The 57,671-nt window shown below is 66.7% G+C and carries 52 protein-coding genes (1 of these 52 running past the window's edge); 32 read left to right on the top strand and 20 right to left on the bottom strand.

Annotated features, from left to right (window positions below):
* On the top strand, window positions 1–705 hold the 3' end of the coding sequence (locus tag HAV22_RS11370) for a GGDEF/EAL domain-containing response regulator (RefSeq protein WP_166859194.1). Its footprint begins 1,947 nt before the window's first position; 705 of the gene's 2,652 nt are visible here — the last part of the coding sequence; the start codon falls outside the window, past its left edge; its stop codon occupies window positions 703–705.
* Here HAV22_RS11370 and HAV22_RS11365 read toward each other — a convergent pair.
* A complete protein-coding gene (locus tag HAV22_RS11365; RefSeq protein ID WP_208296152.1) occupies window positions 690–1,982 on the bottom strand; it encodes an NCS2 family permease in 1,293 nt (430 codons plus the stop codon). The two genes, HAV22_RS11370 and HAV22_RS11365, sit on opposite strands and share 16 nt — an antisense overlap.
* A 204-nt stretch (window positions 1,983–2,186) precedes the next feature.
* On the opposite strand from HAV22_RS11365, the gene uxaC reads away from it, so the two are divergent.
* The 9 genes from uxaC (at window position 2,187) to HAV22_RS11320 (ending at window position 14,968) form a co-directional block, all read left to right on the top strand.
* Window positions 2,187–3,581 (top strand): glucuronate isomerase, encoded by a 1,395-nt coding sequence (gene uxaC, locus HAV22_RS11360; protein ID WP_166859192.1) that lies wholly within the window; start codon window positions 2,187–2,189, stop codon window positions 3,579–3,581.
* A 10-nt stretch (window positions 3,582–3,591) separates the two neighbouring features.
* Window positions 3,592–5,190 carry a UxaA family hydrolase gene (locus HAV22_RS11355; protein ID WP_166859191.1) on the top strand — a complete coding sequence of 533 codons (1,599 nt, stop codon included), beginning with the start codon at window positions 3,592–3,594 and terminating at the stop codon, window positions 5,188–5,190.
* 8 nt (window positions 5,191–5,198) lie between these two features.
* Complete coding sequence (locus tag HAV22_RS11350) at window positions 5,199–6,638, top strand: tagaturonate reductase (RefSeq protein ID WP_166859190.1); 1,440 nt, start codon at window positions 5,199–5,201, stop codon at window positions 6,636–6,638.
* Between the two features lie 87 nt (window positions 6,639–6,725).
* Window positions 6,726–8,021, top strand: a complete 1,296-nt coding sequence (locus HAV22_RS11345; protein WP_166859189.1) for an MFS transporter — start codon at window positions 6,726–6,728, stop codon at window positions 8,019–8,021.
* Window positions 8,022–8,070: 49 nt separating this feature from the next.
* Window positions 8,071–9,009 carry a 2-dehydro-3-deoxygluconokinase gene (gene kdgK, locus HAV22_RS11340; protein WP_166859188.1) on the top strand — a complete coding sequence of 313 codons (939 nt, stop codon included), beginning with the start codon at window positions 8,071–8,073 and terminating at the stop codon, window positions 9,007–9,009.
* 19 nt (window positions 9,010–9,028) lie between these two features.
* Window positions 9,029–9,754, top strand: coding sequence for a GntR family transcriptional regulator (locus tag HAV22_RS11335; protein WP_229421188.1), 726 nt, complete (start codon window positions 9,029–9,031; stop codon window positions 9,752–9,754).
* An 85-nt stretch (window positions 9,755–9,839) separates the two neighbouring features.
* Entirely contained in the window at window positions 9,840–11,066 is a 1,227-nt protein-coding gene (locus HAV22_RS11330; RefSeq protein ID WP_166859187.1) for a hypothetical protein, read from the top strand.
* A gap of 409 nt (window positions 11,067–11,475) precedes the next feature.
* Window positions 11,476–12,714, top strand: coding sequence for a glycosyltransferase (locus tag HAV22_RS11325; protein WP_166859186.1), 1,239 nt, complete (start codon window positions 11,476–11,478; stop codon window positions 12,712–12,714).
* A 133-nt stretch (window positions 12,715–12,847) separates the two neighbouring features.
* Window positions 12,848–14,968, top strand: coding sequence for an alpha-L-rhamnosidase-related protein (locus tag HAV22_RS11320; protein ID WP_166859185.1), 2,121 nt, complete (start codon window positions 12,848–12,850; stop codon window positions 14,966–14,968).
* Here HAV22_RS11320 and glf read toward each other — a convergent pair whose 3' ends face one another.
* The 3 genes from glf to HAV22_RS11305 all read right to left on the bottom strand — a co-directional run bounded on the left by glf (window position 14,969) and on the right by HAV22_RS11305 (window position 18,232).
* Entirely contained in the window at window positions 14,969–16,123 is a 1,155-nt protein-coding gene (gene glf / locus HAV22_RS11315; protein WP_166859184.1) for a UDP-galactopyranose mutase, read from the bottom strand.
* A 491-nt stretch (window positions 16,124–16,614) separates the two neighbouring features.
* On the bottom strand, window positions 16,615–16,938 hold the full coding sequence (locus HAV22_RS11310; RefSeq protein WP_166859183.1) for a KGG domain-containing protein: 324 nt from the start codon (window positions 16,936–16,938) through the stop codon (window positions 16,615–16,617).
* Between the two features lie 172 nt (window positions 16,939–17,110).
* Complete coding sequence (locus HAV22_RS11305; RefSeq protein ID WP_208296151.1) at window positions 17,111–18,232, bottom strand: mechanosensitive ion channel family protein; 1,122 nt, start codon at window positions 18,230–18,232, stop codon at window positions 17,111–17,113.
* 130 nt (window positions 18,233–18,362) lie between these two features.
* Here HAV22_RS11305 and HAV22_RS11300 point away from each other — a divergent pair, with 130 nt between their 5' ends.
* Window positions 18,363–22,055 (top strand): response regulator, encoded by a 3,693-nt coding sequence (locus HAV22_RS11300; protein WP_208296150.1) that lies wholly within the window; start codon window positions 18,363–18,365, stop codon window positions 22,053–22,055.
* Entirely contained in the window at window positions 22,052–22,489 is a 438-nt protein-coding gene (locus HAV22_RS11295; protein ID WP_166859180.1) for an NUDIX hydrolase, read from the top strand. Before HAV22_RS11300 ends, HAV22_RS11295 begins: the two co-directional genes overlap by 4 nt.
* Here the strand turns inward: HAV22_RS11295 and HAV22_RS11290 are convergent.
* Window positions 22,469–24,832 (bottom strand): PAS domain-containing hybrid sensor histidine kinase/response regulator, encoded by a 2,364-nt coding sequence (locus HAV22_RS11290; protein WP_166859179.1) that lies wholly within the window; start codon window positions 24,830–24,832, stop codon window positions 22,469–22,471. The genes HAV22_RS11295 and HAV22_RS11290 overlap by 21 nt on opposite strands.
* Before the next feature lie 244 nt (window positions 24,833–25,076).
* Here HAV22_RS11290 and HAV22_RS11285 point away from each other — a divergent pair, with 244 nt between their 5' ends.
* A complete protein-coding gene (locus HAV22_RS11285) occupies window positions 25,077–25,910 on the top strand; it encodes a phytanoyl-CoA dioxygenase family protein (RefSeq protein WP_166859178.1) in 834 nt (277 codons plus the stop codon).
* On the opposite strand, the gene HAV22_RS11280 is transcribed toward HAV22_RS11285, so the two are convergent.
* The 4 genes from HAV22_RS11280 to HAV22_RS11265 all read right to left on the bottom strand — a co-directional run bounded on the left by HAV22_RS11280 (window position 25,907) and on the right by HAV22_RS11265 (window position 27,135).
* Window positions 25,907–26,131, bottom strand: coding sequence for a hypothetical protein (locus tag HAV22_RS11280; protein WP_166859177.1), 225 nt, complete (start codon window positions 26,129–26,131; stop codon window positions 25,907–25,909). The two genes, HAV22_RS11285 and HAV22_RS11280, sit on opposite strands and share 4 nt — an antisense overlap.
* A gap of 62 nt (window positions 26,132–26,193) precedes the next feature.
* Window positions 26,194–26,475 (bottom strand): DUF5985 family protein, encoded by a 282-nt coding sequence (locus HAV22_RS11275; RefSeq protein WP_166859176.1) that lies wholly within the window; start codon window positions 26,473–26,475, stop codon window positions 26,194–26,196.
* A gap of 10 nt (window positions 26,476–26,485) precedes the next feature.
* Window positions 26,486–26,743 carry a DUF5985 family protein gene (locus HAV22_RS11270; protein WP_166859175.1) on the bottom strand — a complete coding sequence of 86 codons (258 nt, stop codon included), beginning with the start codon at window positions 26,741–26,743 and terminating at the stop codon, window positions 26,486–26,488.
* A complete protein-coding gene (locus HAV22_RS11265) occupies window positions 26,743–27,135 on the bottom strand; it encodes a hypothetical protein (RefSeq protein WP_166859174.1) in 393 nt (130 codons plus the stop codon). The genes HAV22_RS11270 and HAV22_RS11265 overlap by 1 nt, the downstream gene beginning before the upstream one ends.
* A gap of 177 nt (window positions 27,136–27,312) precedes the next feature.
* Between HAV22_RS11265 and HAV22_RS11260 the strand changes: the two genes are divergently transcribed.
* The 3 genes from HAV22_RS11260 (at window position 27,313) to HAV22_RS11250 (ending at window position 30,920) form a co-directional block, all read left to right on the top strand.
* On the top strand, window positions 27,313–28,179 hold the full coding sequence (locus HAV22_RS11260; RefSeq protein WP_166859173.1) for a DNA/RNA non-specific endonuclease: 867 nt from the start codon (window positions 27,313–27,315) through the stop codon (window positions 28,177–28,179).
* Window positions 28,180–28,189: 10 nt separating this feature from the next.
* Window positions 28,190–28,447: a hypothetical protein gene (locus HAV22_RS11255; protein ID WP_166859172.1), complete on the top strand. Its 258-nt coding sequence runs from the start codon at window positions 28,190–28,192 to the stop codon at window positions 28,445–28,447.
* A 187-nt stretch (window positions 28,448–28,634) separates the two neighbouring features.
* Window positions 28,635–30,920: a general stress protein gene (locus HAV22_RS11250; protein ID WP_166859171.1), complete on the top strand. Its 2,286-nt coding sequence runs from the start codon at window positions 28,635–28,637 to the stop codon at window positions 30,918–30,920.
* 6 nt (window positions 30,921–30,926) lie between these two features.
* On the opposite strand, the gene HAV22_RS11245 is transcribed toward HAV22_RS11250, so the two are convergent.
* Together HAV22_RS11245 and HAV22_RS11240 are read right to left on the bottom strand one after the other, a co-directional pair.
* Window positions 30,927–31,913: a sensor domain-containing diguanylate cyclase gene (locus HAV22_RS11245; protein ID WP_166859170.1), complete on the bottom strand. Its 987-nt coding sequence runs from the start codon at window positions 31,911–31,913 to the stop codon at window positions 30,927–30,929.
* Between the two features lie 106 nt (window positions 31,914–32,019).
* Entirely contained in the window at window positions 32,020–32,505 is a 486-nt protein-coding gene (locus HAV22_RS11240) for a hypothetical protein (RefSeq protein ID WP_166859169.1), read from the bottom strand.
* A 204-nt stretch (window positions 32,506–32,709) separates the two neighbouring features.
* Between HAV22_RS11240 and queE the strand changes: the two genes are divergently transcribed.
* The 8 genes from queE (at window position 32,710) to nadC (ending at window position 40,159) form a co-directional block, all read left to right on the top strand.
* The gene (gene queE / locus HAV22_RS11235; RefSeq protein ID WP_166859168.1) at window positions 32,710–33,345 is read left to right on the top strand and encodes a 7-carboxy-7-deazaguanine synthase; all 636 of its coding nucleotides are present in this window, start codon (window positions 32,710–32,712) and stop codon (window positions 33,343–33,345) included.
* A gap of 6 nt (window positions 33,346–33,351) precedes the next feature.
* Window positions 33,352–33,798 (top strand): 6-carboxytetrahydropterin synthase QueD, encoded by a 447-nt coding sequence (gene queD, locus HAV22_RS11230; protein WP_166859167.1) that lies wholly within the window; start codon window positions 33,352–33,354, stop codon window positions 33,796–33,798.
* Complete coding sequence (gene tadA, locus HAV22_RS11225; protein ID WP_166859166.1) at window positions 33,791–34,282, top strand: tRNA adenosine(34) deaminase TadA; 492 nt, start codon at window positions 33,791–33,793, stop codon at window positions 34,280–34,282. The genes queD and tadA overlap by 8 nt, the downstream gene beginning before the upstream one ends.
* A 166-nt stretch (window positions 34,283–34,448) precedes the next feature.
* Window positions 34,449–35,384 (top strand): alpha/beta fold hydrolase, encoded by a 936-nt coding sequence (locus HAV22_RS11220; protein WP_166859165.1) that lies wholly within the window; start codon window positions 34,449–34,451, stop codon window positions 35,382–35,384.
* Window positions 35,381–36,298 (top strand): muramoyltetrapeptide carboxypeptidase, encoded by a 918-nt coding sequence (gene ldcA, locus HAV22_RS11215; protein WP_166859164.1) that lies wholly within the window; start codon window positions 35,381–35,383, stop codon window positions 36,296–36,298. The genes HAV22_RS11220 and ldcA overlap by 4 nt, the downstream gene beginning before the upstream one ends.
* Before the next feature lie 63 nt (window positions 36,299–36,361).
* Window positions 36,362–37,963 (top strand): ABC-F family ATPase, encoded by a 1,602-nt coding sequence (locus tag HAV22_RS11210; RefSeq protein ID WP_166859163.1) that lies wholly within the window; start codon window positions 36,362–36,364, stop codon window positions 37,961–37,963.
* Window positions 37,964–38,144: 181 nt separating this feature from the next.
* Window positions 38,145–39,287, top strand: coding sequence for a quinolinate synthase NadA (gene nadA / locus HAV22_RS11205; protein WP_166859162.1), 1,143 nt, complete (start codon window positions 38,145–38,147; stop codon window positions 39,285–39,287).
* Entirely contained in the window at window positions 39,284–40,159 is an 876-nt protein-coding gene (nadC, locus tag HAV22_RS11200) for a carboxylating nicotinate-nucleotide diphosphorylase (protein ID WP_166859161.1), read from the top strand. Before nadA ends, nadC begins: the two co-directional genes overlap by 4 nt.
* A gap of 94 nt (window positions 40,160–40,253) precedes the next feature.
* Here nadC and HAV22_RS11195 read toward each other — a convergent pair whose 3' ends face one another.
* From HAV22_RS11195 to HAV22_RS11170, 6 genes are all read right to left on the bottom strand, one after another.
* Window positions 40,254–41,318, bottom strand: coding sequence for an alpha/beta fold hydrolase (locus HAV22_RS11195; protein WP_371869609.1), 1,065 nt, complete (start codon window positions 41,316–41,318; stop codon window positions 40,254–40,256).
* Entirely contained in the window at window positions 41,315–42,217 is a 903-nt protein-coding gene (locus HAV22_RS11190; protein ID WP_371869608.1) for an NAD-dependent protein deacetylase, read from the bottom strand. The genes HAV22_RS11195 and HAV22_RS11190 overlap by 4 nt, the downstream gene beginning before the upstream one ends.
* Window positions 42,218–42,301: 84 nt before the next feature.
* Window positions 42,302–43,210: a DMT family transporter gene (locus tag HAV22_RS11185; protein WP_166859159.1), complete on the bottom strand. Its 909-nt coding sequence runs from the start codon at window positions 43,208–43,210 to the stop codon at window positions 42,302–42,304.
* A gap of 55 nt (window positions 43,211–43,265) precedes the next feature.
* Complete coding sequence (gene nadB / locus HAV22_RS11180) at window positions 43,266–44,939, bottom strand: L-aspartate oxidase (RefSeq protein ID WP_267874761.1); 1,674 nt, start codon at window positions 44,937–44,939, stop codon at window positions 43,266–43,268.
* A 33-nt stretch (window positions 44,940–44,972) separates the two neighbouring features.
* Window positions 44,973–46,184: a glycosyltransferase family 4 protein gene (locus HAV22_RS11175; RefSeq protein WP_166859157.1), complete on the bottom strand. Its 1,212-nt coding sequence runs from the start codon at window positions 46,182–46,184 to the stop codon at window positions 44,973–44,975.
* A complete protein-coding gene (locus HAV22_RS11170; RefSeq protein ID WP_166859156.1) occupies window positions 46,184–47,386 on the bottom strand; it encodes a glycosyltransferase in 1,203 nt (400 codons plus the stop codon). Before HAV22_RS11170 ends, HAV22_RS11175 begins: the two co-directional genes overlap by 1 nt.
* Before the next feature lie 342 nt (window positions 47,387–47,728).
* Between HAV22_RS11170 and HAV22_RS11165 the strand changes: the two genes are divergently transcribed.
* Together HAV22_RS11165 and pnuC are read left to right on the top strand one after the other, a co-directional pair.
* Window positions 47,729–48,226, top strand: a complete 498-nt coding sequence (locus HAV22_RS11165; protein WP_166859155.1) for a pyridoxamine 5'-phosphate oxidase family protein — start codon at window positions 47,729–47,731, stop codon at window positions 48,224–48,226.
* Window positions 48,227–48,334: 108 nt separating this feature from the next.
* Window positions 48,335–48,946 (top strand): nicotinamide riboside transporter PnuC, encoded by a 612-nt coding sequence (gene pnuC, locus HAV22_RS11160; protein WP_166859154.1) that lies wholly within the window; start codon window positions 48,335–48,337, stop codon window positions 48,944–48,946.
* A gap of 45 nt (window positions 48,947–48,991) precedes the next feature.
* Here pnuC and HAV22_RS11155 read toward each other — a convergent pair whose 3' ends face one another.
* Together HAV22_RS11155 and HAV22_RS11150 are read right to left on the bottom strand one after the other, a co-directional pair.
* A complete protein-coding gene (locus HAV22_RS11155; protein ID WP_166859153.1) occupies window positions 48,992–49,363 on the bottom strand; it encodes a hypothetical protein in 372 nt (123 codons plus the stop codon).
* Between the two features lie 101 nt (window positions 49,364–49,464).
* Window positions 49,465–49,743, bottom strand: coding sequence for a hypothetical protein (locus tag HAV22_RS11150; RefSeq protein WP_166859152.1), 279 nt, complete (start codon window positions 49,741–49,743; stop codon window positions 49,465–49,467).
* Window positions 49,744–49,875: 132 nt separating this feature from the next.
* Here HAV22_RS11150 and HAV22_RS11145 point away from each other — a divergent pair, with 132 nt between their 5' ends.
* Window positions 49,876–51,039 carry a tyrosine-type recombinase/integrase gene (locus HAV22_RS11145; protein WP_166859151.1) on the top strand — a complete coding sequence of 388 codons (1,164 nt, stop codon included), beginning with the start codon at window positions 49,876–49,878 and terminating at the stop codon, window positions 51,037–51,039.
* Between the two features lie 151 nt (window positions 51,040–51,190).
* Window positions 51,191–51,490, top strand: coding sequence for a carboxypeptidase-like regulatory domain-containing protein (locus HAV22_RS11140; RefSeq protein WP_166859150.1), 300 nt, complete (start codon window positions 51,191–51,193; stop codon window positions 51,488–51,490).
* Between the two features lie 46 nt (window positions 51,491–51,536).
* On the opposite strand, the gene HAV22_RS11135 is transcribed toward HAV22_RS11140, so the two are convergent.
* Window positions 51,537–53,048, bottom strand: coding sequence for a hypothetical protein (locus HAV22_RS11135; protein ID WP_166859149.1), 1,512 nt, complete (start codon window positions 53,046–53,048; stop codon window positions 51,537–51,539).
* Window positions 53,049–53,701: 653 nt separating this feature from the next.
* On the opposite strand from HAV22_RS11135, the gene HAV22_RS11130 reads away from it, so the two are divergent.
* The 4 genes from HAV22_RS11130 to HAV22_RS11115 form a co-directional block, all read left to right on the top strand.
* A complete protein-coding gene (locus HAV22_RS11130) occupies window positions 53,702–54,745 on the top strand; it encodes an ABC transporter substrate-binding protein (RefSeq protein ID WP_166859148.1) in 1,044 nt (347 codons plus the stop codon).
* 10 nt (window positions 54,746–54,755) lie between these two features.
* The gene (locus HAV22_RS11125; protein ID WP_229421187.1) at window positions 54,756–56,513 is read left to right on the top strand and encodes a methyl-accepting chemotaxis protein; all 1,758 of its coding nucleotides are present in this window, start codon (window positions 54,756–54,758) and stop codon (window positions 56,511–56,513) included.
* Between the two features lie 293 nt (window positions 56,514–56,806).
* The gene (locus HAV22_RS11120; RefSeq protein ID WP_166859146.1) at window positions 56,807–57,112 is read left to right on the top strand and encodes an NIPSNAP family protein; all 306 of its coding nucleotides are present in this window, start codon (window positions 56,807–56,809) and stop codon (window positions 57,110–57,112) included.
* A gap of 153 nt (window positions 57,113–57,265) precedes the next feature.
* The coding region (locus tag HAV22_RS11115) for a transposase family protein (RefSeq protein ID WP_503827423.1) at window positions 57,266–57,671 on the top strand (406 nt) is incomplete at its 3' end.

The following is a 57,671-nucleotide window of genomic DNA, read 5'->3' as shown; positions in this document are numbered from 1 at the left end:
ATCGCGGTGGGCGGCGGCATCGCGAGCGCGGAGGCGTTGCTGCGCTGGCGCCATCCGGAGCGCGGCTTCGTGCCGCCGACGGAGTTCGTGCCGTTGGCCGAGGAATCGGATCTGATCCTCGAGATCGGCGAATGGGTACTGGAACAGGTGTGCGACCAGTTGCGCACGTGGCACCGCGCGGGCGTGCCGGTGGTGCCCATCGCGGTGAACCTGTCCGCGCACCAGTTCGACGACAGCATCCTCGGCACGGTGCGGCGCGTGCTGGACGACTGCGAACTTGCTCCGGAATTGCTGGAGCTGGAGCTGACGGAAAGCGCGTCGATGGCCGACGCCGGCAAGAGCTTCGCGCTGCTCGCGCAGTTGAAAGACCTGGGCGTCCGGCTCGCCATCGACGATTTCGGCACCGGCTATTCGAACCTGAACTACCTGAAGCGCTTTCCCGTCGACCGGTTGAAGCTGGACCGGTCGTTCGTGCACGAACTGGAAACGGACGCGGACGACCTCGCGATCGCGCGTGCCGTCATCGCGATGGCGCACGGCTTGCGGCTGTCCGTCGTGGCGGAAGGGGTGGAGACACCCGGCCAGCTGGAACTGCTGGCCGGGCTCGGGTGCGATCACGTGCAGGGCTGGCTGTTCAGCCGGGCCGTGCCGGCGCCGCAGTTCGCGGCGCTGCTCGCGCGAGGAGCCGGTCAGGTCCCGATGTAGACGATCTTGAAGGCGAAGAGGGCGGCGATCACCCAGATCACGGGCTTCACTTCGCGCGCGCGTCCCGTCGTCAGCTTCAGCAGCGCATACGTGATGAAGCCGAATGCGATGCCTTCCGCGATCGAGTAGGTAAACGGGATCACGAGCGCCGTGATGGCGGCCGGCACGGCTTCCGTCGTGTCGCTCCAATCGATGTCGCCGACGTCGCGCAGCATCAGGCAGGCGACGAACAGCAGGGCGGGCGCCGTCGCGTACGCGGGCACGACACCCGCCAGCGGCGCGATGAACAGGCAGGCGAGGAACAGCACGGCGACCGTCAGTGCCGTCAGGCCCGTACGGCCGCCGGCCTGCACGCCCGCGGCGCTTTCGATGTACGCGGTGGTGCTCGACGTGCCGAGCAGCGAGCCGGCGACGATCGCGGCGCTGTCGGCCAGCAGGGCCTTGTTCAAGCGCTCCATCTTGCCTTCGACGAGCAGGCCCGCGCGGCTCGCGACGCCCATCAGGGTGCCCGTCGCATCGAACAGCTCGACGAGGAAGAACACGAGCACGACGTTCAGGATGCCGACGCCCAGCGCGCCCTTGACGTCCAGGTGGAGCAACGTGGGCGCGATCGACGGCGGGGCCGACACGAGGCCGCGGAACGTGTTCCCGCCGAAGAAGAACGAGAGGATCGTCACGACGACGATGCCGATCAGGATCGCGCCGCGCACCTTCAGGCGGTCCAGGGTGACGATCAACAGGAAGCCGACGACGGCCATGATGGCTTCCGGCTTGTGCAGGTCGCCCGCTTGCACGAGCGTCGCCGGGCTGGCGACGACGATGCCTGCGCTCTTGAACGCGATCAGCGCGAGGAACATGCCGAGGCCCGCCGTGATCGCGACCCGCAACGAGCGCGAGATGCCGTTCACGATCAGCGCGCGCAGCCCGAACACGGAGACGAGGATGAACAGGCAGCCGGACACGAACACGGCGCCCAGTGCCGCCTGCCAGGGCACCTTCATGCCCAGCACGACGGCGTACGCGAAGTAGGCGTTCAGGCCCATCCCGGGCGCCATCGCGATGGGGTAGTTGGCGTACAGGCCCATGACGAGGCTGCCCAGCGCGGCGACGATGCACGTGGCGACGAATACGGCGTCCTTCGGCATGCCGGCGTCGCCGAGGATCGTCGGGTTGACGAAGATGATGTACGCCATCGTGAGGAAGGTGGTCACGCCAGCGAGGATTTCCGTCCGGGTGTCGGTGCCGCTCTGGCGTAGTTTGAATAATTGTTCGAGCATGGGGTCTTGGCTCCAAAGGCATGGTTGCGGACCCGTTGTTGTTCGTATGCATCTCGAGTCCGATGACCGAAGCATAACATCCGACCCCGGGCCCGGCGAAGGCGGCCAGGATGATAGTGAACATCTGAAAAAGAGCACTTGCGCCGGTAATATATTAGGCATACCATTCTGATATATCAGTTCAACTGCCAGGAGCAACACGACATGACCGCCTTCATGGACCAGGATTTCCTCCTCACGACCAACGTCGCCCGCAAGCTGTACCACGAGGTCGCAGCCGACCTGCCGGTGATCGACTACCACTCGCACCTGCAGCAGGGCGAGATCGCCGCGCGCAAGACGTTCCGCAACATCGCCGAGCTGTGGCTGGGCGGCGACCACTACAAATGGCGCCTGATGCGCACGGCCGGCGTGTCCGAGGATTACTGCACGGGCGAGCGGTCGGACAAGGAAAAATTCCTCGCGTTCTGCAAGGTGCTCCCGCTCGCCATCGGCAACCCGATCTACCACTGGAGCCACCTGGAGCTGCGCCGCATCTTCGGCATCGACCTCGTCATCAACGAGAAGAACGCGGAAGCGATCTGGGAACAGGCCAACGCGAAGCTCGCGACGATGGACACGTGGACGTTCCTGGAGCAGGCGAAGGTGGAAATCGCCTGCACGACGGACGACCCGGCCGACGACCTGCTGCAGCACGCCGAGATCGCAAAATCGGCGCTGAAGACGCGCGTGCTGCCGGCCTACCGTCCCGACAAGGCCATGCGCATCAACAACCCCGGCTTCGTCGAGTACGTCGCGCACCTGGCGCAGGTCGCGGACGTCAACATCGATTCGTTCGCGACGCTCCTCGCCGCGCTGGCCAAGCGCGTCGATTACTTCCACGCGCGCGGCGGCCGCATTTCCGACCACGCGATCGACATCGCGCTGCCCACGGTCGCCGCCACGGCGGACCAGTTGGAAGCCATGTTCGCCAAGCGCATGCGCGGCGAGCTGCTGGGCGACCTCGAACAGGCGCAGTACCTGCGCGGCCTGCTGGAAGCCATCGGCGCCGTCTATGCGAAATACGAGTGGACGATGTGCTTCCACATCGGCGCCATGCGCAACAACAATGCGCGCATGCTGGCGACCCTCGGTCCGGACACGGGCTTCGATTCGATTTCCGACATGACGACCAGTAACGGCCTCGTCGCGCTGCTGTCCGCGCTGGACGCCCACGACCAGCTGCCGAAAACGATGCTGTTCAACCTGAACCCGGCGATGAACGACGTGCTGTCGACGATGATCGGCAACTTCCAGGACGGCAGCGTGGCAGGCAAGGTGCAGTTCGGTCCGGCGTGGTGGTTCAACGACCACAAGCTCGGCAACCTGAACCAGCTCCTCGCGTTCGGCAACCATTCCGTGCTGGGCGTCTTCGTCGGCATGGTGACGGATTCGCGCAGCTTCGCGTCGTACCCGCGCCACGACTACTTCCGCCGCCTCGTGTGCCGCCAGCTGGGCGAGTGGGTGGCCGCCGGTGAGTATCCGGACGACTTCGACGCGCTCGCCACGATCGTGCGCGGCATCTGCTACGACAACGCGAAGAACTATTTCAAGCTCTGATTGGGCAACCATGCAAAAAGTGATCTGCATTCACCCGGACGACAGCATGCTGGTCGCCCTGGCCGACCTGGCGCCGGGTGACGTCGTGACGTGGAACGGGGAGAACATCCTCGTGTCGACACCGATCAAGACCAAGCACAAGCTGGCGCGCCGCGCCTTCGCCGCGGGCGATCTGCTGACGATGTACGGCGTCGTCGTCGGCAAGGCCACGCAGCCCATCCGCAAGGGCGAGGCCGTCACGACGGACAATCTTGCCCACTACGCGTCCGAAGTGGAAATCGGAGAATCGAAGCCCTACACGTGGACCCCGCCCGACGTGGCGCACCTGGACGAAGCGACGTTCGACGGCATCGTCCGCGCGGACGGCCGCGTGGGCACGGCGAACCATTGGCTGATCTTCCCCCTCGTGTTCTGCGAGAACCGCAACGTCGAGCACCTGCGCAACGCGCTGGAGGGCCCGCTCGGTTATGCGACGAACGACCTCGCGTCGCTGACGTTCCAGCTGCTCGGCGAAGACATGGAGGCCCCGAAGCCTGTCGTCCGTCCGTTTCCCAATGTGGACGGCGTGCGCATCATCACGCACAACGGCGGCTGCGGCGGCACGCGCGCGGACGCGCGCTCGCTGTGCAAGATCCTCGCCGCGTATGCCGACCACCCGAACGTGGCCGGCATCACCGTGTTTTCGCTCGGCTGCCAGAACGCGCAGATCGGCATGTTCAAGGACGCACTCGCCAAACAGAATCCCCGCTTCGACAAGCCCGTGCTGATCTACGAGCAGCAGCAGTGGGACAGCGAAGAAAAAATGATGAAGGCCGTGCTGCAGGACACGCTGTCGCACCTGAAGGAAGCGAACAAGGTCGTGCGCCGACCGGTGCCGCTGTCGCACCTGAAGATCGGCGTGAAATGCGGCGGGTCGGATGGCTTTTCCGGCATCTCGGCGAATCCGGCGATGGGTTATGTGTCGGACATGGTCGTCGCCGTGGGCGGCTCGTCGATCCTGGCCGAGTTCCCGGAATTGTGCGGCGTGGAAGCAAGCCTGATCGAACGCTGCGTCGAGGACGACGACAAGCGCCGCTTCCTCGGCATGATGCGCGACTTCGAACAGCGCGCGCTCGCCGTGGGCACGCACTTTGCCGACAACCCGAGCCCGGGCAATATCCGCGACGGCTTGATCACGGACGCGATGAAATCGGCCGGCGCGGCGAAGAAAGGCGGCACGTCCCCGATCGTCTCCGTGCTGGACTACGGCGAGCAGGCCGACAAGCAGGGCCTCGCGCTGCTGTGCACACCGGGCGGCGACGTCGAATCCGTCACGGGCATTGTCGCATCGGGCGCGAACGTCGTGCTGTTCTCGACGGGCCTCGGTACGCCGACGGGCAACCCGATCGTGCCGGTGCTGAAAATCTCCAGCAACAGCCGCGTTGCCGCGAAGCTCTCTGACCTGATCGACTACGACTGCGGCCCCATCATCGAGGGCAAACCGCTGCCGGACGTGGCGCGCGGCCTGTTCGACATGGTCGTCGCGACGGCGGGCGGGCAATACAAGTGCAAGGCCGACCGGCTGCAGCAATACGACTTCATTTTCTGGAAACGCGATATCTCGCTGTAAGGACCCACATGAACCAACTCCGCCGCACCACACCGTTCGCACATCCCGTCAAGATCCTGCAATTCGGCCAGGGCAACTTCATGCGCGGCTTCTTCGACTGGCAGGTCGACCTGCTGAACGAACGCACGGGCCTCGATGCCGGCGTCGTCGTCGTGCGCCCGCGGGGCGGTGGCGCCGCGCCGCTGCTGGACGTGCAGGACGGCCTGTTCACGGTGCTCGTGCGCGGCCTCGACGAGGCCGGGCAGCCCGTCAAGCAATACCGCACCGTCGAATGCGTGCAGCGCGAGATCGACCCGGCCACGATGTACGCCGACTATCTCGCGCAGGCCGCGAATCCGCACTTGCGCTTCGTCGTCTCCAACACGACGGAGGCGGGCATCACCGTCAACGAGACCGACCGCTACGCCGACGCGCCGCCCGTGACCTTCCCCGCCAAGCTCACGCAACTGCTGTTCGCCCGCCATCTCGCGTACGAGGGCGCGCAGGACAAAGGCGTGATCCTGCTGCCGTGCGAACTGATCGACAAGAACGGCGACGCGCTGAAGAACGCCGTGCTGCACTATGCACGCCTGTGGCAGTTGCCGGCAGGTTTCACCGCGTGGATCGGCGACGCGTGCACGTTCTGCAATACGCTCGTCGACCGCATCGTCACCGGTTATCCGGCCGCGGACGCCGCGCAGATCGAGCGGGAACTGGGTTATGCCGACCCGTTCCTCGTCGCGGCCGAATACTATTACCTGTTCGTGATCCAGGGCCCGGCCTTCGTCGGCGAGGAACTGAAGCTGGCCGGCGCGTACCTCGACGTCAAGCTCGTCGACGACATCACGCCGTACAAGAAGCGCAAGGTCGGCATCCTGAACGGCGGCCACACGACGCTCGTGCCGGTCGCGTTGCTGGCCGGCCTGGAAGCCGTCGGCCCGGCCGTCGACGACGAGCAGGTCGGTGCCTTCCTGCGCGCCGCCATCGACGAGGAGATCATCCCGGCACTCGAGATGGACCGCGCCGACCTCGAGGCATTCGCGGCCGACGTGCTGCGCCGCTTCCGCAACCCGGCCATCCACCACCGGCTCGCGTCGATCGCGCTGAACAGCTGGAGCAAGTTCGCCGCGCGCGTGCTGCCACAGTTGCTTCGCTACGCCGAGCTGCACGACGGCCGCCTGCCGCGCCGCCTCGTGCTGGCGATGGCCGCGACGATGGTGCTGTACCGCGGCGGCGTCATCGACCTGGCGGACGATCCGGCCACGCTGGCGTGGTTCCGCGCCGGCTGGGACAAGGTGGGCGCGGGCGAGTGGTCGCTGGACGACCTCGCACGCGGCTGGCTCGCGCATGCCCCGCTGTGGGGCCGCGACCTGAACGCCGTGCCGGGCCTGGGCGCGCAACTGGCCGCGCAGTTGGCCGAAAATCTGCGCGACATCGAGAGCCAGGGCATCCGCGCGCTGCTGGCCTGATCCGCACATCACAACCGATCGAGAGAGACCGCCGGCATGCCGAGCGGTCCGGGAGCTCGCGCCCGACCAGGCGCAACAGGAGACACGATGAACAAATTGAAGGGCATGCGCTGGTGGATGGTGGGGCTCGTCACGCTCGGCCTGATCGTCAACTACCTGGCGCGTAACACGCTGTCCGTGGCGGCGCCCACGATGATGACCGACCTGCACATCGACACGAAAGAGTACTCGTACATCGTCGTCGCGTGGCAGGTCTGCTATGCCGTCATGCAGCCTGTCGCGGGCTTCGTGCTGGATGCGATCGGCACGAAGATCGGCTTCGCCGTGTTCGCGTTCGCGTGGTCGCTGGCGTGCGCATGCGCGGCGCTGGCGTCCGGCTGGCAGAGCATGGCGTTCTTCCGCGGCTTGCTGGGCCTGACGGAAGCGGCGGGCATCCCGGCCGGCGTCAAGGCGACGACGGAGTGGTTCCCCGCGCGCGAGCGCTCCGTCGCGATCGGCTGGTTCAACATCGGCTCGTCGATCGGCGCCCTGTGCGCGCCGCCCCTGGTCGTGTGGGCGATCCTGCACGCGGGCTGGCAGTGGGCCTTCGTCATCGTGGGTGTACTGGGTATCGCCTGGACGTTGCTGTGGTCCGTGTTCTACAAGCACCCTCGCGACCAGAAGCTGCTGTCGGACGAGGAACGCGACTACATCCTCGCGGGCCAGGAAGCGAAGCACCAGGACAGCGCGGCGAAGGCATCCTGGCGCCAGATCGTCAGGAGCCGCAACTTCTGGTCGATCGCCATCCCGCGTTTCCTGTCGGAGCCGGCCTGGCAGACGTTCAATGCGTGGATCCCGCTGTACATGGCGACGGAACGGCACATGAACCTGAAGGAGATCGCGGCGTTCGCGTGGCTGCCGTTCCTGGCGGCGGACATCGGCTGCGTGCTGGGCGGCTACCTGTCGCCGTTCGTGCACCGGCACCTGAAGGTGTCGCTGTTCGACTCGCGCAAATGGGTCATGGCGTTCGGGTCGCTGTGCATGATCGCACCCGGCTGCATCGGCCTCGTGGCGAGCCCGTACGCGGCGATCTTCCTGCTCTGCATCGGCGGCTTCGCACACCAGACCTTGTCCGGCGCGCTGTACGCGATCACGTCCGACGTCTTCGGCAAGAACGAGGTGGCGACGGCGACGGGCCTGGCCGGCATGTCCGGCTACCTGGGCGCCACGCTGTTCACGTTGCTGTTCGGCGTGCTCGTCACGCATACGGGCTACAGCCCGATGTTCGTCGTGCTCGCCGTGTTCGACGTCCTGGCGGCCATCGTCGTGTGGACGCTGGTACGCGACGGCGGCCCGCGGATGCCCGCCAAAACGGATGCCCCGGCCGTCGCCGGTATCCGGTAAACTGCCGGGCTGACCACCACGAACAACGACACGACGACAAGGACCAACGATGGGCGCACACACCGTCTACGCGATCGGCGAATGCATGATCGAATTGCAGAAGACCGCGCAAGGGCAGGGCGGCACGATGGATTACCGCTTCGGCGGCGACACGCTGAACACGGCCGTGTACATGGCGCGCCTGCTCGATCCCGAGCACGTCCGCGTGGCGTACGTGACGGGCCTCGGCGCCGACGGCATGTCCGCCGAGATGCTGGCCGCGTGGGCGCGCGAGGGCATCGACACGTCGTGCGTGCAGCAACTGCCTGACCGCCTGCCGGGCATCTACATGATCGAGACCGACCCGGATGGCGAGCGCCGCTTCCACTATTGGCGCCGCGACTCGGCTGCGCGTCACTGGCTCGCGGCGCCGGGCGCGGGCGCGGTGCTCGAGCGGCTGCCCGGCGCGCGCATGGTCTATTTGTCGGGCATCAGCCTAGCGATCCTCGCTCCGACCGACCGCGACCGCCTGATCGCCACGCTGGCGCAGTGCCGCGCGGCCGGCGGCACCGTCGTCTTCGACAACAACTACCGCCCGCGCCTGTGGGAGAGCCCCGACGTGGCGCGCGAGGTCTACGGCCGCGTGCTCGCACACGCCGACATCGCGCTGCTCACCTTGGACGACGAGGTCGCGCTGTACGGTCCGGCCGACGCGCATGCCGTCGTCGAGCGCACGCGCGCGCTGGGCGTGGGCGAAGTCGTCGTCAAGTGCGGCGGGGCGCCGTGCGTCGTCTGGCACGACGGCATCCTGCACGAGGTCGCGCCCGCTCCCGTACGCGACGTCATCGACACGACGGCGGCCGGCGATTCGTTCGGCGCCGCGTACATGGCCGCGCGCCTGGCCGGCAAGGGCCCGGACGACGCGGCGCGCGCCGGCCACCGCCTGGCCGGCACCGTGATCCGCCACCGCGGCGCCATCATCCCGCGCGACGCGATGCCGGGCGAGTGAACACGCTACACTTCCAACCATGAACACCTTGACTCCACCTGCCACCGTGGGCGAGGCCGAAAACGGCTTGAGCGCGTCGCGCCGCGTGTACGTGTGCCTGCGCCGGCGCATCGTCGAGATGACCATGCTGCCCGGCACGCGCGTCGTCGAGCGCGACATCGCCGAGGAATTCGGCACGAGCCGCACGCCCGTGCACGAGGCCGTGCAGCGGCTGGCCGACGAGGGGCTGATCGAGATCGTGCCGCGCTCCGGCACGTTCGTCGCGCGCATCCCGCTGGACGCGCTGGAAGAGGCGAATCTCGTCCGCCATGCGCTGGAGACGGCGATCATCGAAAAAGCGGCCGCGCGCGTCGGCCCCGACGACGCGGTGCGCCTGCGCGCGATCCTGGCCGAGCAGGAAGCCGCCATCGGCGCGAACGATTTCGGCGCGTTCCATCGCACGGACGAGCGCTTCCACGCCTTGCTGGCCGAACTGTCGGGCTATCCGGGCGTGTGGCCCATCATCCAGCAGGCCAAGACGCAGATGGACCGCTACCGCCAGCTCACGCTGCCGCTCGAGGGCCGCATGGCCGGCGTGCTGGAAGAGCACCGGGCCGTCGTCGACGCCATCGAGGCGCGCGATCCCGCGCGTGCCGTCGCCGCCATGCGCGAGCACCTCGACCACGTGATGCCCGTGCTGGAAGTCACGCGCAAGCTGCGTCCGGAATTCTTCACGACGCACCTCGACACCCGGCCCGCGCGCTGACGCCATGCCCGGAAGCGCGCCGGGCTTGGGTCTCGCGCGACCGATTTGCTACCATGGCACCTTGTCCACTTTGATGAAGTCTGCCATGCCCAACAACAAGCGCCCGGCCAAGGGCCCGTCGGCCCAGCCCAACCGCAAGCCCGCCAAGCCGGTCGAAGCGGATCCCGACGCGCTCGCGCAGAACCTCGTCGACCTGGCGCTCGAGATCACCGAGCGGGAATCCGCCGACCCGGCCACGCTCGCGGCACGGCGGCAGGACCTCACGGTGCTGATCCGCCGGCTGCTGCGGCGCAAGCACGACGACGTGCTGGGCGGCGCCATCGAGGTCGCCCGCTACACGGACGCGGACTGCTGCCGCCTGCTGCGCGAACGCGTCGAGGAAGAAGCGGCCACCCTGCACGTGCGCGGCGACAACGACGTGGAGATGGAGATCGACGCGTTCATGATCCCGCTGTTCGTTCACAGCACGGGCGGCCTCGTCGAGACGGACGTGTTCCGCGACGACGCCGATTTCGAAGCGCTGATCGACAGTTTTCGCCAGGCCGGCCTCGCCAGCCCCGGCACGCGCATCGTCCTCGTGCGTCATCTGTACGACCTCGACGGCGTCGACCGTATCCGCTACAGCGATCTGCAGGAGATACTGCGCGAAGCCTATGCCGCCATGCGCTCGCGCAAGCTCGTGGCCACGCCCGCCATCGCGGCCACCATGCGGCCGTGGGAGGGCAGCGACTACGGGCCGGACGACGAGGCGATGGAACTGCGTTTCCTCCTCGGTTTCTCGCTGAAGGCGGCGGACGACCCGTTCTACGACGTGCCGACGGACGAGGCGGAAGGCGACGCGTATTTCGAAGGACGCATGGCCCGCTACCGCATGTGGGCAGGGAGTGTCGCGCCGCTGCTGCAGCGCTGCCTGTCCAGCCATCCGGCCGGCGTCGAGCTGAATTTCCTGTACCAGGACCTGTTCTACGGCGCCAAGGAGCAGGGCGTGGGCGAGCTGTCGATGCTGGCCACCCTGGCTGAAGTCAACCAGCGACTGGACGAGCAGCAGCGCGCGCCGGACCGCATCAAGGCCGTCGTCGCGCCCGTCGAGGCGAATGGCGAGGCCGTGCTGCGCATCAACCTGTACCCGCTCGACGGCGGCGCGCCGCTGGCCACCGTCGACAAGCCGCTCGACCTGGCCGCGCACCTGGAAGCGGAGCTGGAAGACTTGTGCGACGCGCTGGGCACGGTCGGCCTGGACGGCATCCTGCTGGCCCGTGGCTTCGATGCGGCGGGCGAGCCGGAAAGCGCGGAACCCTATCTTTCGGCCTGATCTCGACCGTCATGCGTAGCGGGTGCCGGACAGGTCCCGTCAGCGCTGCCGCCGCGCCGCCCGGCGCGGCGTTCTCCCTCTGAAAACACCCCGCACGGACCGTGCGCACGGGCTGTCACGCAAGCGCAGGCGATGCGATTTCGTAGTGTTTTTTCTACTGTCCGCGTAGGAGGGAACTTACAAGGTTGAGCACTCTGCCGAGCTCTCCCAGGGAGACCCGGACAGTCGCGCCGTTTGCGCCTTTCCTGATGCAAATATTGCAATGCATAAATGAAAATCTTAAGAAACTTGCATGATACGATGCACTGGTCCGGCATCTGATCTGTCGGTGTTTTCCAAGCATCGATGCATCAGTGGCTGGCCTTGAATCCAGATCAACTAGAACGCCCCAAGGCGAAAGGAAATGAACATGCCGACCCTGATCGTGTTTTGCCATCTGCGCTGGGACTTCGTCTTCCAGCGCCCCCAGCACCTCATGACTCGCCTGGCGGAACACTACCGAATCCTGTTCGTCGAGGAGCCGGTGTATGACGAGGGCGAGGCGCACCTGAAGAAGACGGCCGTCGCGCCGAACATCACGGTGTGCCAGCCGCATACCGGCATCCAGGCCCCCGGCTTCCACGACGACCAGATCCCGACCTTGCAAACGCTGCTGGCCGACCTCGTCCCGGAACGCGAGCGCCCCGTCGTCTGGTTCTACACGCCGATGGCCCTGCCTTTGCTGCAAGGTTTCGACCCGGCTCTCGTCATCTACGACTGCATGGACGAACTGGCCGCTTTCAAGAATGCCCCGAAACAGTTGCTGCAGCGTGAGAACGCGCTGCTGAACATCGCCGACCTGTGCTTCACGGGTGGCCCGAGCCTGTACCAGTCCAAGCGCGACCGCCACGCGAACGCGCATTGCTTCTCCAGCAGCGTCGACGCCAAGCACTTCCGCAAGGCCCTCGACCGCGACGACAGCCACGCCGAGCAGAACCACCTGCCGCGTCCGCGCCTCGGCTTCTACGGCGTGATCGACGAGCGCTTCGACACGGACCTGATCAGCGAGGTCGCCGCAGCCCGTCCGGACTGGCAGATCGTGCTCGTGGGTCCGGTGGTGAAGATCGACCCGGCCAACCTGCCGCGCGCGAACAACATCCATTACATGGGCCAGCGCACGTACGACCAGCTGCCGCAATTCCTGGCCGGCTGGGACGTCTGCCTGCTGCCGTTCGCGCTGAACGAATCGACCAAGTTCATCAGCCCGACCAAGGTGCTGGAATACATGGCGGCCGAACTGCCGTCCGTCAGCACGCCGATCACGGACGTGAAGGTGCCGTACGGCGACGTCGTCGCCATCGCCGACACGCCGGAAAAATTCATCGCGGCGTGCGACCGCATGCTGGCGATGAACGATGCGCAGAAATCGGCGCTGGTCGACCGCATGCGCGCGATCGTCGCCAACACGTCGTGGGACAAGACGGCCGCCAGCATGCACCAACTGATCGAGACGACCGCGCCCAGCAACAAGGCCCAGCGCTTCATCGCGCGTGCGGAAGAGGCGGACTTCGACGACGTCGTCAATGCCGAGAACGTCAATCCGCTGCCGATCGCGGCGCTGGCGTCGCGCATGGCACCGAAGGATGGCATGGCGAAGGCAGCCGGCTAAGACGTACCACGGGCCGGCGTACGCACGCCGGCCTTTTGCGTGACGCGTCACGCATCACTCGGAAATCGCTCAGCGGGCCGATTATTTCGCGTGACGCGCCCTGGGCGGGGCGGCGCGTGAATACAATGCGCCGATGCGACTGTATTCATTCTTCATCGGCCTCGTGCTGACACTCCTGTGCGGCGCCGCGTGCGCGCAACACGCGGCGACCTGGATCTGGGCCCCGGGCGATATCGAGATCTGGCTCAGCAACCGGATGCAGGTGCAGCGCGTCGAGCGCGACGTCGCCTGGCCGCCGTTCTGGCGCCTGTACAGCCACCAGCCGCAAGTGAACTTCATGCGCCAGGTGGACCTCGCCGCGCCCGAAGACATCCTCGTCACCGTCGAAGGCACGTACAACGTCGCCATCGACGGCCGTTTCGTCCACGGTGACCAGCGCCACATCCACGTACCGGCCGGCAGGCACGCGCTGAATATCCAGGTCTACAATCCCGCGTCGCCGCCGGCAGTCCTCGTGCAGGGCACGACGATCCGGTCCGACGCTTCGTGGACGGTCGGGCCGCGGCCGAATGTGCCGACGGCCGTCCATGCGGCCCACTGGCGTCTCACTGCGGCGGACGAGCCGCCATCGCACTTCCGCCTGGCCACCCGCGAGGTGCGTCCCGTCGCCATCGAGCGTGACGCACACGGCATCCTCGTCGACTTCGGCCAGGAAACCACGGGTTTCGTTCAATTGAAGAACCTGACCGGCAACGGCCGCGTGACCTTGTATTACGGCGAATCGCGGGAGGAGGCAATGTCGGAAGAGGGTGCCGAGACGCTCGACAATTTCACCGTCACCCATCACCGCGGCACATTCACCGCGCCTACCGCGCGCGCCATGCGCTACGTGCGCATCCGCGTCGACGGCGCACTGCGCGTGGGCGACGTGGCGCTCCAGTACGAATACCTGCCCGTCGCGCACCGCGGCACGTTCCGCAGCTCGGACGAGGAATTGAACCGGATCTGGGACGTTGCGCAGCGCACCCTGGAACTCAACACGCGCGAATTCTTCATCGACGGCGTCAAGCGCGACCACTGGATCTGGTCCGGCGACGCGGTGCAGGCATACCTGATGAATTATTACGCCTTCTTCGACGGCGACACGGTCAAGCGCACGACGTGGGCGCTGCGCGGTGCGGACCCCGTCGACATGCACATCAACACGATCCTCGACTACTCGCTGTACTGGTTCATCGGCATCCGCGACTATTATCAGTACACGGGCGACGCCGACTTCGTGCAAGCGATCTATCCGCGCATGGTCACGCTGATGGACTTCGTGTTGCGCCGGCGCAACGGGGACGGCATGCTGGAAGGGCGTGCGGGGGACTGGGTGTTCGTCGACTGGGCCGACATGCCGAAGGACGGCGAGCTGGCCGTCATCCAGCTGTTGTTCGCGCGCAGCCTGGAAGCGATGGCCGACTGCGCGGCGCTCGCGCACGACGACGCGCAAGCGGCCACCTACCGCGGGCTGGCCACCGACCTGAAGGCGAAGATCCATGCCGCGTTCTGGGACCCGCAGCGCCAACTCTTCATCCACGGCCGCAAGGACGGCAAGCCGAATCCGGTCGTCACACGGCATCCGAACATGTTCGCACTGCTGTTCGGCGACGTGGACGCCGAGCAGGCGGACGCCATCCGCCGCAACGTGCTCATGAACGATGCCGTGCCGAAGATCACGACGCCGTACATGCGATTCTACGAACTGGCGGCGCTCGCGGAGAGCGGGCAGCAGGCACGGGTCACGCGGGAAATCAAGGATTACTGGGGTGGCATGCTGCGCGCGGGCGCGACCTGCTTCTGGGAAGAATACGACCCGAACGTGCAGGGCGCCGCGCGCTACGCCATGTACGGCAAGCCGTTCGGCAAGAGCCTGTGCCACGCCTGGGGCGCGAGTCCGCTGTACCTGCTCGGCAGATACTACCTGGGCGTGAAGCCGACACAGCCGGGGTACGCGGCGTACGTCGTGGAACCCGACCTGGGCGGGCTCGCGTGGATCGACGGGAAGGTGCCGACGCCGCACGGCGACATCGCGGTGTTCGCGGACGCGGCGCGGATCAAGGTCACCGCTGCCGCGGCGGGCGCCGGCGTGCTGCGCTTCGCCAGCAGCACGGCGCCTCGCAGCGACAGGGGCACGATCCGCCAGGTAGCCGACGGCCGGTACGAACTCGCGCTGGAGCCCGGAAAGGCGTACGTCGTCGAGCGGCGGTGATCAGGCCAGCGGATCGATCGCGAACGCCGGCATGCGCACTTTTTCGCGCGCGGCCTCGAGGAATTTGTCCGAGGTGAGCAGCGCTTCGTGGATCGTCACGTCCATGTCGAGGTAGCGGTACGTGCCGAGGCGGCCGACGAACGTCACGTTGGTCTCGTTGCGCGCGAGGTTCACGTATTTTTCCAGCTGCGCTTTCTCGCGCGCCTGGCGGATCGGATAGTACGGCGTATCGTTTTCCTCGCACTGGCGGCTGTATTCCATGTAGCAGACCGTGCGGTCGTGCTGTTCCCACGGCGAGAAATGCTTGTGCTCCGTGATGCGCGTGTAGGGCTTCGCGTCGTCGCAGTAGTTGATGACGGCATTGCCCTGGTAGTCGCCCGTGTCGCGGAACACTTCGAAGTCGAGCGTGCGGTAGGGCAGGCGGCCTTCCACGTGCTTGAACCACGCGTCGATCGGGCCGCTGTAGAACACGTGGTCGTAGTCGGTCTTGGACGCCGGATCGAAGCGCGTACCCAGGTGGACGGTGATGCCCGGCACCTTCAGGACGTTCTCGACGAGCGCCGTGTAGCCGTCCGCCGGCATGCCCTGGTATTTGTGGTTGAAGTAATTGTCGTCGTAGTTGAAGCGCACCGGGAGGCGCTTCAGGATGCTGGCCGGCAGTTCGCTCGGATGCAGCCCCCACTGCTTCATCGTATAGGTCTTGAAGAAGGCTTCGTACAGCTCGCGGCCCACGAAGCGCAGCGCCTGTTCCTCGAACGTCTGCGGATTCTCGATCGTCTTGTCGCCCAGCGACTGGATGAACGCCTGCGCCTCGGCGGGGCGGAACGTCTTGCCGAAGAACTGGTTGATCGTCAAGAGGTTGATGGGCAACGTGAAGACACGGTTATCCGTGATCGCTTTCACGCGGTTCACGTACGGTTTGAATTCCGCGAAGCGGTTCACGAATTCCCAGGCCCGCTCGTTATCGGTGTGGAAAATATGGGGTCCATAGACGTGGACCATGACGCCTGTCTCGCTGTCGCGCTCCGAATGGCAATTGCCCGCGATATGGTCGCGCGCCTCGAAGATTTCGACGTTGTAGCCCGCATGGGCCAACTGGTTGGCGATGACTGCTCCCGAAAATCCGGCCCCGACGATGGCAATGTTCTTTTTCATTCGCTTATCCTGATGTGATGGTTGTCCTTGCCGTCGCGACGGATACGGCCGGCGCGTGCTGCCGCCGCCGTCCGCCCGTACGGACGCCTTGCCACGCATGCGCTGCCGGTTGCTTATCTTCTCCCCCTTCGCTTGTGCTTTTTATCGAGCAGATGGCACCGTGTCTCACGCTGCGTGCTTTCTATTTCTCGCGCCACTGTTCATGCGTAAACACCGCAATGACTTGCGGTTACAGAACGATTGGAATGTGAAATATAGTGCAAAAAATATATCATCCTTCACTCGTTTTGCCCCGCACAATTGGACGGGGCAACAGAGCGGGCGGGCGCGTCAATACGAATGAAAGGCGTGCTCGCCGGGCGCTTCGGGACGTTTCCGAACGCGTCACGGAATATCCGCGACCGGGGCGGCCGCAAACGCAAAAACCGCCGGCCGAAGCCAGCGGTTTGAAAGTCGACAATGTGCCCGGCGGCGCCGGGCAGGCGCTGCGATCAGCGCTTGTTGTCGTTCTTGTGGCTCTGCGAGCCGGCCTTGGCGTGCTGCTCCGGCGTGCCGCCGCGGGTGCTGTTGCCGCTCTGCTGACTGCCGCTACCCTGGCTTTGCTGGCTGCCGTCGTTCTTGTGGCTCATGGAGCCGGCGCGGCGTGCTTCTTCCGAGGTGAACTCGTGGGCATTGCCAGAAGCGTGGGCGGCCTTGCCGCCTTCCGAGGCGATTTCGCGCTGTTTCTGCGGGTCCATCGATGCGAAACCGCGGTTGCTGGTGTCGCCGCTCTGGTTGTTACCCTTGTTACCGCCTTGCTGGTTGTTCGATGCCATGATCGTTCTCCTTAAAGTTGGTTAAGCGCTGGTGCACTTCCCTGGCGGTCCGGCTGTCGAAGCCGCCGTGTCGGGAAGAGGTGAGTCCATGTTACGACCCGGACCATGCGTCCGGAATAGGAGTTCTTATGGCTGGCTTGTAGGATGAGTCTGTCCATTTTGGTGCAATAGTTCAGTGAAAAGCGGGACCGGGCGGCGGCGCACCATCGCGGCGCAGGAGGGTGTCGGCCAGCCGCGGGTCGTCCAGGCGCACGATCGACAACGGGTGCGCGAACTCGATGCCCTCCTGCTGAAAGCGGCGATAAATCTGGAGGAAGATGTCCTGCTGCGCGTCCATGTGCAGGATGTAGTCGGGGCTGCGGTAGTGGTAGACGACTTCGAAATCCAGCGACCACTGGCCCCAGGCGAAAAAGTGGGCGCGCTCGAAATCGATGTTCGGCTTGCTCGCGATGATCTCCCGGATGATGTGAGGGATGCGGCACAGCAGGTCTTCCGGCATGCCGTACGCGACGCGCAGCACGAACGCGACGCGCCGCGTCTGCATGCGCTTGTGGTTGTGGATGCGACTCTTCAGCAGTTCGCCGTTGGAGAACACGACCTGCTCGCCGCCCAGGCCGCGGACGCGCGTCGTCTTGAGACCGATGTGCTCGACGGAGCCCAGCACGTCGCCCACGATGATGAAGTCGCCGACCTCGAACGGCTTGTCCAGCATGATGGAGAGCGAGGCGAACAAGTCGCCCAGGATATTCTGCGTGGCCAGCGCGACGGCGACGCCGCCGATGCCCAGGCTGGCGACCAGGGTGGTGATGTTGATCCCGAAATTATCGAGGATCATCAACGTGACGACGACCCACAGCAGCAGGCGCGAGATGAAGCACAGCACGCTGCTGGACGCGCGCCGCTCGCCGTCGACGGGGCCGATGCTGAATTGGTCGCGCCACGCGCGCAGGCCCGTGTCGCCCCAGACGGCCGCCTGCAGCATCAGCGCCGCGATGGCGATGCGCGCGACGAATTTCTCCTGCTTCGCCGTCAGCTCCAGGAACGTGCTGCCGAAATAAATCGCGAACACGACGATGAACAGCAGATAGGTCTGCGACAGCATGCGCGTGACGAAATCGTCCAGCCGCGTGCGGGTCCGCCGGGCCACGGCCTCCACGCGCCGCAGGACGAACGCCCGGGCGAACATCATCGCAACCGCGGCGCCGAAGGTCACCGCCAGCGCGCCTGCCCACGCTTCGAACGGATTGCCGAGGAAAGATAACTGGCCTGTCCGGGACAGGAACGGAAACATCATCGAGACACTCCAGAGGTGCAAAAGCCAGCCGCTAGTTTGGGGGCGGGCGCCTGCACGCCGCGCACAATTGACTTTCAGCAGGACGCGGCATACATTGTCTTATTTGCATCAATCCCTCGCCGCACAACCGATGCCCCCCGACCAGACCACCAAGATCCTGCTCGTCGACGACCAGCCGGCCAACCTGGCGGTGCTGGAAGCCATCCTGGCGGACCTTGGCCAGACGCTCGTCGCCGTGACGTCGGGCGAGGCCGCGTTGCGCGAAGTGCTCGCCAACGACTTCGCCGTCGTGCTGCTGGACGTGCGCATGCCGACGATGAACGGCTTCGAGCTCGCCGGCCTGATCCGCGAGCACCCGCGAACGCACAGCCTGCCTATCATCTTCCTGACCGCCGGCGACGCCGCCGAATTCCCGCTCGAGCGCGCGTATGCGCTGGGCGCGGTCGACTACCTCACGAAGCCCTTCAATCCCGTCGTGCTGCGCGCCAAGGTCGCCGTCTTCATCGACCTGTTCCGCAAGAATGTGGAGCTGGCGCGCATCGAGGAAGAACGCCACCGCGCCCAGCTCCGCTCGCGCGACGCGCGCTTGCGCCTCATCCTCGACAACATCCGCGACTACGCGTTCATCGGCACCGACGTCGAGCGCATCGTCACGGAATGGGAAGGCGGCGCGGCCGCGATCACGGGGTGGGATGCGGATGCCGTGCATGGCCGCAGTGCCGACGTGCTGTTCACGGCGGAGGACGCGGCGGCCGGGGTGCCCGCACAGGAAGCGCGGCGTGCGCTCGAGCAGGGCCGCGCGGACGACCGCCGCTGGCACGTGCGGCGCGACGGCAGCCGCTTCTACGCCGACGGCGTGCTGGTGCCGCTGCGCGACGAAGCGGGCACGCACGTGGGCTTCGCCAAGATCATCCGCGACGCGACGGCGGAAAAGCTCGCCGCGGAACGCCTGGCCGAAAGCGAGCGGCGGCTGGACGACAGCCGGCGCGAAGCGGAGGCCGAACGCGAGCGCCTGCTGCGCGAACTGCAGGCCGCAAGCGAGCGCATGCGCGACATCTTCCACCGCGCCCCGGCCATCATGTGCGTGATGAGCGGGCCGGAACACGTGATCGAGATGGCCAACCAGCGCTACCTGGAGCTGGCCGGCGGCCGCCCGCTCGCGCAACGCCCCGTGCGCGTCGCGCTGCCGGAACTGGAAGGGCAGGGCTTCGTCGACGTGCTCGACCGCGTCTACCGCACCGGCGAGGCCGTCGAAGGCCACAACGTACGCCTGTTGATGCTGCAGGATGCCGATGGCAATGGCGCCGCCGTCGCCGAACACTTCCTCGACTTCGTCTGCATGGCCTTGCGCGACCCGGACGGCAGCGTGTCCGGCGTGCTGCTGCACGGCGTCGACGTCACCGAACGCACGCGCGCGAACCTGCTCGCGATCGGCCAGCGCGGCGCGCTTGAGCTGGCCGTCACCGATGCGCCGCTGGGCGACGTGCTCGACGTGCTGGCGCGCACGGCCGAGGACTACGGCGGCGGCGCGGCGCTCGCCTCCGTGCAGTTGATGGCGCCGGACGGCCGGCTGCGCCACGCCGCGGCGCCGTCGCTCGACGTCGATTTCCAGCGCGCGCTCGACGCGGTGCCCGTCGACCCCGTGGCCGGCGCGGCGGGCAGCGCGGCTTGGCGCGGCGAACCGATCGGCTGCGCCGACATCGCCACCGACCCGCTGTGGCAGCCGTACGTGGCAATCGCCCGGGCGCACGGCGTGGCCGCGGCGCGCGCGCTGCCGATCCTGGCCCCGTCGGGCGCCGTGCTGGGCACGTTCACCTTGTACTACCGCGAACGACGGCTGCCCGGGCCGCAGGAAGAGGCGGCGCTGGCGCTGCTGGCCAACACGGCGTCGCTGGTGATCGGCCAGCGCCACGAGGCGGCCGAACGCCAGGCGGCCGAGCACCGCTCGCGCGCGATCCTGGAAAGCATGAGCGAGGGCTTCATTGCGCTCGACCCGGCCTGGCGCATCACGTACGCGAACGGCGCGGCGGAAGCCGTCACGCGCAGGCAGCGCACGGAACTCGTCGGCGCGCAGTTCTGGGACTTGTTCGCCCGGCTGCGCGGCGGGCCGCAGGAACAGGCGCTGCGGCGGACGGCGCTGGAGGGCACGCGCAGCCGCATCGAAGCGTACGACGACGACCAGCACCGCTGGTTCGAGATCAATTCCTTCCCGATGGGCGCGGCCGGCGCGGAAACGGGCGGCCTCGCGCTGTACTTCCGCGACGAGACGGACCGCCGCCGCGCCGAGGAGGGCATCCGCCGGCTGGCAGCGGTGGCCGAGCAGTCGTCCGACTTCATCGGCATCTTCACGCCGGACGCGGGCGGCATCTACCTGAATCCGGCCGGGCGCCGCCTCGCGGGCCTCGACGAGCGCACGAACATCGCCGCATGGCGCATGATCGACTTCTTCCCACGCGAAGACCGGCCGTTCGTGCGCGACCACGTGATGGCGGCGCTGACGGGCATTGCCGCCGCCTGGGAAGGCGAATTGCGCCTCGCGCAGCCGGACGGGCGCGAATCCGTGCCCGTGTATTTCAAGGGCTTCGCCGTGCGCGATGCCGACGGCAACAACATCGGCCTCGCGACCATCACGCGCGACATCACGGCGCAGAAGCGCGCCGAGGACGAGCTGCGGCGGGTGGCCGCCGACCTGTCGGAGGCGGACCACCGCAAGAGCGAATTCCTCGCCACCCTGGCGCACGAGCTGCGCAACCCGCTCGCGCCGATCCGTACGGGCCTCGACCTGTTGCGCATGGCGCCGCGCGAGCCGGACGCCGCGGCGCGCGTGCACGCGATGATGGACCGCCAGCTGGGCCACCTGATCCACCTCGTCGACGACCTGCTCGACATCGCCCGCATCACGCGCGGCAAGATCGAGCTCAAGAAGGAAGAGGTGGACTTGAAGGCCATCGTGCAGATGGCCGTCGAGACGAGCGCCGCGCTGCTCGAGAGCCACGGCCACCGCCTCGTGGTGGACGTGCCCGCCGAACCGCTGCCGCTGCTGGCGGACGTCACGCGCATGGTGCAGGTACTCTCGAACCTGCTCAACAACGCCGCCAAGTACACGCCGTCCGGCGGCCGCGTCGCGCTGGGCGCGTGGCGCGAGGACGGGCATGCCGTCGTCGCCGTGTCCGACTCGGGCATCGGCATCCCGCCCGAGGCGATCGGCTCCGTCTTCGAGATGTTCACGCAGGTGCGCGGGAGCCTGGACCGTGCGCAGGGCGGCCTCGGGATCGGCCTCTCGCTTGTTCGCCGTCTCGTCGAACTGCACGGCGGCCGCGTGAACGCGTTCTCGGCCGGGCGCGGCCGGGGCAGCACGTTCACCGTGCGCTTGCCGCTGCATCCCGGTTCGCCGCACGCCCGCGCGGCCGGCGCGGAATCGGGCGACCGCGCCGAGCCGCGGCCGCCTGTGCCGCTGCGCGTGCTCGTCGTGGACGACAACGCGGACGCCGCCGACAGCCTCGTCGCACTGCTGGAGGTGCTCGGCCACACGGCGTGGGTCGCCCGCGACGGGCCGCAAGGCCTGCACCTGGCACTGGACGTGCGGCCCGACCTCGTGCTGCTCGACATCGGCCTGCCCGGCATGAGCGGCTACGAGGTGGCGCGCGCCATCCGCCACAGCCAGGGCGTGCGCCAGATCGTCCTCATCGCGCTGACGGGATGGGGCGCCCAGAGCGACCAGCAGCAATCGCACGACGCGGGCTTCGACCAGCACCTGACGAAACCCGTGAGCCTGGAGGCGCTGGAACAGGCGCTGGCCGCCGCCGCGCGCACGCTGCCATGAGGAAGGGATCCGCCCCGATCGACGTCTCCTGCGGCACGCTCGTCGTCGACGCCACCGGGCGCCTGCTGCTGGGCCACGTGACCCACACGCCCCGCTGGGACATTCCGAAAGGCCTGCTGGACCCGGGCGAGACGACATTGGAAGCCGCGATGCGCGAACTGCGCGAAGAGATGGGCCTCGAATTTCCACCGGAAGCGTTCCGCGAACTGGGACGCTTCGACTACCGCCGCGACAAGATGCTGCACCTGTACCGCGTGGACGTCGGCGCTACGTTGCCGGACCTCGCGCACCTCACCTGCACGAGCATGTATCCGCACCACGCGACGGGCGCGCCGACGCCGGAGATGGACGGCTTCCGCTGGGCCACGCGGGACGAAGTGGCGACCTTGTGCTGGCCGCGCATGGCCGCGCGGCTACTCGCGATCGGCTGGTGAAGGAGCGCGGCGCGCCTCGACGTCGCGCAGCACCGATTCGATCGCCGTCACCGTCGCCGGCTTCGTCAGGTGAGCGTCGAACCCGGCCTCCGCGGTGCGCGCGCGGTCGGCCGCGCCGCCCCAGCCCGTGAGCGCGACCAGCATCACGCCATCGTTGCGCGGCTCGCGCCGCACGGCCTCGGCCACCTCGTAACCGGACATGCCGGGCATGCCGATGTCGAGGAAGACGGCGTCAGGCTGGAGGCCGTCGAGCATGCGCAGCGCCTGGTGCCCGCCGTGGGCGACGACGACGTCGTGCCCCATCACGGACAGCAGCGCGGCCAGCGTGTCGGCGGCGTCGCGGTTGTCGTCCACGACGAGCAGTCGCAGCGCGGCCACGGCGGACGCCTCGGCCCCTGTCGGCGCGGGGGCCGCGTCCGGCGCGGGCGCGCTGCGCGCGAGCGGCAGCCGCACGGTGAACACGCTGCCCATGCCCGTGCCGCCGCTCGCCGCCGTGATCGTCCCGCCGTGCAGTTCGACGAGGCTGCGCACGAGCGACAGGCCGATCCCGAGTCCGCCCGGCATGTGCTGCGCCGCGTGCGCGACCTGGGTGAACATCTGGAAGACCTCGCCCAGCGATTCGGGCGGGATGCCGATGCCGTTGTCGGACACGACGATCAGCGCCTGCTCACCATCACGTTCGGCCGCCAGCACGATATGCCCGCCGCGCGGCGTGTACTTCGCGGCGTTGTTCAGGAGGTTGCTGACCACCTGCGTGATGCGCGTGGCGTCCGCGTGCAGCACCAGCGGTTCCGGCGGCAGGCGCACGTCGAGGCGGTGGCGCGCCGCCTCGATCAGCGGCATGCTCGTCTCCACGGCCGCATTCAGCACGTCGGCCAGGTTCACCAGCGCGGGTTTCAGCTCGACCTGGCCGCGCGTGATGCGGGCCACGTCGAGCAAGTCGTCGACGAGGTGCACGAGGTGGTCGAGCTGGCGGTCCATGATGTCCTGCACGCGCGCGATCGCGGTCGGGTCGGAGCGGGTGCGGCGCATCAGCTGCAGGCCGCTGCGGATCGGCGCGAGCGGATTGCGCAGCTCGTGCGCGAGCGTCGCCAGGAACGCGGTCTTGCGGCGGTCCTGCTCGGCCAGGTCGTCGGCGAGGCGGCGCAGTTCGACTTCGGTGCGGCGGCGTTCCGTGATGTCCGTGAACAGCACGACGACCTTGCGGCTGCCCACGGGCCCCACGCGCGCCGCGGAGACGTCGTACCAGCGCTCGAGCCGCTCGACCTGGTCGACGAAGTGCACCGGATCCCCGCCCGCCGCGACCTTGGCGAAGGCGTCGAGCCAGCGCGCGGCATCCGACGGGACCAGGGCACGCGCCGTGTGCCCGACGGCGTCGGCGAGGCCGGTGGCCTTCACGAAGGCGGGGTTCACTTCGAGGAAGCGGTAGTCGCACGGGACGCCGGCACCGTCGTACACCATCTCGATGACGCACACGGCCTCGCCGATCGCATCGAACAGCGTACGGTAGCGCTCCTCGCTGGCCTGCAGCCGCTCCTCGGCCTGTTTCTGCAGCGACGCGTCGATCACGACGCCGCGCATCATGCCGCGCGGGCCGCCGCCGTCGCGGTCCAGGCGGCCGCGCGCGATGACCCAGCGCCAGCCACCCTCAGCCGTCCGGACGCGGAACGTGGCGTCGTACGGTTCGCCCGTCTGCATGGCGTGGCCGAGCAGCGCTTGCGTGGGCGGCACGTCGTCCGGATGGATGACGGCGAAATAGGCCGCCACGTCGGCGCCGCCCGCGTCTTCCGGCGGCAGGCCGAACATCTCGACCATGCGGACGTCGGCGACGACGCGACCGGTCGCGATGTCCATCGTCCAGACGGCCACCTCGGCGGCGGTGATGATGGCCTCCAGGCGCGCGCGGGTCTCCTGCAGCGCCGCTTCCGCGCGCCGCCGCTGGGCCGCCGTCGCGTAGGCGTCGAGGAAGAAGCGGGCCTTGGCGCGCAGGATCGGCAGCGACACGGGATCGTGCAGCACGGCGAGTGCCCCGGCGTCGTACAGCGACTCCAGCGTGAACGGCGGTGCGGCGGGGATGCCGTGGACGATGACGGGCGCTTCCGGCAACGCCGCGCGCAACTGGCGCACGCTCTCGAACAGCAGGTCTGCATCGCCGGAATAGCCGGCCAGGACGAGCGCGAAGCCGGGCTGCTCGTCCGGATGGCGCGCGTGGCACAGGGCCTCGTCGAGCGTGCGGGCGCGGACCGGCTCATAGCCCAGTTCCGCGGCGACGGTGCCGACGGCGGGGTCCGGGACCGGACGGTCGCACAGTAACAGCACGCGTCCTTGGGTGGGGCCGCTCATGCATATGCTCCGCGCGCGGCAGGCGCGACGTACGGCGCGCGCCGGGATGCGTCCGGAGCGGTCGTTACCGCGGCATGCATACGCAGAATGTGAAGTTCATCGTGTTCCGAATGTAGGAGTTGCGGGCCCGGCTGTCAACTGGGTCGGGACAGCCGGGCGCCGGGCGCCGCGCATCGCCGGTAGGATGGGGCCGCGGGCACGCCGGCCTACCATGCCGGTCCCGCTGCACAGCAAGGAGAACACCATGCAAGTATCGAACGAGGGCGCCGGCTACGACGTTGGCGCCATCATGGGCGGCCTGTACGGCGACGGCATCATCGCCTGCAAGGGCGCGTTCAGCGCCGAATGGGTGGCGCAAGTGAAGGAAGACATCGAAACCCTGTTCGCCGAGGCGCGCGCGCGCCCGCGCGGCGCCCTCGAACGCGGCCCGTTCCGCTACTACGTCGAGGTGCATCCGGAGCGGCTGCGCGGCTTCGTCGGGCTGGCCACGCATCCGTGGGTCGTGGCCGTGTGCCGGGCCGTGCTCGGGCCGGACTACAAGATCGTGGAGGTCGGCTTCGACATCCCGTTCCCGGGCGCCATGCACCAGCCGTGGCACCGCGACTTCCCGGCACCGCCGGAGACGCTCGTGGGACGGCGCCTGAATTCGCTCGCGTTCAACCTGACGACGGTCGACGTGACGGAGGAAATCGGCCCGTTCGAGATCGCGCCGGGCACGCAATGGGACGACCTGGCCGGCGGCGACCCGATGTTCCCGGACAAGTCGCTGTACCCCCGCTACGAGGCCCGCGCCCAGCGCAAGCTGCCGCAGGTGGGCGACATCTCGGCCCGCTCGGCGCTGACGATCCACCGTGGCACGGCGAACCGCAGCAACCGGTCGCGGCCCGTCCTCGTGCTGGGCGTGGATGCGCCTGATGGCCGCAACGCCGACAAGCACGACTTGCAGGTCACGCAGGCGTACTGGGATGCGCTGCCGGATGCCGTGCGCGATCACCTGCGCTGCCGCATCGTGCCGGCGCTGGAAAACATCGAGCAGGCCCACACGATCGAGGGCCTGCGCATGGGGTTGACGGGTTAGCGGCTCGGGATGTCTTTCGGCGGCTGGCCGACGCGGCGCAGCTGGTCCGATTGCTGGTCGAGGTTCACTTCCTCGGCCACGTCGTAGCGGCCGTCCTGCGCGTCGTCGGCCGGCAGCAGGTTCTCCGAGCGGTCCTTGGCGCCGCTGGGCGCCCCTTGGGGCTGGCCGGGGTCGGCGCGCTGTTCGCTGCGCCCGTCTTTCGGTTTGTCTTGCTGGGTCATGCCGTCCTCCCATGGCGTTGTCGGAGCCGATTATGGCGCAGGGGAGGGCGGCCGGGCGCACGCTAACGGCCGTCTTCCCGGCGGCCGCCGCGCGCGGGCAGGTTCTTTTCCAGGATCGCCCACAGGATCAGGCCATACGCGAGCAGGCGGACGAGGTAGTGCAGCGGCGAGTCCTCGTTGTCGTCGTAGCTGAGCGCGGACACGATCCGGTGCACGCCCTCGATGCCGAACGACAGGGCGAAGTACAGGAAGAAGCGGTCGCGCGAATCGCGCCAGAAGCGCAGGAAGAACAGCGCGATGACGAATGAGGCCATGGCGATGGCGCCGGCAAACAGGTCGTTCATGTCGGTCCCGTTACTCCTTCTCGTAGATCAGGCCGTACAGCAGCAGGAGCACGGCCACGAGGGCCGACACCTGGCGCACGGGCAGCAGGTAGACATCCGGGAACACGACCTTGTCCAGCATGAGGAATACATTGTTTATCGTCAGCACGGCAAACGATGCGCCGCTCCAGAACAGCAGGCGGTGGCCGGTGCGCCGGTAACTGCCGAACAACAGCCAGGCACAGGCCAGCGACGTCAGGGTGCACAGCGTATAGATCGTAATCGCCATCAGGAATCCTTGCGCCATTTGAACGCGTCCGCGAATTGCTGGGCCTTGCGGTCGAGGGAAGAGTGGATCAGGTGCGTGACTTCGACCAGATGGGTCGCGTAGAGGTCGGCGAGGCGGTCGATGCGCTCGCGCAGTCCGGCATCGGCGGGGGCGTAGCGGTAGCCTTCCACCCCGTGCTCCGTGCAGGGACTGGCGATGCGGGCCCGGCACAGGTCGGCCAGCAGGTCCTCGGCCGTTTTTTCGCGCACGTACAGACGCCGCGCCAGCATGTCGAGGCGCCACGTCTGGTCCGGCGCCGCGCGCATCAGCAGCAACGCTTCCAGGAAAGGAACCGACGGTATGCTGGTCAGCACGAAGCGTCGGAGATCCTCGGGTATGGAGGGCTTATCCATCGCCATCTACGTTTGGACAAATATACTTTATATTTTGAAACGGGGATTTTATAGTATTCCCGCGGGAAATGCAGGTCTTTGCATCCAACCGTGCGCGGGTGTTCCGACGAGAACCCGTGCGATAGCTCAAGCTCTCGTCGGCTAAAATGACGGAATTCTTGATCTTGTCGATTCATTATGCTGAAGAAGTTGTTTACGCCCGCGCTCCTGCTGGCGTCCCTGTTGTCGCTCGGTGCGTGCCACCGCGACGCCGCACACGGGTCCGCGGCGCCCGTACCCGCCGACACGGCAGCGCATGCCGGCACCGGCGCGCCCCGGCCGCAGACCTGCCACGACCATTTCGTGGCGGGCGAACCGCCGCGCATCACGAACCCAAGGCTGGGCAAGGAGACGGAGGAGCTGTGCTTCAACGTCTTCAGCGTGCTGCATTCCGGCGTCACGCGCACTCCGCTGTGGTCGGCGGAGCACCTGCAGGCGCAGAACATCGAGGCGGCACAGGAATTGTCGCGTGAAAACTCGTTCCACCCGGAGCCGCGCCTGCGGTCCGACCAGCGCGCCGAGCTGTCCGATTATTCCCGCAGCGGCTACGACCGCGGCCACATGGCGCCGAACGGCGACATGCCGGATCGCGACAGCCAGCGCGACAGCTTCAGCCTTGCCAACATCGTCCCGCAGGACGGCGAGAACAACCGCAACCTGTGGGCCGGCATCGAAGGGGCCGTCCGCCGCATGGCGAAGAAGGAAGGCGACCTGTACGTCGTCACGGGGCCCGCCTTCCTCGGCACGGACCTGCGCAAGATCGGCAACGTGCTCGTGCCTACGCATTTGTATAAACTGGTGTACAGCCCGCGCCAGCGCGCCGGCGCCGCCTGGTTCGTCGAGAACACCGCAGACGCCAAGCCGAACGTGATCCCGGTCCCGGAACTCGAACGCATCATCGGCATCAACCTGCTGCCCGCGCTGTCCGACGCGGAGAAGGAGCGCGTACTGGACCTGCCGGAGATCCACGACAAGGCGCCGCGCGGCCGGCGCAACCGCCACTGAAAGGAAGTCCATGAACAGCAAACCGAATTTCGCCCCGTACGAGAACGAAGCCAACGTCGTCGAAGTGGGCCGCCTGATGGTTGAAAACCGTGTCGACCGGATCACGGTGTCCGGCGACGTCGATCTCACGGCCGACAAGGACGGCCTCGCCAAGGCGCGCCAGCTGCACGACCTGCTGGGCCGCGTCGTCGCCGCGCTGGAAGCGAAAAGCCTGCCGGACAAGCTGCCGCCGCCGGACGTCAAGACGGTCGCAAACCCCTTCGGCTGAGCGCGCGCCGGTCCGTGCGCGGACGAACGAAACGCATCGAAGACACGGGCCGCGAGGCCCGTTTTTCATGGCCGCGCGCCAGGGTGTTTACGCATGAGTTGTACGGGGTCAATGGTGCGCGCAACGCTGTCGCTTTGGAGTAGTCTCGACAAGAAACCGGCGCGAGGATCTCCACGCGGAAAACGTCGTGCTCCGCTGCGAGCAGGTCGGCGTGGCGCGCTTCGGCAAGGCCGGCAACCATACGATGACATCGGAGGAAACCATCATGCGACATACCCTAGTAGCAGTCTTCGACAACCGAAGCGATGCCCAGAACGCGCTGGACGAATTGCTGGCGTCGGGCTTCTCGCGCACGGATGCGAGCCTCTCCAGCGCCGACCCCACGGGCCAGTCGAACAGCGTGACGGGCAACGACGAAATGCTCACGGGCGCGCACGAGGAAGGCTTCGGCGCGTCGATCAAGCATTTCTTCACGAGCCTGTTCGGGTCGGACACGAACGAGCACGCGATGAAGTATTCGTACGCCGTCACGCGCGGCCACCACGTCCTCACCCTCACGACGGAATCCGAGCCGGAAGTGGAGCGTGCGGCCGACATCATCGAGCGCTTCGGCCCCGTCGACATCGACGAGCGCCACGACCAGTGGGCGCGCGAGACGGGCGGCGCGGGCGTCCTCGGCGCTGGCGCGTCCGGCATGCAGCAGTCGCGCAGCATGTCGGCGCAGTCGGGCAGTGCCGGCAGCGGGTCGGCATCTTCCGGCTCGTACCAGGGCACGCCGCCGGGGACGGAGCCGGGCTCGCTGCAGTACTCGTCCGAGGAAGACCGCAATTTCTTCGGCACGCAGAACATCAACGACCCCGTCCCGAAGGACATGACGTACCAGGAACCGCTGGGGGCCAACGAGCAGTCCGGCGGCTCGCTCGACAGCGCCACCGGCGGCAACACGCTGAGCGGCACGCAGAGCTCGTCGCTGAATCCGGGTACGTCGCGCCAGGTGTCGCAAGGCGGCTCACTGAGCCAGTCCGGCTCGGTCCTGCAAGGCACGGCGTCGATTCCCGGCTCGGACGACACGTCGCTGGGCGGCACCGCGATGATGGGCAACCAGTCCGGCTCGATGCAGCGCGACACGTCGACGTCGAGCTCGCGCGGCAAGGTGCGCGTGTTTTCTCAGGACCGTGGCACGGACGGTTCGTACGACGACACCTATCGCAACGACTGGGTCCAGCGTTACTCCGGGCTGGGCGACAGCTACGACGACTATGCGCCCGCGTACCGCTACGGCACCGAGATGCGAAGGAACGCCAAATACCGCGACCGGCCCTGGGACGACGTCGAATCGGACCTGAAAACGGACTGGGAAGCCCGCAACCCGGGTGTGTCGACGTGGGAGAAGTTCAAGGCGGCCGTGCGCCACGGCTGGGACAAGATCACGCCCGACCTGGACACGGACGACTGGTACCACGCTGACTGGCACGACAATTATTCGAGCCTGGGCGGCGGCTACGAGGAGTACGAACCGGCCTACCGGTACGGCACCGAGATGCGGTCGACCGCCAAATACCGCGACCGCTCATGGGACGAGGTCGAATCCGACCTGAAGCGCGACTGGGAGTCGCGCTACCCCGGCGCATCGACGTGGGACAAGTTCAAGGCGGCCGTCCGCCGCGGCTGGGACAAGATCACGCCGGACATCGACGACGACCACTACTACCGCACGCACTGGAACGCGCGCTACTCGAACGCCAACGAGACCTACGACGATTACCTGCCGGCCTACCGCTACGGCGACGAGGCGCGCCGCCTGCAGAAATACCGCAGCCGCCACTGGGACGACGTCGAGTCCGACCTGAAGGCCGATTGGGAATCGCGCTACACGAGCGGCACGTCGACGTGGGAAAAATTCAAGGCCGCCGTGCGCCATGGCTGGGACAAGATCACGCCCGACATGGACGATTCGACCTACTACCACACGCACTACGAGTCGAATTACGCGTCCACCGGGACCGACTACGACGACGTCGAGCCGGCCTACCGATACGGTAACGAGATGCGCAGCCGCGACACGTACCGCGACCGCTCGTGGGACGACGCCGAAAGCGACCTCAAGAAGGACTGGCACAGCAAGTACGGCGCGCACAACGAACCGTCGGCCTGGGAGCGTATCAAGGCGGCCGTGCGCCACGGCTGGGAGAAGATGACGGGCGACACGACGAGTGCCGACGACGACAGCTACTACCGCAGCCATTGGTCGAACCAGTACGCCTCCAGCGGCACGAGCTACGACGACACCGCGCCGGCCTACCGCTACGGCGCGCAGATGCGCAACGACGTCCGGTACCGCAACCGCGACTGGTCCGACGTCGAGAACGACCTGCGGGCGGACTGGGATACACGCTACGGCACGGACGGCGCGTCGACGTGGGAAAAAATGAAGGCGGCCGTACGGCACGGCTGGGACCGCGCCACGCTGTAAAGCCGATCAGGCGGTTTCGGACAGCGGCAGGCTGATCCGGTTCCGCCCCATGTGCTTGGCGCGGTACAGGGCGGCATCGGCAATGGCGACCAGTTCGCTGGCGCTGTTGTCCGGCGCCGCGATGGCGGTGGCGGCGCCGATCGACACTGTGACGTGCTGCGCCGCCGCCAGGCGGTTCGGCACCTGCAGCTGCTCGACGCGCGTGCGGATGCGTTCGGCGACGCTCGCCGCGCCTTTCAGCGACTGGTTCGGCAGGATGACGGCGAATTCCTCGCCGCCATAGCGCGCCACCAGGTCGTTCGCGCGCATCTCCCCCGCGACCGCGGTGGCGATACGCTTCAGGCACTCGTCGCCACCGAGGTGGCCGTTGGCATCGTTGTAGGCCTTGAAATTGTCGACGTCCACCATCAGCAGCGACAGCGGCTGGCGCTGGCGCAGCGCGCGCGCCCACTCGGCATGCAAGGTTTCGTCAAAGCAGCGGCGGTTGGCCAGGCCCGTGAGGCCGTCGCGCGTGGCCAACTGTTCGAGCGCGATCTGGGCCAGCTTTTCCTCCGTCAGGTCGCGCAAGGTCTCCACGACGGCCGCCAGCCGGCCGCGGTCATCGTAGATGAGGCTGGCGTCCGCGGCCAGGTAGCGCCGACGGCCAACGCGCGGCATGTCGCACCAGCTTTCGGCCGTCAGATGCTGGTCGTCGACCGGGCCGTGCAAGGTCGGGATGCGGCCATCCGCGGCGGCGCGCTCCTCGATCAGCAAGTCGGCGAGGGTAGCGCGGCGGTCTTCGAAAAAGCCGCGCCAATGGTCGCGCGTGCCAAGGATGTCGCGCGCCGGCACGCCCGTCAACCGTTCGCAGGCACGGTTCCACAGCATGACGCGCGCCGACGTATCGAGCACGAATACGGGAATCGCCAGCGTCTCCATCAGCTGGTGGGCGAAAGCGCGATCCGCCGCGCCCGAGGAATCCATGATGCGCTGTATTGTTGTTGTGCTTGTCATGAGCCGTCCTTCGGTTCTGTCTATTGAGCAATTTCTTGCTGACGAGAACCGATTGTGCGCTCGAGACAATAGCGCCCCTTGATTTTTGACAAGAGAAAAGCGGCGGTCAGCCCGACTCGGCCGCATGCACTGCAATGACGGCCTGCGCGACCCGGTCGACGCGGGTACACAACAAGTCGATGCGCGATGCCAGCAGCGGATCTTCGAGCGCATACTGGCGACGTACCTGCAACAGCTCCGACTGAATGGCGACCAGTTGCGCGAGCGGATCGAGGTTGCCGCGGCGCGCATCGGTGCCGCCCATCAGGCGGCCGAGCAGCATGTCGGATTCGGCCAGCGCCTGGTCGGCCTGGCTGCGCGCCTTCTGTTCGCGGCACAGCGCGGCTTCCAGCCGGGCGATGCGGTCCTCGCTGCGCACGCGGCGCCACAACAGCACGAACAGCACGGCCATCATGGCGAGGCCCACCGCACCGGCCTGCAGCCGCCCCGGCATCGCGAGCATGCGGTCGCGGTCGGACCATCCGAGCCATACGGCCAGCACGAGCAAGACCCCGACGGTGGCGCGCAGCGACTGGAGCAGCAGGGTTTTCATGACGAATCCCTTCGACGAGGACTAGGACGACGCTGTTAGGAACTTTCCGTATCAAAAGGTACGACTTTCTGAACGGTTCGCTTTTGCTCGCGGTCAATTTTAACGTCTTTACATCGGCCGCCGCTTGGCGAGGGACACCTTCTGCGACCACCGCCACTCGCGGTATAATGGAAGGTTGACGCGAGCCTTACCCGGATTTTTACCGTGACATACAGCATCAAAGAAATTTTCTACACCCTGCAGGGCGAGGGCGCCCATGCGGGCCGCCCCGCCGTGTTCTGCCGCTTTTCCGGCTGCAATTTGTGGACGGGACGCGAAAGCGATCGTGCCAGCGCCGTCTGCCAGTTCTGCGACACCGACTTCGTCGGCACCGACGGCGAACGGGGCGGCAAGTTCAAGGACGCGGCCAGCCTCGCCGCCGAGATCGACGGCCTGTGGCCCGCGTCTTACCCGGCGAGCAAATACGTCGTGTTCACTGGCGGCGAGCCGTTGCTGCAACTGGACGCGGCGCTGATCGATGCCATGCACGCCGTCGGCTTCACGATTGCCATCGAAACGAACGGCACCTTGCCCGTGCCCGCCGGAGTCGACTGGATCTGCGTGAGCCCGAAGATGGGCTCGACGCTCGTCGTCGAACGCGGCAACGAGATCAAGGTCGTGATCCCGCAGGCGGGGCAGGACCTGGCCGCCTACGAACACCTGGACTTCGACAATTTCTTCGTGCAGCCGATGGACGGCCCGCTGGCTGCCTTCAACACGAAGCTCGCGATCGATACCTGCCGGCGCAATCCGAAGTGGAAGCTGAGCCTCCAGACCCATAAACTCCTGAACATTCCCTGAAGCACAATGCTGACCATTACCCGCAAGCTGGAATTCGACGCCGGCCACCGCATCCCCGACCACAAGAGCCAGTGCCGTAACCTGCACGGGCACCGCTACACCCTGGAAATCACCTTGACGGGCGCAGTCATCGACGTCGAAGGCAATTCCGACAACGGCATGATCATGGATTTCTCGGACATCAAGGCGCTCGCGAAGGAGCATCTGGTCGACGTCTGGGACCATGCGTTCCTCGTCTATGAAAAGGACGAGTCCGTGCGCGGCTTCCTCGCCAGCCTGCCAAACCACAAGACGGTCGTGATCGACCGCATCCCGACCGTCGAGAACCTCGCGCAGGTCGCGTGGAACATCCTCAAGGCCGCGTACAAGGACCGGTACGGCACCGGCCTGCGCCTGCAGAAGCTCGTGCTGCACGAAACCCCGAACTGCTGGGCCGAAATCACGGATGCCTGACGCGGACGACAATACGTATATGGGTCTCGCGCTGCAGGAGGCCCGCAAGGCGTGGGCGGCCGGCGAAGTGCCCGTCGGGGCCGTTGTCGTTCGCGACGGCGAGGTGATCGCCGCCGGCTTCAACCAGCCCATCGGCCGCCACGATCCGACGGCGCACGCGGAGATCGTCGCACTGCGCGCCGCCGCCGAAAAGCTCGGCAATTACCGCCTGCCGGGCTGCGAGCTGTACGTCACGCTGGAGCCGTGCGCGATGTGCTCGGGCGCGATGATGCATGCGCGCCTGGCCCGCGTCGTGTATGCGGCACCGGACCCGAAGACGGGCGTATGCGGCTCCATCCTCGACCTGTTCGCGCTGGAGCAGTTGAATCACCACACGGACGTCGTCGGCGGCGTGCTGGCCGACGAAGCGAGCGCCATGCTGAAAGCATTCTTCGCCGAGCGCCGCGCGGCCCGGCGTCCGCCCGCGCCCGCGTCCACCGACTGAGCCGGGAGTGCGGCACGCGCACACCGCTGACGCCACTGGTTTGCCGAAAATGATATGCTGGTTCCAAGCCCCCGCCACATTTCGGCACGGGAGTATTCCTTGGACCATACGATCAACGCTCGGCACCCCTACCTGATCCGGTCGACCCGGTGCCGGCGACGCCGCCATGCCTAGTCTGAACGCCAACGGGATCCGCATCGCCTTCGACACCACGGGCGATCCGAAAGCCGTGCCCTTGCTGCTGATTTCCGGTCTTGGCCTGCAACTGACGGCCTGGCCGGACGAATTCGTCGAAGGCCTCGTCGACCTTGGCTTTTACGTGATCCGTTTCGATAATCGCGACAGCGGCCTGTCGACCAAGTTCGAGCACGCCGGCACGCCCAGCCTCACGCTGGCCTGGCTCAAGTCCCTGCTGCACCTGCCGCTCAAGCCGCCGTACCGACTGGAAGACATGGCCGACGATGCGATCGGCGTGCTGTCCGCGCTCGGCGTCGCGCGCGCGCACGTGGTCGGCATGTCGATGGGTGCGATGGTCGGCCAGCTGATGGCGGCAAAATTCCCGTCGCGGGTGCTCAGCCTCACGTCGATCATGTCCAGCACGGGCCGCCGCGGCTTGCCAGGGCCGACGCCGACCGCCCGCCGCGCGCTGCTGCGCCGGCCGCGCGCCTGGGCCAGCGTGGGCGACTTCGACGCCGCCGTCGACTACAACGTGCAGCTGTTGCAAACGGTCGGCAGCCCGGCGTATCCCACGCCGGAAAAGCACTTGCGCCGCCGCGTGGCGCGCGCGCTGCGCCGCAATTGCTGTCCCGGCGGCGTCATGCGCCAGATGCTGGCCGTGACCGCGTGCGGCGACCGCACACCGCAGTTGCAGACGATCGTCGCGCCGACGCTCGTCATCCACGGCGCAGCCGATCCGCTCGTGCCGCTCGCGTGCGGGATCGACACGGCGAACGCGATCCCCGGCGCCCGCCTGGAGGTCATCGAGGGCATGGGACACGACTTGCCGGCCCAGCTGCTCGAGCGCCTGCTCGCCTTGATCGACGCCCATGCGCACGGTAAGATGGCGCCCGACTCGACACCAAGGCTCTTCGTCAAACAGTGACCATCCCGAAACTGGGCATCGCCCTCATCGCGCCGGCCGGCTACGCGCCCGAACCGGAAGCCATCCCGCGCGGCATCGCGCGCCTTGCAGCCCAGGGCATCCTGGTCAAGAATTACTACAAGCACGAAGAACGCCACCTGCGCTTCGGCGCGACGGACGCGGAGCGCCTCGCCCAGCTGGAAGAGGCCGCCGCCGACCCGGACGTGCAGGTCGTGATGGCGATCCGCGGATCGTACGGCATCACACGCCTGCTGCCGGACATCGATTTCGAACGGATGGCGGCGAGCGGCAAGATCTTCTGCGGCTATTCCGACGTCACCGCCTTCCACATGGGCTTGTACGCGAAGACGGGCGCCCTCAGCTATGCAGGCCCGATGTTCACGAGCGACATCGGCGCCGCGGAGCCCGACGAGTTCACCTTGGACGATTTCCTCGACTGCCTGACCGGGCCCACGCATACGGTCTCCGGGCACGGCGCCGCGAATCCGCGGCTGGACGCGACGGGCACCGTCTGGGGCGGCAATCTCGCGATGGTCATGTCGCTCGTCGGCACCCCTTACTTCCCGCAGATCGACGGCGGCATCCTGTTCCTGGAAGACATCGCCGAACATCCGTTCCGCGTCGAGCGCATGCTGCTGCAACTGATGCAAACGGGTGTGCTGGTGAAGCAGCGCGCGATCGTGCTGGGCGACTTTTCCGGCTACCGCCTGGGAGCGATGGACAACGGCTACAACTTCGACGAGATGCTGAGTTATGTGCGCGCCACGTTGCCCGTGCCCGTGCTGACGGGCCTGGAGTTCGGCCACATCGCGCGCCACGTGACGATTCCGTTCGGCGCGCAGGGCCATTTGCAATGCGACGGGGAGCGCTGGACGTTGGGGCTGTCCGGCTACCCGACCTTGCAGCGCGGCTGACGCAGCCACCCCCGCAGTGGTAAAATGCGCGGTTAATCGAATCACCCAATCGAAGGTTTCCCAGTGCTCAGTACAGCCAACATCACGATGCAGTTCGGCGCGAAGCCGCTGTTCGAAAATATTTCCGTCAAGTTCGGCGACGGCAACCGTTACGGCCTGATCGGCGCGAACGGCTGCGGCAAGTCGACCTTCATGAAGATCCTCGGCGGCGACCTCGAGCCGTCCGCCGGCAACGTCAGCCTCGACCCGAACGAACGCCTCGGCAAGCTGCGCCAGGACCAGTTCGCCTACGAGGACGTGCGTGTGCTCGAGGTCGTGATGATGGGTCACACGGAGCTGTGGAACGCCATCCGCGAACGCGACGCCATCTACGCGAACCCGGAAGCGACGGACGACGACTATATGAAGGCCGCCGAGCTCGAAGGCAAGGTCGCCGAATACGACGGCTACTCGGCCGAAGCGCGCGCCGGCGAGCTACTGCTGGGCCTGGGCATCGCCACCGACCTGCACCAGGGCCCGATGAGCGCCGTGGCGCCCGGCTGGAAGCTGCGCGTCCTGCTCGCGCAAGCGCTGTTCTCCGATCCGGACATCCTGCTGCTGGACGAACCGACCAACAACCTGGACATCCACACGATTTCCTGGCTGGCCGACATGCTGAACCAGCGCAACTCGACGATGATCATCATCTCGCACGACCGTCACTTCCTGAACTCGGTCTGCACGCACGTCGCCGACATGGACTATGGCACGCTGAAGGTTTATCCGGGCAATTACGACGACTACATGGAAGCGTCGACGCAGGCTCGCAACCAGCAGCTGGCGAACAACGCGAAGGCGAAAGAGAAAGTCGCCGAACTGCAGGACTTCGTGCGCAGGTTCTCGGCGAACAAGTCGAAGGCCCGCCAGGCAACGTCGCGCGCCAAGCAGATCGAGAAGATCAAGATCGAGGAATTCAAGCCTTCGTCGCGCGCCTATCCCTTCGTCCGCTTCGAAGGCGAGAAGAAGCTGCACCGACTGGCTGTCGAGACGGAAGGCCTGTCGAAGTCGTACGACCGCCAGCTCTTCAAGAATTTCTCGATCATGGTCGAGGCCGGCGAGCGCATCGCCATCATCGGCGCCAACGGTGCCGGCAAGACCACGTTGCTGCGTTGCATCGGCAGCGGCCCCATCACGGGCCTCGACGCCGACACGGGCCGCGTGAAGTGGGCCGAGAACGCGAACCCGGGCTATATGCCGCAGGATCCGACGGAAGAATTCGCCACCGACCTGAACCTGACCGACTGGATGGGCCGGTGGACGAAGGAAGGCGACGACGACCAGGCCGTGCGCTCGATCCTGGGCCGCCTGCTGTTCGGCGGCGACGAGGTCAAGAAGTCCGTGCGCGTGCTCTCCGGCGGCGAGAAGGGCCGCATGATGTACGGCAAGCTGATGCTGGGTCGTCACAACGTGCTGCTGCTCGACGAGCCGACGAACCACATGGACATGGAATCGATCGAGTCGCTGAACATCGCGCTCGACAAATACGCGGGCACGCTGATCTTCGTGTCGCACGACCGCGAGTTCGTGTCGTCGCTGGCCACGCGCATCCTCGAGATCAAGGAAGACCGCGTCATCGACTTCCAGGGCAATTACGAGGATTACCTGAAGAGCCAGGGCCTCGACTGATCGTCGTGACGCGACACACAATGTCGCGTTGCCGGGTGGGCACCCCGTGCCCACCCGGACGTTCGGACATCACAAGTGCCGTAGGGTGGGCACCCCGTGCCCACCGCACATGTGGAGAGTACAATCGGCGGCATTCCGGCCCACGCCGGCATGATTTCCCCCGCCATGCGATGATATTGCTATGAACACCATTGCCCCCGTTAAGATCTTCGAATACGACCGTCCGGTCGGCGGCGTCTGTTCCACCGCCGAGGCCTGGGCCCGTACGCCGTCCCCGCTGGAAATCGCGGAAAAGACCGCGTTGAAGGACCGCATCCGCCGCCTGCTGAAGGAACGCGAAGCCGTCCTCGTCGCCCATTACTACGTCGATGCCGACCTGCAGGACCTGGCCGAGGAAACGGGCGGTTGCGTCTCGGACTCGCTGGAAATGGCCCGCTTCGGCCGCGACCACCCGGCCAAGACGCTCGTCGTGGCGGGCGTGCGCTTCATGGGCGAGACGGCGAAGATCCTGAGCCCGGAAAAGACGATCCTGATGCCGGACCTGGACGCGACGTGCTCGCTCGACCTGGGCTGCCCGGCCGACGAATTCGCCGCGTTCTGCGACCAGCACCCGGACCGCACCGTCGTCGTGTATGCGAACACGTCGGCCGCAGTGAAGGCGAGGGCGGACTGGATGGTCACGTCGTCGATCGGCCTGGACATCGTCAAATACCTGCACGACCAGGGCAAGAAGATCCTGTGGGCACCGGACCGCCACCTCGGCTCCTACATCCAGAAGCAGACGGGCGCCGACATGCTGCTGTGGCAGGGCTCCTGCCTCGTGCACGACGAATTCAAGGGTGTCGAACTGGACTTGCTGCGCGCCGAATACCCGCATGCGAAAGTCCTCGTGCACCCGGAATCGCCCGCGAACGTCGTCGCCCAGGCGGACGTCGTCGGCTCGACCACGCAGTTGATCAACGCCGCGCAGACGATGGACGCGACGCATTTCATCGTCGCCACCGACAACGGCATCCTGCACAAGATGCGCATGGCCGCCCCCGGCAAGACCTTGATCGAAGCCCCGACGGCCGGCAACAGCGCGACGTGCAAGAGCTGCGCGCACTGCCCGTGGATGGCGATGAACGGCTTGCAGAACCTGGCCGACGTGCTGGAAGCGACGGACGGCAGGAACGAAATCTTCGTCGATCCGGAGATCGGCAAGCAGGCCAAGCGCGCGATCGACCGCATGCTCGACTTCGCCGCCGCGAAGAAAGCCAAGGCGCTCCCGACCGGCGCGCTGGAACAGGAAGCCAAACTTTTCAACGGAATCGGACCTGCATGAGCAATTTGCGCAATCCTTACGCCACCGAGGGACAATTCGACGAGAAACTCCAGGCCGCATTCGAACAGAATCTGCTCGCCGCGCTGCTGGAAGACGTCGGCACCGGTGACCTCACGGGCAAGCTCGTGCCCGAAGCGCCCCGCGCGACCGCGCGCGTGCTCGTGCGCGAACAGGCCGTCCTGTGCGGCGCCCCCTGGTTCGAAGGCGTCATGCTCGCCGTCGATCCGGACATCACGATCGACTGGAAGTACGCCGAGGGCGACGTGATGGCCGCCGACAGCATCGTCTGCATGATCGAAGGTTCGCCGCGTTCCTTGCTGACGGCCGAGCGCGCCGCATTGAACTTCCTGCAACTGCTGTCCGGCGTGGCAACGGCGACCCGCACCTACGTGGACGTCATCGCCGGCACGAAGGCAAAGATCCTCGACACGCGCAAGACGTTGCCGGGCCTGCGCCTGGCCCAGAAATACGCCGTGCGCGTGGGCGGCGGCGCGAACCAGCGCATGGCCTTGTACGACGGCATCCTGATCAAGGAAAACCACATCGCGGCCGCGGGCGGCATCACGCCGGCGCTGCAGGCGGCCACCGCGCTGAATGCGGGCGTGTCGATCCAGATCGAAGTGGAGGCTATCGCCGAGCTGGAAGAGGCGCTGGCTGCCGGCGCCACCTCCGTGCTGCTCGATAATTTCGACCTGGCCATGATGCGGGACGCCGTCCGCATCAATGGTGGACGGGCGCTACTGGAAGCGTCCGGCGGCATCAATATGCAGACCGTGCGCGCGATTGCCGAAACGGGTGTCGATCGGATTTCGATCGGCGGCCTCACGAAGGATGTGAAAGCCACCGATTATTCGTTGCGTATCGTAGGCTAACGATGTGCATGGTGGGCTCAGGGAGCCCACGCTACGATTGCCGGTATGCCGTAGGGTGGGCACCCCGTGCCCACCGCACCGTCGCCGGAGTTGATCAAGTGCCGCTCTCGCTGGCCCTGGCCAGCGCCTCCGCCTGCGGATTGCGCCGATAGACCGACTCCCCGACCCGCGCCGCGATCCCGTCGATCGCGGCCAATACCTTGTCCGGATGCGCGTAATGCGTCATATGCCCGACACCGGGCTGCAGCTGCAGGTCGCTGTCCGGCAGGCGCTCGTCCAGGCGCTCGGAGTTGTGGCCGAAATCCACGATCTTGTCCTGCGTGCCCGCCATGATCACCGCGGGCACCTTCAATTCCGGATAGCGCTTGGCGAGCGCGACGGCCGCCGGCACCATGATCGCCGTTTCTGCCGCGCTGGCCCGCAGCTGGCCGGGCCGGAGCAGCATCCAGACGGGCAGTTCGCGGAAGCGCGCATCGACCGGCTGCGGCGCAAACACCCGTTTCGTCAGCGGGCGCCACAGCATGCGCGTCACGAGCGGCGATACGGTGTAGCGCATCAGGTCGCCCACGAGCGGGATCGCGGGACCGGACAGCAGCGGGACGTCTGCCCGCAGGCTTGGGTAGTAATAGCCGGACAGCAGCACGAGACCCCGGACGAAATCCGGCACCTCCAGCCCCATCGACAGCGCCACGAGCGTACCCCAGGAGTGGCCCAGCACGATGGCGGAATCGACACCGATCTCCTGCAGCGCATGGTGCAGCAGCCGCGCCTGGGCTTGCGGTGTCCACACCTTGCTGCGCGGGCGCTCGCTGTAGCCGAAGCCGGGACGGTCGAAGGCGATGACGCGGTAGTGCTCGGCAGCCTTGTCCATCAGGCCGCTGCATTGGAAATCACTGGCGAACACACCGTTCCCGTGTAGCAGCACGAGCGCGGGTCCACTGCCGCGTTCCACATAATGCAGGCGGACGCCGTCGACGGTCACGAAGCGGCCTTGCGGCGGATTCTCGGCCTCGGCCTGTTTCGTTTTCGAACGCACGTAAAAGAAGGAAGCCAGCAAGCCGAGACCGGCCAGCGCCGCCCCGGCCTGCCATGGTTTGATGCCGGTGCCGGCGATACCGGCTTCCCCGGTCGACAACGTGCTGCGTAAGGTGTTCGTCACAGTATTCCCCCGTCAAGTGGTATGGATGGCGTGTCTCCGTCGGTCTGATCCGAACCTCTGGTCAGCAACTCCAGCGCGAGCGGCAGGACACGCTCGGCCGATTCTTCGATCTTGATGTCGAGCAGGTCGTCGGCGCGCGTGCGGCCGAGGTTGATGGCCGCGATGGGCTTGCCGGCGGCCTGCGCCATGCGGCAGAACCGGAAGCCCGAGTACACCATCAGCGAGGACCCGACGACGAGCAACGCGTCCGCGCGTTCCATCTGTTCCAGTGCGATCGCGGTGCGGGCCGGCGGCACATTGTCCCCAAAGAAGACGACGTTCGGCATCAAGGCGCCGCCGCAGCACGTGCAGTACGGCAACCGGAAGCGTGCCAGCTCCGTCGGCTCGACGGACGCGTCGCCGTCCGGCAGCGGGGTCGCATTCGCGCCCGCCATCTGAGGATTGAATTCCTCGAGCTGCCCTTGAACAAATGCGCGCGGAAAGAGTGCCGCGCATTCCAGGCACACGACCGTGTGGATATTGCCGTGCAGCTCCAGCACGCCGTGGCTGCCGGCCTGGCCGTGCAGGCCGTCTACATTCTGCGTCAGCACGGAGCCGATCCGGGCGATCCGTTCCAGGCCCGCGATCGCCTGATGACCCCGGTTCGGGCGCGCCTGGGCGAGCACGGGCCAGCCGATCATGCTGCGCGCCCAGTAGCGGCGCTGCACGGCGTCCGACTTGCGGAAGTCCGGCCCGTGGATCGGCGGCCGGCCGCGGCGGGTGCCGTCCCGGTCGCGGTAGTCGGGAATGCCGGAGGCGGTCGACAGCCCGGCGCCCGTCAGCACGAGGGCACGCGGGTGGCGGTCGAGAAATGCGGCGATGCGCGCCGCGTGATCGTGGATGGTGAATGCTTCTGCCACAGATGTGCTCCTTCCGGCAGGATCGTAACATCCCGGATGCCCGCACGAAAACACGATTCCCATGGCCATCACCACGGGGCGATGTCAGCGCTTGGCGGAGACCACGATGCCGCCGACGATCAGCAGAAACGCAAGCACGTGATAGGCGTGCGGCATTTCACCCAGGAAGGCAGAGGACAGCACCGCCGTGAACAGCGGCGTCAAGTTGACGAAGAAGGCGCCGATGCCGGGCCCTGCTCGGCGGATGCCCGCGCCCCATAGCGCGAACGCGAGCACGGCCGGGCCGACGGCGACGAAGACGAGTGCGGCCGCGACGAGCCAGCTCCACGCGATGGGTTGCGCGCCCAGGCCCCACTCGACGCCGGCGAACGCGCCGCACCACAACAGGCCGAACGCGACCTGCGTACCGAGGAACGCAGCCCAGTCGGCGCGCAAGGGGGGCGCATCCCGCGGCTGCAGCAGCATCCAGCTGTAGAACGACCACGCGATCGTCGCCAGGATCATGTACAGGTCGCCGGCGACGAGGCGCAGCGCGAGCAACTGGTCGACGTCGCCCCGGCACAGCACGACGAGCACGCCGACGATCGACAGCAGCGCGCCCACCACCTGGCGCGTGCGCACGGCCACGCCGTAGAACAGCCGGCCCACGAGCATCATCCACACGGGCATGCCGGACGCGACCAGGGTCACGTTGATGGGCGTCGAGCTTTGCAGCGCAAGATATTGCAGCGAGTTGTACATGCCGATGCCAAGCAGACCCAGCAACGCATAGCGGCGCCACCGGGTGCGGATGCCGTCCAGCACGCCCGCCTCGCGCAACGTGGCCCAGCCCAGCGGCAGCAGGACGGCCAGGGCGATCGTCCAGCGCAGCAGGTTCAACGTCATCGGCGGCACGGCCGCGCGCACGAGGCGCCCGACGATCGCATTGCCCGCCCACAGCAGCGGCGGGACGGTCAGCAAGAGGATGGTGGACGGCGTGAGTTTCTGGTTCATCGGATACGACGGACGGCGGCCGGCGCGCTTGCACCGGCCGCGGCAGAGTGCGCGCTCAGCGCCGGCGCGGCGTCAGGACGCTCGGCAGGGCTTTCGGCAGGGTGTCGGGATAGTCGCGCGAGAAGTGCAGGCCGCGGCTCTCGTGGCGCGACAGGGCGCTGCGCACGATCAGGTGCGCCACCTCGACGAGGTTGCGCAGCTCCAGCAAGTCGTTGGTGACGCGGAAGTTGCGGTAGTACTCGTCGATCTCTTCCTTCAACAGCTTGATGCGATGCTGCGCCCGTTCCAGGCGCTTCGTCGTGCGCACGATGCCCACGTAGTTCCACATGAAGCGACGCAGCTCGTCCCAGTTGTGGGCGATGACGACTTCCTCGTCCGCATTCGTGACGCGGCTCTCGTCCCACGCGGGCAGCGGTGGCAGCTCGACGGGTGGGGCGGCCGCGATCTGGTGCGCGCACGCGCGCCCGACGACGAGGCATTCCAGCAGCGAGTTGCTGGCGAGGCGGTTCGCGCCGTGCAGGCCCGTGTACGCGGTCTCGCCGACCGCGTACAGGCCGGGAATGTCGGTGCGGCCCGCGAGGTCCGTCACGACACCGCCGCACGTGAAGTGCACGGCCGGCACGACGGGGATCGGCTCCTTCGTGATGTCGATGCCCAGTTCGAGGCAGCGCGCGTAAATCGTCGGGAAGTGTTCCTGGATGAATTCCGGGCTCTTGTGGGTGATGTCCAGGTGGACATAGTCAACCCCGCGCTTCTTCATCTCGAAGTCGATGGCGCGCGCCACGACGTCGCGCGGGGCCAGCTCGCCCCGTTCGTCGTGCGCGGGCATGAAACGCGTGCCGGCCGCCGTGCCCGCCTCCGGCGGAAGCTTCAGCAGGCCGCCTTCGCCGCGCACGGCTTCCGTGATCAGGAACGATTTCGCGAATGGGTGATACAGGCAGGTCGGGTGGAACTGGATGAATTCCATGTTCGACACGCGGCAGCCGGCGCGCCAGGCCATCGCGATGCCGTCGCCCGTCGCCGTGTCGGGGTTCGTCGTGTACAGGTAGACCTTGCCGGCGCCGCCGGTGGCCAGCACCGTGTGCTCCGCCTCGAACGTCTGCACCTTGCCGCTCTGTTCATCCTGCACGTAAAGGCCGTGGCAGCGCGGCTGGCCGACGAGGGCCGGGCCGCTGTGCACACCATCCGGCTGCAGCTTGTCGGACGTGATCACGTCGATCGCGCAGTGGTGCTCGAACAGCGAGATGTTCGGGTGGGCGCGGACTTTCTGTTCCAGCGTCACCTGCACGGCGTGGCCCGTCGCGTCGGCCGCGTGGATGATGCGCCGCTGGCTGTGGCCGCCTTCGCGGGTGAGGTGGAAACCGAGTTCCGCCGTCTCGTCGCGCGTGAACGGCACACCCTGTTCGATCAGCCACTCGATCGCTTCGCGCCCATGCTCGACGATGTAGCGCGTGGCCGCCTCGTCGCACAGGCCCGCGCCGGCAACGAGGGTGTCGGCGATGTGCTGGTCATGGCTGTCGCCCGAATCGAGCACGGCGGCGATGCCGCCCTGCGCCCAGTTGCTGGCGCCGTCGAGCAGCTCGCGCTTGGAGATGATGGCGACCTTGCGCGTCTGCGCCAGGTGCAGGGCGACCGACAGGCCGGCCAGGCCGCTGCCGACGATGGCTACGTCAAATTTCATCGCACTCTCTTGGTTTTGCTTTTGTAAAGAGGCATCACTATAGACCATTTGGCGCGGGTGTGCCGAAGAGAGGCCTGTTCACTATCGCCCGGCCGACCGACGCCGGCGCGTCTCCGCCAGGATGGTTTCGTACAGGCGCCGGTAGCGCGTGGCGGCCGCGGTCCAGTCGTGCGTCGCGGCAACGCTGCGCGCGGCGGCCAGCCCGAGCGCACGCAGGCGGCAAGTCTGCTCCAGCAACTGCGCGAGCACGTCGACGAGCGCAGCCCGGCTGCCCGCCGCGAACAGCATCCCGCTGTGCCCGTGCACGAACACCTCGCGGTGGCAAGCGATGTCGGACGCGACGACGGCGCACCCGCTGGCCATCGCCTGCAACAGGTAGCGCGACGGCATGCGCGCAGCGGCGTTCGGCAACGCCGGGAACACGGCCACGTCGGCGCACGCCAGCACGTCGGCGGTGCGGCGGCCGGCCAGCCGCCCGGTCACGTGCACGTAGCCGCCCAGCCCGTATGCGGCGATCCTTGCCTCGAGCGCCTCCGTACGCCTGCCACCGCCCGCAACCAGCAGGCGCAGCGTGCGGCAGCGCCGGCGCAGATCGCACAGCGCGTCGAGCAGCAGGTCGATGCCGTTCGCCTGATCGAGGTCGCCGGCGTAAGCGAGCAGGGGCGCGTCGAGCGTGTCGCGTGCCCGGACGGCTTGCCGCGCGCCCGCTTGCACGTCGACAGGCGGCGGCAGGATGGCAATCCTGCGCGGAGGCACCCCGGCTGCGCACAGCACCGCCCGCATGTCGGCGGTGGGCGCGGCGACCGCGTGCGCCCGCGCGTACGCGAACCGCGCCAATGCCGACGCGCCCTGTCCGAGCGCGGTCCGGCGGTCGACGTCGACGACGAGCGGCATCCGTGCGAGCCGCGCGATGGGCCAGGTGGCGGCCGCGTGGCTGCCTGGCGGGTGCACGTGGATCAGGTCGGGCCGTGTCAGGTGCGCGACCTCGCGCAGCCGGAATGCGAGCGATGCCGCGGCCACCACGCCACGGCATGGCCGGCCCAGCCACGGCGGGAGGTGGTTGGGCGGTGTACGGTACAAATGCCAGACGTCGCTGGGCCACGCGTCCGAGGGCGACGCCGGGCAGGGCTCGCCGCGGCGGACAGGCACGCCGTCTCCATCGTGAGCAGAGGGCGCACTCAGGTGCACCGTCTGCACACCTTGCGCGCGCAAGGCCGCCAGCAAGGCTTGCGTGCGCCGGCCGTAGTCCGTCGGGCGCGCGCAGGCGGCATCGAGGACGTGGAGGACGCGCATCAGCGCCCCCGTCCCATCCGGTCCGGCGGCCCGCTGCGGGTCAGCGCGTCGTAGACGGCCAGGTAGTCGCGTGCCATCGCCGGCATGCTGTGGCGGGCGATCACCTGGCTGCGTGCCCGCGCGCCGTGACGGGACGCCAGCTCGGGGATGCGGCAGTAGTCGGCGATCGCGGACGCCAGCAGCTCCGTCGCCATCGGCGGCACGAGGATACCCGTGAAGCCCGGATGCACCAGTTCGGAGTTGCCGCCGACGGCCGACGCCACGACCGGCAGCCCCGTCGCCATCGCCTGCAGGATCGCGTGCGAGCGGTCCTCGGCGAGCGACGGCAGAACGAACAAGTCCATCGCGCGGAGCAGCTGCGGGACGTCGGCCCGGTCGCCGGGAAGCCACGCGCGCGCGGCCGCGCCCGCCCGATGCAGCAGCGCCTGGCACTCCGCGCGCCCCGGGCCGTCGCCGACGAGCAGCAGCCGCAGCCGCTGGTGGGCCGGGTGCGGCGATGCGATCAGGCGCAGGAATGCCTCGACGAGCGTCGTGTGGTTGCCGGGGTCGTCCATCCGCCCCACGCTGCCGACGACGAACACGCCGTCGCGCATGAAGCCGGGCGGCCCCACCGCGGCGGACGGCCCCAGCCGCGGATGGAATTGCACGCTATCGACGCCGTTCGCGATCTGGGACACGCGCGCCGGCTCCGCACCGACCGATTCGATGAGCCACTGCTCGAGATCGCCGCTGACCGCGATGAAGTGGTCGATCAACGGACACAGGAGGCGGCGCAGGATGCGCGCGGCGACGCCGCCATGCGCCGTCGCGCGCCCGTGCTCCGCGTGCACCCGCAGACGGACGCCAGCCAGCGCGGCAACCGCCTGCGCAGGCAGCCCGGCGCCGTTGCGGGTGTGGACGAGGTCGGGCCGGAGCGCCCGCAACACGCCGAACATGCGTACGTAGTGCAGCGGATCGCGCCCCGCGCCCTTGTGCAGGTTCACGATCTCGACCCCGTGCTCGCGTATCTCGCCCTCGCAGCCGCCACGGTCGTGCAGGCAGACGACCGCATGGCGATAGCGCCCGGGCGGCAGGTGGCGGATCAGGTTCAGCAAGCCGTGCTCGGCCTGCTCCGTGTCGAGCGCTTCGACCACGTGCACGACGAGACGCGCGGGCCCACCGGACTCGGGCGGCGATAACGCCGCGGGATGCTTGGCGCCCATGTGGCCACGCGTCAGAGCCCGACAAGGACGTTGCGGCGCATGCGCCCGGCGGCGAGCAGTCCTGCATGGCGGTCGATGTGCTTCATGGCGGCTCCCACGCTCGTTGACGGTGGCGCCGGGCCGGTGTCCGGCCGACGCAGGGCCCATTATATTGCGCTGCAACGCGGCGTTTTTTTCGCTTGTTGGCGCCGTTGACTCGTCTCAAGAATGGGGCGGATGCATGCAGCAGAGGGCGCCCGACGCTGTCCAACGCGCATGGGCCCAGGCGATCCGTTCGGCGCCGCACGGAACGCCCGACGGGCGCGCGCTACGATGGCGTTTCCATCCGCACGAGGACTCACCATGAGCACACACGACACACAGGCCATCGCCGATTTGAAATCGCGGATCAAGGAAGTCCGCTTCCCCATGTTCACGTGGCAGGACGAGCACGGCCATTTGTTGAGCCAGCCGATGACGCAGGAAGAGGTCGACGACGACGGCGGCATCTGGTTCTTCACGTCGACGCAGACCGCGCTGTGGGACTGCATCGGACATCGTCCGCAAGTGAACCTGTCGTTCGCGAAGCCGGAGGACAGCCTGTTCGTCTCCGTGAGCGGCCTCGCGGAACGGATCGTCGACCGCGAGCGCATCCGCGCCATGTGGAACACGGGTGCGCAGGCGTGGTTCCCGGCCGGCCCGGACGACGAGCATGCCGTGCTGATCCGCGTCGAGCCGCATTCGGCCGAATATTGGGACTCCAACGACAGCAAGATGGTCCGCATGTTCGCCTACGCCAAGGCGGCCATGACGGGCACCCGTCCCGACGTGGACGCGGAACACCGGACGTTGAAGCTCTAACGAACTGCTGGCGCGGAATTCCCGCCTTGCAATATGCCGGCGGGCTGGCGTACAGTACGCGCTTCTTCGGGGAGCGTGCATGGAACGGGACGGGCAGGGCAGGACGCGATGACGGCGCCGCTGGAATGGGCGGCGAACGGCATGACCGCCGTTGCGATCGTGCTCGCCGGCCGCAACAGCGTCCATACGTGGTGGACGGGCATCGTCGGCTGCACGCTGTTCGCCATCCTGTTCGCCGAGAGCCGGTTGTATGCCGACGTGGCGCTGCAGGGCTTCTTCGTGGCGACGAGCGTCGCGGGCTGGTGGAAATGGGCGCGCGGCGACCACGGCGATCCGCTGCCGATCACGCATGCAAGCGTCGCGAACCTCGCGTGGACCGTGCCGCTGGGTGCCGTCGCCACGGCGGGCTATGGCGCGCTGCTGCATTTCACGACGAACGCGTACGCCCCTTTCCTCGACTCGGCCGTCCTCGTCTTTTCCGTCATCGGCCAGATCCTCATGATGCAGCGCCGGGTCGAGAACTGGGCATTCTGGCTGCTCGTCAACAGTATCGCCGCACCGCTGTATTTCAGCCGAGGCCTCACGCTGACGGCCGTGCTGTACGCCGGTTTCTGGCTCAACGCCGTGGTCTCGTGGCGCAACTGGTATCGGCTGGCGACGCCGCGCGCGGACGCGGACGCGGCGATCGGCATGGTGTCGTCCGATCGACCGGGCCTGTGAACGAGAGGTCGCGCGCGACGGCGCCGTTCGTCCGGCGCGCGCGTCTCAGCCCGGACGGGGCGGCGCGAGGTCGTCCTCGTCCTGGTTGCCGCCCGTTTCCGGGGCGCCGAGTCCCGTCGATCCCGGGCTGGCCTGGCGACTGCGCGTGTCCTGGTAGCCGCGGTTGATGGCCGTCGCGGCCGTGCCTGCGCCCTCGGCGTCATCGTCCGATGCGCGCTGGCGGTTGCCGCCCGCAGAGGGCGCTTCTTCCTCCGGATGGGGTTTGGTCATGGCCCGACCGCCGCTGCCGCCCGTCTCGGCCATCGTTTCGTGGGTGAGGGTGCTGCCTTCCTCGCCGCTCGTCGGGTTGCCGACGCCGATCGTCGCCGCTTGCTCGTTCTGCTGGCCTTTTCCGCCATGCGTCGATGGTGTGTTCATCTCGCCTCCTGGTCCGTGGTCGATGAGCGATTGTCGCCGCGTGGCCGAGCGCCGTCTGTCGGCACGCGTTGCGCGCGCGTGTAGGATGCCGGCGCAAATGCTCAGACGGGAATCTCGGACGTGCCGCCCCCCACGCTCCCGAACTCCTGCAATTGCTCCAACGAGAGGCGCCGCTCGTTGAGGGCGACCAGGATCGCCTTCAACTGGTCCGGATCGGGCTGGATGTAGATGATCCGCTGTTCGATCTGGTCGTCCCAGCAGCGTGTATAGGGCACGTCCGTCTCGGCCATGATGCGCGCATCGAAACTGCCGTCCCGCAATTCGCCGAACAAGGTGACCCGCGTGGTGTCGGGTGTCGTGTTTTTTACCGTGATGCTCATGCAAGCTCCTTTCGGTTTGCGCGTCGTCAGGACCATTGTCCCGTAGGCGCGGCCGGCCTGCAAACGGTGTTCAAGCGTGCGCAGCCGAGTGCTATACTGTACATAAACACAGTACCCTGGTTTTATCCGCCCATGCCCAACTTCACACCCATCGATCTCGGTCCCACGTTACCGGAAGAGATCACGACCGGCGCCAGCGGCCGGCTGCACGTCAAGATGTACCGCCAGCTCGACGACGCGATCACGGAAGCGACGACCGACATCGAACTGGCCCGCGAATTCATCGCCCACGGCGAACTGAGCGCCAAGTCGATCCAGAACACGCAGAAGGAATTGTTCCGCTTCCTGACCTGGTGCCGCGAAGAGGCCGGCAAGACGCTCGTGCAGCTGAACGTCGCCGACCTGAACGCCTACAAGGAATTCCTCAAGGATCCGCCGCCCGGCTGGGTGTCGACGACGAAATGGCCGCGGACCGACCCGCGCTACCGGCCGTTTACGGGACCGTTGTCCGACACGAGCCGGCGCCAGGCGTTGATCGCCGTGAAGGGCTTGATGGGCTTCGCCGAGCAGACGGGCTACGTGCGCCGCAATCCGGGGGCGCTCGTGCGCAACGTAAGGACGCCGACGGCCAGCCGCATCACCCGCTACCTGACACAAACCGCGATCGGACTCGCGCTGGACACTGTCGCGACGCGCCCGGCCGACACGCCGGCCGCCATGAAGCGGCGTGCGCGCGACCGCTTCCTGCTCGTTGCGTACGCACACACGGGCGCGCGCCTGAACGAGCTCGTCGGCGCGTCGATGGGATCCATCTACACGGAAGGCAACGACCGCTGGTGGCTGGACGTCGTCGGCAAGGGCAACAAAGCGCGCCGCCTGCCGGTGCCGCCCGACATGCTCGACGCGTTCCGCGCGTATCGCGAAGCGTTCGAGCTGACCCCGCTGGCGAGCCGGACCGACCGTACGCCGCTCGTCCTGTCAAGCCGCAGCCGCGCGCTCGCGCGCATTACCGACGAAGCGGCGGCGGAAGCCATCAAGGCAATCTTCGCCGACGCGGCGGCGGTCGCGGCCACCCGCGGCGACGCGGACACGGCCGCCACATTGCGCCAGGCCTCGGCGCATTGGCTGCGCCACAGCATGCTGACGAACCATGCGAACAACGGCGTGCAACTGAAGACGCTGCAGGACACGGCAGGCCACGCGAACATCGCGACGACGGCCGCCTACCTGCACAAGACGGACAATGAACGCTACGACGAGATCATCGCGTCGGTGAACGGACGCGGGATCCTGTAACTACGCCGCGCGGGCCGCGCGCCGTGCGAATTCGCTATACTGGAAGCAGGATATCGGCACGAACGATTGGCGCGCCGTGGACGGGAGCAGGGCAGGCGCCCGCCGCGTCTGCGACGGCGCCATCCATCCAATGATGATGCAAGGACATGCAATGGCCAGTGGAATCGCCGGCGACGTCATCCTGCAGCCGGTCAGCCCGATCGAACGGCCCGGATCGTCGAATTCCCGACCCTACCAGGCCATGATCGGCGTGGTGGACAACGCCGGGCGCATCATCGCCGAAGTGCGCAGCGACGCGAACGGCCGCTTCCACATCGTCCTCGAACCCGGTACGTACGTCGTGCGTCCCGAATCGGCGGCGATCTATCCGCACGCCGCCGCGCAGACCGTCACTGTCGCCGAGGGCCGTTTCACACGGGTCTGCATCGTCTACGACAGCGGCATCCGGTAGAGGTTTGCAGTCAGGGGCGGGCAGTGTGGCGCGCCGCCCCGGCATGTCACGACGCGAAGCCAATGCCGACGATACGGCTGCCCCAATCATGGTTGGAGAGAATATCCTCGTTGACCAGCCACGCGCGCCGGGCATTACGCGGGTCGACCGTCACGGCCGAATAATCGCCCCAGCGGCCGCCGCCGAACCACGTCGGGCTCGTGAAGGCCGCCGTGCCCGGGCTGAGCACGTACGTCCCGCCGTTGTTGTGGTCATAGCCGGAAAAACGCACCTGGGCGTTGGTGCCGCGTGGCGGATCGGTCATCGTCCATGTCACGAACACGTCGTTGGCGCCGTTCGCCGCGATCGAGGCATTGAAATCGAACGACGTCGACGTGCCGAAGAAGAATGCGCTTTGCACGAGCGCATTCGTCGCAGTATTGATCTGGTAGAACTTCGGTGCCGCGTAGCCGACGAGGTTGACGGTGTGGACCTGCCACAGGAAATTGCCGATCTGCGTACTCGCGTTGACGAAGCGGCCGTCGAGCGTGTCGAGCGTGGCGTTGGTGCCGGGTTGCGGGGCATGGGGCGGGACGGTGTACGACGGCACCGAAATATTGACGGGCCCCGTCAACTGAATGGCATTCGGCCTGCTCGAATTGGTGAGTGCGTACATGCTCAGCGCGCTGCCTCCCGACGCGGCGATCAGGAACGTTTTCGCGTTCTGATCCAGCACGATGGGCGGCGCCAGCGTGGCGCGCAGGCCCGTGAAGACCGGAACGGAAAATCCGAGGCCATTGTAAAGGCGCGCTTTCGCGACCGCGAACATGTCGGCGCCCCGGAATCCGCCCGATGAGGTAAACACGTTGGCCGTGACGATGACGGCATCCTGATCCATGCCGAGTTGCGGATAATCCCAGAAATCGCCCGCATTGAACGTCACGTTCAGCGCGTAGATAAAATACGAGCCAAGCGGATTCGACGTCGTGGAAATGGCGACGAAAAACAATTGGCGGCTCGTCGATTCCTGGAATGCATCGGCCGTGACGATCCAGCGATTCCAGGTGCTGTCATACACGGCGCGCGGATCGAATAATACGCGGGTGCTGTAACCGAAAAATGCAGCGAGAGAAATACTGGTGCGCTGGCTCGGATTCGTGCGGACGAAAATATCGACGTGCGAATTGGTGACTTCGACAAAATGGTCGAGGCCGACTGCGCCGTGGGTGTCCGGCGGAATCAGTCCATCCACGTCCGTCGCGCCCGGCACATTCGGGCCCACGAGGATGACAGGGGCGTGCGGCAGCACCTCGGCTTCGAATTCGGACGGCTTTTCGGCTGCAGGGCCCCGTGCAAGCAGTGTCGCCTTCAATTCCTCGTACTCATCGGCCGGCATCGTGGGCAGGAATGGCTTCGATTTTCCCTGCGCTATTGCGCGAGGAGCAGGGGACGGATTGTTTTCCATCTCTTGCAGCATGACTTCGAGGGTCCTCACATGCGGGGCAGAAGCCTCCAGCTGGGTCCCGATTTCTACTGACGATAGTTTCACGACATCACTCCTTGATCGTTGACTGGACATGCGCCGGCTCGGGCGCCATTCACTATGGTTACAAATGGGCCGAACGTTCTTGACAGCGCTCAGCAGTCGGAAGTCGTGGGAAGTGGTCGTGGATGATCGCTGGTGAACGGGGGAAACTTGCAATAAATTCGTCCGAGACATTGGTCAAGGATATCCCATCATCAAGTCGACAATATAGTCTGTAATGTCGAGTTAGAGATCTTGCCCGTCGCCATCGACCTGCAGCGTAATATGTCACGATGGCGCCCTAGAGCGTCGTGGACACCATCTCCGTCCGGCGTTTGAGCGATCACGCGCCCAGCTGATTTATGCAGCAAACCCGCCTTTACACAACAATGCAGTGATTGATTTATATCAGGACAGCCCTTTGATCTAAATCTACTATGGGCAATAGCGTGGGAGAACGAGAAGACAAGCAGCAATGGCGCACGCAGAAGCGCTACTACCGAAGCCGGGGATCGGCACATATGCCGGCACACCGGCGCCCGGCAGTCCTGGTACGACGACATTTCGTTAGCCAGGTACAGTAAGTGGTCCAGCCACGATCGCCAGCGCAAAGTTGGCTTCAGGCCTGCGCGGCGTGAGAATTGGACAGATTTCTGAGGACCAAACTGTGTCATCCTCCAATAGTGAACTCAACGATGAGGTTGACGATGACACCCAGCAGCGCGCCCGGCGTCAAGCGTAAACGTTCCACCTATCTTGGGGCCAGCCTGCTCGTGCTTGCCGCGACGGCGGCAGTGTGTGCCTGGCGCTTGCGACCCGCACCGCCGTCCCCGGCGGGTCCGCTGGAACAGGTGACCATCGCCGCCACTGCCGAATACGTCGGGGTGTGTCCGATTATTGCCGCCAACGCCAACGGCTATTTCGCCGAGCAGGGCATCGTCGCGCGGATCCAGCCGCATGCCAGCGGCAAGTCGGCGCTGGACGCAACCCTGCAGGGCAAGGCCGACCTGGGAACGGTGGCCGACATCCCGATCATGTTTGCCGCGCTGAAGGCGGTGCCGGTGGTCGTGGTCGCCACCATCTTCCGAACCGAAAAAGACCATGGGCTGGTGGCGCGGCGGGACCGCGGGATCGATTCGGTCGCCAGCCTGAAGGGTAAGCGGGTTGGCGTCATGCTCGGGACCTCCGCCCATTTCGTGCTCGACGCTATGCTCAACCGGCAGGGGCTAGCCCCCGGCGATGTGGTCAAGCGTAATCTCAGGCCGGAAGAATTTGCGGCCGCCCTCGCCAGCGGTGAGGTCGACGCGATCGCCACCTGGGAACCGTTTCTGGACTCCTTGCGAGCAGGGCTCGGCAACAACGCGATGAGCGTGTATAGCGAGGACATATATGAGATTCCCTATAATCTCGCCGCGACGCGCGACTACGTGGGACACCATCCCGAGACGCTCAAGAAAGTGCTGCGCGCCCTGATCGAAGGGGCGCGCTTCTGCGAGAGCGCTCCCGATGCCGCGCGCGCGCTGATGGGGGCCGGCCGCAAGCTCGACAACAGCCGCTGGAAGGTCCTGTGGCCCGCCTACCGCTTCCAGATTGCGCTCGACCAGGGTCTGTTGCTGGCACTGGAGGATGAGACCCGTTGGGCCGTCGCGAATAAGCTGAGCGATCAGACAGCGATGCCGAATTACTTCGATTACGTCTACCTCGATGCACTCGAGGCGGTGGCGCCGGCTGCCGTGACCATCATTCATTGAGAGCATGCCCATGAAGATCTCGACCCGGCTCCAATTGGTGGGGTGGTTCTCGGCTGGCGTCGCCGTACTGACCGTGGCGCTGCTGTTTTCCGCCTCCCAATCGGTGCGCCAGGAACTGGCCAAGAACGAGGCAGCTGGCAACGTGTTGCAGGCGGTGACGGCTTTGCGCTATCTCTCGCTGGAATACGTGCTGCACCATGCGCAGAGGACCCGGGTACAGTGGCAGTTGCGCGCCGCCTCGCTGGACAAGCTGCTTACCGGGACCGCCGATTTCACAGGCGGCGATGACCCGGTCCTGCTCGAGCAGTTGCGCCACACCCACGCCAGCGTCGATCAGTTATTTGCCCAATTGGTGGCCGACCCTGGCCACGCCGACGCCGTCGAGGGTGGACGCGCCGTAGTCGACGAGCGCGAGTCGCGCCTGAGCGAACAGATTTTGAACAAGGTGCAGTCGATGATTTCCGACGCGCTCGAGCTGTCTGAGCGCAGCCGGCAAGGCGTGCTGGCCGCGCAGCAAAGGCAGCTCAGCGCGGTTGTCGTGTTCGGCGCCGCCATGGTGTTCGTGATCGCGATGAATACCCTGATCACGCTGCGACGACTGGTCCGCCCCCTCGAGCAAATCCGACAAAGTACCGCCCTGGTCGGCGCCGGCGTGCACGGCGCCCGTGCCAACGTGCTGTCGCGCGACGAGCTGGGCCAGATGGCACTGGAATTCAACCGCATGGCCCAGGCCATCGAGGACAGCCAGGCCAAGGAACTGGCGACGGCGAACGAGCTGCGCGCCAAGGTCGATGCGCTGCTGGACGTCGTCTCCCGGGCCGCGAAGGGCGACCTGACGGGCACGGTCACAATCCGCGGCGAGGACGCGATCGGCCGCCTGGGCGAAGGCTTGTCGACGATGCTCGGCGACCTGCGCAGCCTGCTGGACAACGTTCAGCGGGCCGGCGACCAGGTCACCACGTCCACCACGCAGATCGCCGCGTTCGCGCGGGAGCAGGAGGCGACGGGCATCGAGCAGGCGCAGACGACCGTCGAGGTGCTGTCGACGACGCGCGAGATCTCGGCCAACACATCGCAGCTGCTCCGCACGATGGAAGAAGCGACCGAGGTCGCCGACTATACGACGGCGGCCACGGCCGAGGCGCAGAGCAACCTCGAGCGCATGGACCAGTCGATGCAGCAGATGGTCACGGCCACCGACACAATCAGGGCCAAGCTCGCTACGCTTTCGGCAAAGGCCGGCAACATCAACGGCGTGCTGACGACCATCACCAAGGTCGCGGACCAGACCAACATCCTGTCGCTGAACGCCGCGATCGAAGCCGAGAAGGCCGGTGAGACGGGCCGCGGATTCGCCGTCGTCGCCAGCGAGATCCGGCGCCTGGCCGACCAGACGTCCGTGTCCACGTGGGACATCGAGCAGATGCTGAAGGAGATGCAGTCCGCCGTCTCGGCCAGCGTCATGGGCATGGACAAGTTTACCGAGGACATCCGCCGCAGCGTCGAGGAGGTCCGCCACGTGGCCGAGCAGCTCTCCGGCATGACGGAGCAGGTGAGCAAGCTGGCGCCCCGCTTCGACCTCGTGCTGCAGGGGATGCAGTCGCAGGCCGTGGGCGCGTCGCAGATCACGGCGACGATGACACAGCTGTCGGACGCCACCCAGCAGACCGTCGACTCGCTGAAGGCGACGAGCGAAGCCGTGCATCAGTTGCAGTATGCGGCCTCCGACCTGCATCAGTCCGTGAGGACCTTCGCGGTCACCCACTAGGCCGGCCGCCACGTGTCGTCCTGGGCGAAAAATATGGAACAAGCCGACGGGCGCCTGGGCGTGCCGCGTTCCTCAATCGCTTTACGTGACCGCCAACGCGACGACGGTGACCATGCCATAAATCCTCCCGGGGCCTGGGGCATTACGCGCTCAGCAGATAAGTGCAAGCCACCGTCGTGCACTGATCTTGTTCCAGAAACGGCGAGGTTCGCCGATAATGTCGGTCCATACAGCGATGCTGCATATTTTTTGCGCGGGGATGCCGGCAAAAAAAACGAACTGGAGAACGAACGATGGTCACATGCTTCTTACGTTACATAATCGACGCCGCAAAACTGAAAGAGTTCGAGGCTTACGGGCGGATGTGGATCCCGCTGGTGGAAAAATTCGGCGGCAAGCACGGCGGTTATTTGCTTCCATCCGAGGGCGCCAGCGATGTCGCACTGGCTTTTTTCACTTTTCCTTCGCTGGCCGAATACGAGCAGTATAGGCAGAAGGCAGCAGTCGACCCGGACTGTCTCGCAGCTATCCAGTTTGCGAACGAGACCAAGTGTTTTTTGAGTTATGAGCGCAGCTTCTTCCGGCCGGTGTTTGAATAGCAGAATTCTCGATATCCGCGGTTATTGTTTAGTTTCGTGCGATCATCTTCCCCGTCGTAGCTGGCCTTTGTTCCGCGCAAAGGCTATGCTGGGCGACTTGATTGCTGGATTCAGCAGTCCCGGCATTCAACCGCAACAGGAGCAGTTCGCAGCATGAGTTCACGCATTCACCCGCAAGCGCGCACGACCCCGAAAGTCCGGCAGGAGATCAAGGATTCAGGCCTGTCTGATCGTCAGGCGGCAAAGGTCTTCGGCATCACACGGGCGACGGCCGCGAAGTGGCTCAAACGGGACGACGTGCAGGACCGCTCGCATCGTGCCCATACGCTGCATACGACGCTGAGCACGGCCCAGGAAGCCATCGTCCTGGCACTGCGACAGTCGCTCTATCTTCCCCTCGACGACCTGCTGTTCATTACGCGGCAATACATTAATCCCGACGTCTCCCGATCAGGTATCGCACGCCTGCTCAAGCGCGAAGGCATGTCGCGCCTGGCGGACGTGATCCCGAAGGCCGAGGGCGAAACCATCACGCCGAAAAAGACATTCAAGGACTACG

The sequence above is a fragment of the Telluria antibiotica genome (assembly GCF_011682055.1).
GTDB lineage: Bacteria > Pseudomonadota > Gammaproteobacteria > Burkholderiales > Burkholderiaceae_D > Telluria > Telluria antibiotica.
This window is presented reverse-complemented; position numbering and strand designations above follow the sequence as displayed.

Bases quoted from the DNA above. Each gene is read 5' to 3' on its own strand.
- HAV22_RS11365 (WP_208296152.1), bottom strand. From the start codon at position 1,982: ATGCTCGAACAATTATTCAAACTACGCCAGAGCGGCACCGACACCCGG.
- uxaC (WP_166859192.1), top strand. From the start codon at position 2,187: ATGACCGCCTTCATGGACCAGGATTTCCTCCTCACGACCAACGTCGCC.
- HAV22_RS11355 (WP_166859191.1), top strand. From the start codon at position 3,592: ATGCAAAAAGTGATCTGCATTCACCCGGACGACAGCATGCTGGTCGCC.
- HAV22_RS11350 (WP_166859190.1), top strand. From the start codon at position 5,199: ATGAACCAACTCCGCCGCACCACACCGTTCGCACATCCCGTCAAGATC.
- HAV22_RS11345 (WP_166859189.1), top strand. From the start codon at position 6,726: ATGAACAAATTGAAGGGCATGCGCTGGTGGATGGTGGGGCTCGTCACG.
- kdgK (WP_166859188.1), top strand. From the start codon at position 8,071: ATGGGCGCACACACCGTCTACGCGATCGGCGAATGCATGATCGAATTG.
- HAV22_RS11335 (WP_229421188.1), top strand. From the start codon at position 9,029: ATGAACACCTTGACTCCACCTGCCACCGTGGGCGAGGCCGAAAACGGC.
- HAV22_RS11330 (WP_166859187.1), top strand. From the start codon at position 9,840: ATGCCCAACAACAAGCGCCCGGCCAAGGGCCCGTCGGCCCAGCCCAAC.
- HAV22_RS11325 (WP_166859186.1), top strand. From the start codon at position 11,476: ATGCCGACCCTGATCGTGTTTTGCCATCTGCGCTGGGACTTCGTCTTC.
- HAV22_RS11320 (WP_166859185.1), top strand. From the start codon at position 12,848: ATGCGACTGTATTCATTCTTCATCGGCCTCGTGCTGACACTCCTGTGC.
- glf (WP_166859184.1), bottom strand. From the start codon at position 16,123: ATGAAAAAGAACATTGCCATCGTCGGGGCCGGATTTTCGGGAGCAGTC.
- HAV22_RS11310 (WP_166859183.1), bottom strand. From the start codon at position 16,938: ATGGCATCGAACAACCAGCAAGGCGGTAACAAGGGTAACAACCAGAGC.
- HAV22_RS11305 (WP_208296151.1), bottom strand. From the start codon at position 18,232: ATGATGTTTCCGTTCCTGTCCCGGACAGGCCAGTTATCTTTCCTCGGC.
- HAV22_RS11300 (WP_208296150.1), top strand. From the start codon at position 18,363: ATGCCCCCCGACCAGACCACCAAGATCCTGCTCGTCGACGACCAGCCG.
- HAV22_RS11295 (WP_166859180.1), top strand. From the start codon at position 22,052: ATGAGGAAGGGATCCGCCCCGATCGACGTCTCCTGCGGCACGCTCGTC.
- HAV22_RS11290 (WP_166859179.1), bottom strand. From the start codon at position 24,832: ATGAGCGGCCCCACCCAAGGACGCGTGCTGTTACTGTGCGACCGTCCG.
- HAV22_RS11285 (WP_166859178.1), top strand. From the start codon at position 25,077: ATGCAAGTATCGAACGAGGGCGCCGGCTACGACGTTGGCGCCATCATG.
- HAV22_RS11280 (WP_166859177.1), bottom strand. From the start codon at position 26,131: ATGACCCAGCAAGACAAACCGAAAGACGGGCGCAGCGAACAGCGCGCC.
- HAV22_RS11275 (WP_166859176.1), bottom strand. From the start codon at position 26,475: ATGAACGACCTGTTTGCCGGCGCCATCGCCATGGCCTCATTCGTCATC.
- HAV22_RS11270 (WP_166859175.1), bottom strand. From the start codon at position 26,743: ATGGCGATTACGATCTATACGCTGTGCACCCTGACGTCGCTGGCCTGT.
- HAV22_RS11265 (WP_166859174.1), bottom strand. From the start codon at position 27,135: ATGGATAAGCCCTCCATACCCGAGGATCTCCGACGCTTCGTGCTGACC.
- HAV22_RS11260 (WP_166859173.1), top strand. From the start codon at position 27,313: ATGCTGAAGAAGTTGTTTACGCCCGCGCTCCTGCTGGCGTCCCTGTTG.
- HAV22_RS11255 (WP_166859172.1), top strand. From the start codon at position 28,190: ATGAACAGCAAACCGAATTTCGCCCCGTACGAGAACGAAGCCAACGTC.
- HAV22_RS11245 (WP_166859170.1), bottom strand. From the start codon at position 31,913: ATGACAAGCACAACAACAATACAGCGCATCATGGATTCCTCGGGCGCG.
- HAV22_RS11240 (WP_166859169.1), bottom strand. From the start codon at position 32,505: ATGAAAACCCTGCTGCTCCAGTCGCTGCGCGCCACCGTCGGGGTCTTG.
- queD (WP_166859167.1), top strand. From the start codon at position 33,352: ATGCTGACCATTACCCGCAAGCTGGAATTCGACGCCGGCCACCGCATC.
- tadA (WP_166859166.1), top strand. From the start codon at position 33,791: ATGCCTGACGCGGACGACAATACGTATATGGGTCTCGCGCTGCAGGAG.
- HAV22_RS11220 (WP_166859165.1), top strand. From the start codon at position 34,449: ATGCCTAGTCTGAACGCCAACGGGATCCGCATCGCCTTCGACACCACG.
- nadA (WP_166859162.1), top strand. From the start codon at position 38,145: ATGAACACCATTGCCCCCGTTAAGATCTTCGAATACGACCGTCCGGTC.
- nadC (WP_166859161.1), top strand. From the start codon at position 39,284: ATGAGCAATTTGCGCAATCCTTACGCCACCGAGGGACAATTCGACGAG.
- HAV22_RS11185 (WP_166859159.1), bottom strand. From the start codon at position 43,210: ATGAACCAGAAACTCACGCCGTCCACCATCCTCTTGCTGACCGTCCCG.
- nadB (WP_267874761.1), bottom strand. From the start codon at position 44,939: ATGGTCTATAGTGATGCCTCTTTACAAAAGCAAAACCAAGAGAGTGCG.
- HAV22_RS11175 (WP_166859157.1), bottom strand. From the start codon at position 46,184: ATGCGCGTCCTCCACGTCCTCGATGCCGCCTGCGCGCGCCCGACGGAC.
- HAV22_RS11170 (WP_166859156.1), bottom strand. From the start codon at position 47,386: ATGGGCGCCAAGCATCCCGCGGCGTTATCGCCGCCCGAGTCCGGTGGG.
- HAV22_RS11165 (WP_166859155.1), top strand. From the start codon at position 47,729: ATGAGCACACACGACACACAGGCCATCGCCGATTTGAAATCGCGGATC.
- pnuC (WP_166859154.1), top strand. From the start codon at position 48,335: ATGACGGCGCCGCTGGAATGGGCGGCGAACGGCATGACCGCCGTTGCG.
- HAV22_RS11155 (WP_166859153.1), bottom strand. From the start codon at position 49,363: ATGAACACACCATCGACGCATGGCGGAAAAGGCCAGCAGAACGAGCAA.
- HAV22_RS11150 (WP_166859152.1), bottom strand. From the start codon at position 49,743: ATGAGCATCACGGTAAAAAACACGACACCCGACACCACGCGGGTCACC.
- HAV22_RS11145 (WP_166859151.1), top strand. From the start codon at position 49,876: ATGCCCAACTTCACACCCATCGATCTCGGTCCCACGTTACCGGAAGAG.
- HAV22_RS11140 (WP_166859150.1), top strand. From the start codon at position 51,191: ATGGCCAGTGGAATCGCCGGCGACGTCATCCTGCAGCCGGTCAGCCCG.
- HAV22_RS11135 (WP_166859149.1), bottom strand. From the start codon at position 53,048: ATGTCCAGTCAACGATCAAGGAGTGATGTCGTGAAACTATCGTCAGTA.
- HAV22_RS11130 (WP_166859148.1), top strand. From the start codon at position 53,702: ATGACACCCAGCAGCGCGCCCGGCGTCAAGCGTAAACGTTCCACCTAT.
- HAV22_RS11125 (WP_229421187.1), top strand. From the start codon at position 54,756: ATGAAGATCTCGACCCGGCTCCAATTGGTGGGGTGGTTCTCGGCTGGC.
- HAV22_RS11120 (WP_166859146.1), top strand. From the start codon at position 56,807: ATGGTCACATGCTTCTTACGTTACATAATCGACGCCGCAAAACTGAAA.